Here is a 56,929-nt window from a genome sequence, read left to right as displayed (position 1 = left end):
CCAAGCATCAAAGATCGCTCAGAATGTCAATGATTCGTTGGAGTGAAGATACCCCTATTCCAATGCGCGAGCAGGTAGGTTTTAGGATAGAAGTTTCAAGACTGCAACGTCCATCGCAAATTACCCTTGCAATCCCCGAGAGACCGTACCGACCCGCTCTCTTTGAGCATCCGAAGCGCCTTGCTGACCCGCCTTGTCAGGTCCGTTACGTACTTACGATCCCGCGCGTCCTGACCGCTCAGCGCAACAATTCCTTGAGCTATCTCTCGGCTTCCTAACGGTCGCGGCGCATCCCGTAGCTCGTCCAAAATCGCCCGCGTTAGCTCTCCGCGCCCGAACAGGACTTGCCGCTTCTGGCGTGGCATTTCGGCGTCCAGATCGCCGGTATAACCGAGCGTCCCTAGCACCCGATCCAGCGCGCTAATGTCGTTTTTGATTTCGGCCATTCGATCGCGGATGCGCTCGGCTTCGTTGAACAGATCGGCGCGCTTTTTGAGCAAGCCCGAAATGGTGTGCTCGTAGGTATCGGTGCGGGCAAGGCGGATGGAGTCGGACATAGGCAGGAAGGTCGCAAAACGCGGCTCGCTAGACCATCCATTGCTTGGTGAGTTTGCTACCTAATACCGCGGAAGTGGTTCGACGATCCGCCGAGCGGCAGCGGCACCCCGAATGATGCGAGTCCCGGAAGAAAGACGTCGAACTGTCCGGCATATTCGGCGGCGAACATGCGCGAGAGCCAGCTGTCGGACTGGTTTTCGATGCAGAGACTGGCCTGAGCGCAGGCCACGTCCGTGCCTTGAATGCGAAAGGCGTCGAGCGCGGCGCGGAGCTGGCCCGGATCGGGACGGTCCTCGGCATCGAACACGGCGGTGAAGCTGCCGCGCGCGAACGGCAGCGCGCAATTCAGCGCCTTCGGTTTGGTGCGCGGCCCTTCCGCCGAGGCGAGCAGGACCTGAACCTGCGGCATCGGGCCGAGCCTCGCAAGAGCGGCGCGGGTTTCGAGATCGTCGAGCTCGATCACGATGATGACGTCGAGCTTTTCGCGCGGGTAGTCCAGGGCGCCGATGGCCTGCATCAGCGGTGCGACCGATGCCGCTTCGCGATACAGCGCCGCGATCACGGTGTAGGTCGGCAGACGGCCGTCCGGGACACGCGGCAGCCGCACCGCCGGGCGCGGCGGTCTCAGGCTGGCCGCAAGCCGCAGGCTGATGAATGCGAGAAACCATATCGCCAGCGCGTCGCTCAAGATGTCCAGGGCGAAGGTTGGCGTCAGCACCATCATGACGGCGAGAGCGCCGGTCTGCGCGGGGCGCCGCATTGTCCGCAGCCCGCCGGGGGCACCGTCGGCAACCGGCGCGGCGGACAGCGCCGGGAATCGCCGACCGAGCGCATTGGCGGCGGACTGGCCGAGCACGTCGCCGGTCTGCCGCAGCAGAAACTGATTGAGGTCTCGCGTCGATGTCAGACGCACCCGGTCGCATAGCGATGGATATGCAGCAGTCAGGCGGCAGAGCCGTCGCGCGGCGAAACCGCGCGGTGCGACCGCCCAGATCAACTTCCCATCCCGGCGCAGCGGAAGCAGTCCGTGTTCCGCGGCGCCAGGCAGGTGACGATCGGGCAAGGGGCAATCGGCGCGGGATTCCTCTGCGCATGTCTCGATCGCAAGACCGGTGTGAGAGGAGAGTGTTTGCAGGTAAGCGTCTTCATTGATGACGCCCGACCGGATCAGCGCCTGATCCGCGCCGATCCCCACCTCCCGGCCGCGCGCCTCGGCCGCGCGCAGCAGAGCCGGAGCGAGAACGTGTCGCAGGCAATCAAGTTCGCTCGCCGGGCCCGGCTCCGGGTCGCACAGCCAGTTGTCGTTGCTCGATTGCAGAATGTGAGAAACGCCGGCAGGACAGACCGGGAGCGGCGCTTCCACAGGCCGGTCGCGTCGCGGTGCGGCGATCCATCTGCCATCCTCAACTTGGTCCCGCCCCGCCAAGTCACGCCCCCACGCAACAAACGACACTCGCGTCTCGCTCCGGATGGTTTATAAGACCTTCCGTGCGAAAAGCCCCGGTCAATGCAACCACAGATTACTGTTTCCGCCAACGAAAGATTGATCCGCCGCCTTGCGACCATGCTGGGTTGTATGCTGGTCGCCGGCTGGATGCTGGTTTTGGGAGCAGCGGTCGACGATGCGCGCGCGCAAGCCGCAGCGAAGACCGCCACCGTCGCGCCGCAGGCGGTGCCGGGCTTCTGGGATCCGCGCCGCCGTCCGGATCGCCCCGATCTGTCACGCATCACCGTGATCCGCTTTCTGACCGAGACCGACTATCCGCCCTTCAACTTCACCGGTCCCGACGGCAATCCGGCCGGCTTCAATGTCGATCTGGCGCGCGCCCTGTGCGAGGAAATCAAGATCACCTGCACGATTCAGATGCGGCGCTTCGAGACGCTGGTGGACGCGCTCACCAGCAACCGCGGCGACGCCATCATCGCCTCGCTCGCGGTAACGCCGGAGCTGCGCAAGCGGGTGGACTTCACCGACCCGTACTATCGAACGCCGGCGCGATTCGTGTCGCGGCGCGACGCCGTGATGGCCGAGGTGCGCCCGGAATATCTCGAGGGCAAGAAGGTCGGCGTGATCGCAGGGTCGGCGCACGAGGCCTATCTCAAGGTCTTCTTCACCGATGCCGAACTCCACACCTATCCGAACGACGAGGCGCTGCGGCAGGCGCTGCGGCGGGGCGAAGTCGACTTCATTTTCGGCGACGCCATTTCACTGGCGTTCTGGATCAACGGCACCGATTCGGAAGGCTGCTGCGCCTTCAGCGGCGGCCCCTTTGTCGAGAGCCGCTATTTTGGCGAAGGCGTCGGCATCGCGGTGAAAAAGGGCAATGACGTGCTGCGTCAGGCGCTGAACTGGGCGCTGTTCCGGGTCTGGGAAAAAGGCCGCTATACCGACCTGTGGTTGCGGTATTTTTCCGTCAGTCCGTTTTAGAGCATGATCCCGACCCGAAGGGCCGCTCCAGCGCAAAGTGGAAACCGGTTTTCGGATAAGATCGCGCTCAATCAAAAGGATAAGACTGGCGCCGCGGATCATGCCGCGCGCCATGGAGAGTAGAATGTCAGACGTGATGTCAGCGAGCGACCTGCGCGCGCTCGCCGAGCAATCCAATGCGTGGCCGTTCGAGCAGGCGAGGCAGATCGTCGCTCGCCTGAAGAAGACGCCGAAGGACGAGGTGCTGTTCGAGACCGGCTACGGCCCCTCCGGCCTGCCGCATATCGGCACCTTCGGCGAGGTCGCGCGCACCACCATGGTCCGTCACGCCTTCCGCGTGCTGACCGAAGACAGGATCAAGACGCGGCTGCTGGCGTTTTCCGACGACATGGACGGCCTGCGCAAGGTCCCTGACAATGTGCCCAACAAGGAGCTGCTGGCGCAGGACCTCGGCAAGCCGCTGACGAAAGTCCGCGATCCCTTCGGCACCCATCCGAGCTTCGGCGAGCACAACAACGCCCGGCTGCGCGCCTTCCTTGACACCTTCGGCTTCGACTACGAGTTCGCCAGTTCGACGGCCTATTACACTTCGGGCCGCTTCGACGCCACGCTCCTGAAGATGCTCGAAAACATCGACAAGGTGATGGCGATCATGCTGCCGTCCCTGCGCGAGGAGCGCGCGGCGAGCTATTCGCCGTTCCTCCCCATTTGTCCGCGCACCGGCGTGGTGCTGCAGGTGCCGGTCGTCGCGCACGACGCGAAAGCCGGTACGATCTCCTACGACGACCCCGAAACCGGGGAACAGGTTACGGTCCCCGTCACCGGGGGGCATTGCAAACTGCAATGGAAGCCGGACTGGGCGATGCGCTGGACCGCGCTCTGCGTCGACTACGAGATGGCCGGCAAGGACCTGATCGATTCGGTCAAGCTGTCGGGCAAAATCTGTTCTGCGCTCGGCGGCACGCCACCGGAGGGATTCAACTACGAACTATTCCTCGACGACAAGGGCCAGAAGATTTCCAAGTCGAAGGGCAACGGCATCACCATCGACGAGTGGCTGCGCTATGCCTCGCCGGAATCGCTGTCGCTGTTCATGTATCGCGAGCCGAAGGCGGCGAAGCGGCTGCATTTCGACGTGATCCCGCGCAACGTCGACGACTACCAGCAGTTCCTCGATGGCTATCCGCGTCAGGACGCAAGGCAGCAGCTCGCCAACCCGGTCTGGCACATTCACGCCGGCCGGCCGCCTGCGGCCGACATGCCGGTCACGTTCCAGTTGCTGCTGACACTGGTGTCGTCGTCGAACGCGGAGAACACCGAAACCCTGTGGGGCTTCATCGGCCGCTACCGGCCCGGCGTCACGCCGCAGACCCATCCGAAGCTCGATGCGCTGGTCGGCTATGCCATCAACTATTACCGCGACTTCGTGGCGCCGACGAAACAGTTCCGCGAGCCGACCGAGAGCGAGAGCGCCGCGCTGCAAGACTTGCGGGATGCACTGTCGCAATTGCCCGCGGACGTTTCGGCCGAAGACATTCAGAACGCGGTCTATGAGATCGGCCGCCGCGAACCCTTCCTCAACCATAAGAAGCTCGCCAAGGACGGCCGTCCCGGCGTCTCGCTCGACTGGTTCAACATGCTCTATCAGGTGCTGCTCGGCCAGGAGAAGGGACCGCGCTTCGGTTCGTTCGTCGCGGTCTACGGCGTGCAGAACGCCATCGCGATGATCGACGGCGCGCTGGCGCGGGCGGGATAACGGAACGCGGTGCGCGACGGCCTGCGGGCGTTGTTTTCCGGTCATTTACCTTGTTTGCGGGATTTTCATTAAATGCCGCAGCCGCGCGGGCGCGTTGCGCCAGCCGGAAGAAGTTGGGTAACGATCCCGCTTAACAATGCCTGCGAAAACGGCTCACAAACCCGGGATAGTTCCGGATTTGACGGATGCCGGCTGCGGTACCGCTTTGGAGCGAAGGGATGTTGACGAGGGCTGCGGTGGCATTGGCCGCCACGATCGGAGCGAGCCTGCTCGGTACCGCGTCAGCCGAGGCGCGGCCGGATGAGGTGAGCTATCGCAGTGACTATGCGCCGGGTACGATTTTGGTGAAAACGAAGGAGCGCCGGCTCTACCTGATCGTCGATTCTGATCGTGCGATCCGCTATCCCGTCGGCGTCGGCAAGGCCGGCAAGCAATGGGCGGGCACCGCGCACATCGAGGGCAAGTATCGCGACCCCGCATGGGCGCCGCCGGCGGAGGTGAAGCGCGACAATCCGCGGATTCCGGACGTGATCGCCGGAGGCTCGCCGTCGAATCCGATGGGCGTCGCGGCGATGACGCTGTCCGGCGGCGGGCAATACGCCATTCACGGCACCAACCGGCCGCAGACGGTCGGCCATTTCGTGTCCTACGGCTGCATCCGCATGTACAACAACGACATCGACGACCTCTATCGGCGCGTTTCGATCGGAACGCCGGTGGTGGTGATGCAACGCTGATTGCCGTGAACAGACAATGCCGAAAGCCGCGCGGTTCGCGCGCCTTTTTTGTGCGAGGTGATTCACCGGCTCGCGCAAGAGCGCTTTCCGTTCTGATGGAATCAAATCCGGGCTCTAGCTTTTTGTTTTGACGCGTTTTCTTGACGCTAATCGGATCCACCTAGCCGGAAAATGCTCTATTGCACCAGCTTCCGCGATGCCCGCCGTGGTAGGCGCGGGCGTGACCGCTCGCCAGCATCGCCGCCGAGACGTCGGGCGTCCGTGCCGTGGCGGCATCGGCGACGATGCGCCCGTGATATTTGTCGGGGCCGATATTGTAGATCGTGACGACGCCCTCGCCGAGCAGATCGCGCAGCCGCTCGCTCGCGGCTTTCGCCAGCCGCAGTTCCTCAGGGCACGCGGCCTTCATTCCGCCGCGTCGATGCCGCGCAGCCGCACCCGCGTCGTCATGTCGAGACCGGGCCACAGATGAACCAGCGCCTCGAAGGTATCGCCGTCGATCGTCCTGACAACGTCGACCGGGTGCCGCACTCCCGAATCGGCGGCGCGGGCCCAGATCGCGCGCGTGTCGGTGTCGGACGGCAGCGGCGTTTGGTTAACGATCTCCGGCGGCCAATGCACCCAGCTCCGGACCGGCAGCATGGTGCCCGCCACCACGCCCAAAATGAAGATCCAGGGTAGAACCGGCGACGCCCGGCTGTGCCAGCGTGGCCCTGACGATGCATTTATTCTGGTATATGGGTACATATTCCTAGAATAGGGCGAGTCGGGCCGACCCGCAAGCCCGCTCAAGCGGCAGCGAGGCGGAAAAACGATGCGCTCAAAAATCCGATGCGATCCCGTTGCGCTCCCAGTCGCCGAACCGCGTCGGTTCGGGACCCTTCGGCCCCTGAATCTCTTTTGGTCCGGCAGAGGCGGCAGTTTGCGCGGCGGCGCGGCGAGCCTCGGCCTCGGCAAGCGCTCGCCGGGCTGCCGGCGTCAACGCCTTGCGCGCAGGGGCCGGACCGGTCCGCGGCAACGCGGAGGACTCGTCCGCCATGTCATATCCTCCGATCGGCGAGACCAATCATCATCGCTTGAAAAATAAAAAGCCGCCTCCACCACAAATCGCGCCCGAAATGCGAGAACATGATGGCGATTCTTATATTTGGCATATTCGCGTGTCACGAACCCGGTCCCGCCGCGACGATGCGCAGCGCGCGTTGTCCGTCATCCCTCAATTCTTAAGCGATGTGCCTGCCTCATGCCGTCAACCAGATTCGCACCGCCTGTCGAGGTCCCCGGCCTCGCGGCCCGGCGCATCGCAGCGGATATCCTCGACGGCGTCCTGCATAAGCATCGCACGCTCGACGAACAACTCGAGGGCGCCGCCGCGCATCCCGGCCTGAAAGCGCTCGCCGATCGTGACCGCGCCTTGATGCGGCGGCTGGTCGCGACGATCCTGCGCCGGCTCGGAACTCTCGGCCATGTGCTGTCGCGGCTGCTCGATCGCGGCATTCCGACCGATGCGCCGCGCGCGCAGAGCGCGCTTTTGATCGGGGCTGCGCAGATTCTCTGGATGGACGTGCCGGATCATGCCGCGGTCGATCTGTCGGTGCGGCTTGTGCAATCCGACCGCCGCGCGGCGAAATATGCGGGACTTGTCAACGCTGTGCTTCGCCGCTGCGCGCGCGAAGGCCAGCCCCTGATCGACGAGGTTCGATCGGAGGCGCTCGATATCCCGCCGTGGCTGATGACGCGTTGGATCGCGAACTACGGCGAGAACACCGCGAAAGCCATCGCCACGGCGATCAGCCACGAACCGTCCCTCGATCTCACCGTCAAGGCGGGCGCGGCGCAGTGGGCGACGCGGCTGCACGGCGAGGTTCTGCCGACCGGAACCGTTCGCACCGCGTTGCAGGGCCCGGTGACAATGCTGCCCGGATTTTCCGAAGGACGGTGGTGGGTGCAGGACGCCGCCGCCGCGCTGCCGGCGCGGCTGTTCGGCGATCTCCAAGGACGGCGCGTCGCCGATCTCTGCGCGGCGCCGGGCGGCAAGACCGCGCAGCTCGCGCAGGCCGGCGCGGAGGTGACCGCGATCGACCGGTCGCCAAATCGGGTGGCACGGTTGCGCGACAATCTCGGCCGGCTGTCGCTGGGCGCGCGGGCACTCGTCGCCGATGCCGTCGAATGGCAGGATGATGCCGCAGGCAGCGGCTTCGATGGTGTGCTGGTCGACGCGCCCTGCTCCTCGACCGGCACCATCCGCAGGCATCCGGACGTGGCCTGGCTCAAGCAGGATTCGGATATCGCGGCGCTGACGGCCCTGCAAAAGCGGCTGCTGCAAAAAGCATTCGCGCTGCTCAAGCCCGGCGGAACGCTGGTCTACTGCACCTGCTCGCTGGAACCCGAAGAGGGCGAACACCTCGTCGGCGCGCTGCTCGCATCCGAGGCAGGCGTGCGGCGCGTGCCGATCGGCGCCGCGGAAGTGGCCGGACTGGAGGATATCGTGACGCCCGCGGGCGATCTGCGCACCCTGCCCTGCCATCTGCCGCATGACGATCCCAGGCTGAGCGGGCTCGACGGTTTCTACGCGGCGCGATTGATCAAATCCTGATTGACCAAGGCGAATCCAGGAGATTCGCGACATTTCAAGATAGTGCGTTGCCGGCCTTTCCGGATTAAAAAGGATTCGCGAAAGAGTCCCCATCAACTCAAAGGGATTCGCGGGAATCCTCACACCAAAGGCGCGGCGTGTCGGTCGCTTATCGCAGACGCATTTCAACGCTGTTGCTCCGCCGCTTCGCGCGACGAACGATCGCGCGCGCCGGCGACGGCCCGGCGGCGCTGTCGCGGCTGTGGCCCGGCCGCGCCGACCGGCTGACGATCGCACCGCACGACCTGCGCACCGCCGACGGTACCCGCGCCGCCGAGATCTACGCCGGCCGCTTCGTGTTCGCGGGCAAGATCGTCACCTGCCATTCCCGCTCGATCTTCGACCTCGAACCGCCATCCGAGGATTGGGAAGCTGCGCTACTGGGTTTCGGCTGGCTGCGGCATCTGCGCGCCGCCGACACCGCGATCACGCGCGCCAATGCGCGATCGCTGGTCGACGACTGGATGTCGAATCCGGCGCGCAGGCGGCCGCTGGGGCGGCGCGCCGACGTCATGGCCCGCCGCGTTATCTCGCTGTTGTCGCAGGCGCCGCTCGTGCTCAGCGATACCGACGGGAAATTCTATCGCCGCTATCTGCGCGCGCTGGCCCGCGACATCCGCCTGTTGCGGTTCGGCCTGCACGACGCGCCCGACGGCGTGGCGCGGCTCCAGGTTCTGATCGCGCTGTGCTACGCCTCGCTGTGTCTTGCCAACCAGGCCCGCACCATCCGCACCGCGACGCGCAAGCTGTCCGACGAATTGCGGCGGCAGATCCTGCCCGACGGCGGCCATGTCTCGCGCAATCCCGGCGCCTTGATCGAACTCTTGATCGACCTGTTGCCGCTCCGGCAAACCTTCGCCGCGCGCAACATCGCGCCGCCGCCGGCCCTGCTGAACGCCATCGACCGCATGATGCCGATGCTGCGCTTCTTCCGTCACGGCGACGGCAGTTTTGCGCTGTTCAACGGCATGAGCGGCGCGCCGTCGGACCTTTTGGCGACGCTTCTGGCCTATGACGACACCCGCGGCATACCAATGGCCAGCATGCCGCACACCGGCTTCCAGCGGCTCGACGCCGGCACGACGACGCTGATCGTCGATACCGGACCACCGCCGCCGTCGAACCTCAGCGAGGAGGCGCATGCCGGCTGCCTGTCGTTCGAACTGTCCTCCGGCCCAAACCGGATCGTGACCAATTGCGGCACGCCCTCGACCGGCCGCGACAACTGGCGCACCTTCGCCCGCTCAACGCCGGCGCATTCCACACTGAGCTGCCATGAAACATCGTCGTGTCAGTTCGTCGAACGGTCGGCGATGAAGCGGCTGCTACAAGGCGCGCCGATCGTCAGCGGCCCGGCCAATGTCGAAAGCTCCCGCGAGACCGTGGACGAGGCCGAACGGCTGACGGCGTCGCATGACGGCTATCTCGCCCGGTTCGGCGTGATCCATCGCCGCGTTCTGACGATAACGCGTGACGGCTCCCGACTGGAGGGCGAGGACACGCTGGCGCCCGCGCCCAGCGGCCGCATGAAGGGCAGCCGGATCGATTACGCCTTGCGTTTCCATCTGCATCCGTCGGTCAAGGCGAGCCGCCTCAGCGATGCGCGCGGGGTGATGCTGGTGCTGCCGAACCGCGAAGTCTGGACGTTCGAGGCGCCCGACGACCGGGTCGACCTCGAAGACAGCGTGTTTCTCGCCGGCAACGACGGCCCCCGCCGCACCACGCAGATCGTGATTCATCAGAGTGCCCGGGAGGCCCCCACCGTGCGCTGGAGTTTGGTCCGCTCGACCGCCTCGGTCACGGCCACCAACGCCCGCCGCAATGCGCGGCGCGAGCCGGAATTGCCGCTGTAGCCGCGCGTTCTGTGACCGGCGCCGACACGCCAGACAAGGGCCGGTTTCATCGGCGGCAAAATCATGCTAACCGACCGCCTTAATCCCCCAGGATCGACATCATGACCGACCGACCGCGCCGCGTGACCCGCGCCCTGCTTTCCGTTTCCGACAAGACCGGCCTGATCGAGTTCGCCCGCGCGCTCGCTGGCCTCGGCATCGACCTGGTCTCGACCGGCGGCACCGCCAAGGCGATCGCTGCAGCGGGGCTGAAGGTCAGCGACGTCTCGGAGCTGACGGGCTTTCCGGAAATGATGGACGGCCGGGTCAAGACGCTGCATCCCAAGGTGCACGGCGGCCTGCTCGCGATCCGCGACAACGGTGATCATGCGAAAGCGATGAAGGACCACGGCATCGCGCCGATCGACCTGCTGGTCGTCAATCTCTACCCGTTCGAGGCGACCGTCGACAAAGGCGCTCCTTACGAGGACTGCATCGAGAATATCGACATCGGCGGCCCCGCGATGATCCGCGCCGCCGCGAAAAACCATGACGACGTCGCGGTCGTGGTCGAAGCGCAGGACTACCAGGCGGTGCTCGACGAACTCAAAGCCAACGACGGCGCAACCACGCTGGGCTTGCGCAAGCGCCTCGCCGCGAAAGCCTACGCCCGCACCGCCGCCTATGATGCCGCGATTTCCAACTGGTTCGCGGTGCAGCTTGCGACCGACGCGCCGGACTATCGCGCCTTCGGCGGGCGTCTTGCGCAGACCTTGCGTTATGGCGAGAACCCGCACCAGACCGCCGCATTCTACCGCACGCCCGATCGTCGCGCCGGCGTCTCCACCGCGCGTCAGCTTCAGGGCAAGGAGCTGTCCTACAACAACATCAACGACACCGACGCGGCCTATGAATGCGTCGCCGAATTCGATGCGACGCGCACCGCGGCCTGCGTCATCATCAAGCACGCCAACCCCTGCGGCGTCGCGGAAGGCGCCGATCTTGCCAGCGCCTATCGCAAGGCGCTGGCCTGCGACCAGACCTCGGCCTATGGCGGCATCATCGCCTTCAACCGCACGCTCGACGCCGACGCGGCAAATGCCGTGGCCGGCATCTTCACCGAAGTCATCATCGCGCCCGATGCGACCGAGGAAGCGATTGCGATCATCGGCAAGCGCAAGAATCTCCGGTTGTTGCTCGCGGGCGGCCTGCCCGATCCGCGCGCGCGCGGCCTGACCGCAAAAACAGTGGCCGGCGGACTTCTGGTGCAGGGCCGCGACAACGCCGTCGTCGACGATATGGCGCTGACGGTCGCGACCAAGCGTGCGCCGACCGACGCCGAAATGCGCGATCTGCGGTTCGCCTTCCGCATCGCCAAGCACGTCAAGTCGAACACCATCGTCTATGCCAAGGACCTCGCCACCGTCGGCATCGGGGCGGGGCAGATGAGCCGCGTCGACTCCGCGCGTATCGCCGCGCGCAAGGCGGACGATGCCGCGCGTGAACTGAAATTGGCGCAGCCTCTGACCATAGGCTCGGTGGTGGCATCGGATGCGTTCTTCCCATTCGCCGACGGGATGCTGGCCTGCGTCGAGGCCGGCGCCACCGCGGTCATTCAGCCCGGCGGCTCAATGCGCGACGATGAGGTGATCAAGGCCGCCGACGAGCACGGCATCGCCATGGTGTTCACCGGAGTCAGGCATTTCCGGCATTAGAGCGCGATCAGCAAAAGTGGATTCCGGTTTTGTGTCCGATCGCGCTCTAAAATATTGAGAATGCGCATGATCTAAAGCCCGCCGCTTCGCCGTCACGGAACCAAAGCCACGTTCAGCTTTTGATGTAGCGGCGGCAATCGCGCCGCGGGCTTGTCTTCTCCGACGTTACGGTTTTTTCTTCCTCCGGATACAAAGCCTTGAGAGCGCAAAACCTTGAAAGCGAATGTGGGGGCGAAACGAATGAGATCGCTGGTAGGCGCAGCACTGCTGCTTCTTGGCATGTCGGCGCTGCCGGTGCTTGCGGCGGATGGGAAGGACATCACCGCGAGAGGGACGCCGGACAGAGCGGCATCCTGCTCACCGTGTCATGGCCAGAATGGACAGGGCCAGCCGGCAACGGGCGTGCCGCGTCTTGCGGGTCTCAACGCGCAGTACTTCGAACGTCAGCTTGAGAGTTTCAAGGACGGCACGCGCAAGAACCGTATCATGCTGATGATCGCGTCGGACCTGACGGACGGCGAAAGAAAAGCGCTAGCGAATTATTATGCCGACATGGCGACGCCGAAGCCCGAGACCGCGCCGGCTGACCCGGCCGTGATCGCGGCCGGAGCGAAGCTCGCCGCGACCGGCGACTGGTCGAAAGACCTGCCCGGATGCGGACAGTGCCACGGGGCCGCCGGCCTTGGCGTCGGAACGGACTTTCCACGCCTCGCGGGGCAATGGGCCGTCTATATCGAGAAAGCACTTCGGTCGTGGAAGGCCGGCGATCGCAAGAACGATCCCATGGGCGTGATGGCCAATGTCGCCAACAAGCTGACCGACGACCAGATCAAGAGCGTCGCCGCCTATTACGAGAGCCTGCCGGTGGCGGCACCAGTCCATAACCCGGACAACAAGCCATGAGCCGCAATCCGGTTGCGCCCTCGGTCCCGGCCGTAGCTGTTCTCGCCCTCGCGGCCGCCGGCTTCATCGGATCCATGCTGTCCGCCAGTGCGGCGGCTCCGTTGACAGGCGCAACGCCGGAGCAGCCTCCGGCAGCAAAGACGGAAGCCGCGCGCCCCTCCTACACGCCCCCTGCGGACAGCGACATTCCGGACGGGCCGTTCGGCGACATGATCCGGCTCGGCGAGGCGATCTTTCACGATACCCGGCACAATGCGAAGGGCTTCGTCGGCAACGATCTGCAGTGCTCGAACTGTCACATCGATCGCGGCCGTCAGCCGAACTCCGCGCCGCTCGGCGCCGCCTATCTTCTTTACCCGGCCTATCGCGCCAAGAACGGCCACGTGAATACCTTTCAGGAGCGGCTGCAAGGCTGTTTCCGTTTCAGCATGAACGGCAAGGCGCCCCCGTTCAACGACAAGGTGCTGGTGGCGCTTGAGACCTATGCCTATTTCCTGGCCAAGGGCGGTCCGACCGGCGTCGCCGTCAAGGGCCAGGGCTATCCCAAGCTGAAAGCGCCGGATCAGCCGGCGGACTATGATCGCGGCGCCAAAGCCTACGCGCAGCATTGCTCCCTCTGTCATGGCGGCGATGGTGAGGGACAAAAATCGGCCGACGGGCAAACCGTGTTTCCGCCGCTCTGGGGACCGCGCTCGTTCAACTGGGGCGCGGGCATGGCCTCGATCAACAACGCCGCGGGCTTCATCAAGGCCAACATGCCGCTCGGTCTCGGCGGCTCGCTGAGCGATCAGGAGGCGTGGGACATCGCCACTTACATGGACAGTCAGGAGCGGCCGCAAGATCCGAGGTTCGTCGAGTCGGTGGCGGAAACCCGTAAGCGATTCCACGACGAGCCGACATCGAAATACGGCCTGGTCGTTAACGGCGTGCATCTTGGTGAAAAGTCGCCGCCGTCAGGAACGATCGACGCGGCGGATTGAGCGCGGAGACGATCGCGCGCCGCTTAACCCGAGCTTTGGCCCGGCTGCACCCGAACCTGGGACAACAGCACAAGCCCTGCGAGGAAGAACAGCACCAGCACCGCCATGCCCGCCTTCTGGCTTGCGGTGATCGCGGTGATAAGGCCAACCAGCAGCGGGCCGACGAACGACGTCACCTTTCCGGTCAGCGCGAACAATCCGAAAAACTGCGCGATGCGATCCTTCGGCGCCAGCCGGATCAACAGCGTCCGCGAGGCCGCCTGCAACGGACCGCCGGCGCCGCCGATCAGGCAGCCGAGGATGAGATAGGCTTTCTCCGCGGGTGCTGCGAACAGCCCGCCGCCGGGCACGGGCGGCGCGACCTCCACGAACAGGATCGAATCCCTGTCGACCATCAGGATCGCCACGATCGCCGACAGCAAGACGATCATGCTCGCGGCGATGACGACTTTCGGACCCACTCGGTCGTCGAGCTTGCCGCCGATCCACGCGCCGAGCGCGCCGGCAATAGCGAGCAGGATGCCGAATGTTCCGATCTGGATTGTATGCCAGCCGAAGGTGCCGGCGGCATAGATGCCGCCGAACGCGAACAGCGACACCAGTCCGTCGGTGTAGATCATGTTGGCGAGCAGGAAGGTCGCCATCGACTTCCGTTTCGGCAATTCGCGAAGGGTGCCGCGCAGTTCGATCAATCCTTCGCGCAGCGCCGTTCGCAGCGGACGCCTAGCCGGGAAATCCGGCGTCAGCAAAAACATCGGCAGCACGAAGATGACGAACCAGAGGCCCGTCAGCGGCCCGGTAATGCGATCGCCCTCATGGGTGGCGGGATCGAGACCGAACAGCGGCGACAAGCCGAACAGCGTCTTGCCGGTGGCGGGATTGGCCGCGAGAAAGCCGAGCACCAGGACGAGACTGAGGATGCCGCCGATATAGCCGGTAGCCCATCCGGTCCCCGACAAACGCCCGATCTTGTCGGGCGGCACCAGCGACGGCATCATCGCATTGTTGAATACGGTGGCGAACTCGACGCCGACGGTGGCGATGCCATAGGCGATCAGCAGGGGCAGGATCACGCCGGCGTCGCCGGGCTTGCCGATCCACATCAGGCTGGAGCCGATCACCAGCAGCGCGCCGAAGGCCGCGATCCACGGTTTGCGCCGGCCGCTGGCATCGGCGATGGCGCCGAGCACCGGCGAGGCGAGCGCGATCACGATGCCGGCCGCGCCCGTCGCAAATCCCCACAGCGATTGCCCCTCGGCCGGCGTCGCCGCCACGAAAGTTGCGAAATAGGGCGCGAATACGAAAGTCGTGATCAGTGTGAAATAGGGCTGCGCCGCCCAGTCGAACATGATCCAGCTCGCGACCGCGGTGCGCGAAGCATAGCGCGCCCCGGGATCGGCGTTGCCCGCGGGTACGGCTGTCGTCACCGTCATGATCGATACGTCCCGTCGAATTACGCGGGGCATCTGGCCTCGCGCGCCGAATTCCCTATAGCATCGATTGGTTGACGGAAAGACACCAGCACCACCCTCCCGGAGCAATGCATGATCCGCCGCAGGCCACGCCGGCACATCTTTTTCCTTGCGATCGCGGCATGGATGGTTCTCTGGGCGCCCGCGTCCGCGCAGGATGTGCGCGGGGCCTCCCCGCCGCTCGCCCCCGGCGCGATCCGCCCGGTCGTTGCGAAACACGGCATGGTGGTGGCGCAGGAGAAGCTCGCGGCCGCAATCGGCGCGGAGGTGCTGGCGCGTGGCGGCAATGCGATCGATGCGGCAGTGGCGACCGGCTTCGCCATGGCGGTCACCTATCCGCGCGCCGGCAATATCGGCGGCGGCGGCTTCATGGTGATTCACCTTGCCGATGGCAATCGAGACATCGCCATCGACTATCGCGAGACCGCGCCGGCCGCGACCAGGCGCGACATCTTCCTGGGCACTGATGGCAAGCCTGATCCTGCGAAGTCGCGCGATTCGGCGCTCGGCATCGGCGTGCCCGGCACCGTCGCCGGATTGGCGCTGGCGCTCGACAAATACGGCTCGGGCAAATTCACGCTGGCCGATCTGCTCAAGCCCGCGATCGCGCTGGCGCGCGACGGGCTCAAGATCGGCGACGATACCGCCGATACGCTGCCGCAATGGCACCGGCGCATCGCGCGCTGGCCGTCGTCGATGACAATATTTTCGCACCCCGACGGCAGTGCGCTGCGCGAGGGCGATCTTCTGATTCAGACCGATCTGGCGGCGACGCTGACCGCGATCGCCGACCACGGGCCGCGAGGCTTTTATGAAGGGCCGGTGGCTTCGAAGCTGGTGAAGGGAATCCGCGCCGCCGGCGGAATCATGACGCTGGACGATCTCAGGTCCTATCGGCCGCTGGACCGCGAGCCGGTGCGCGGCAGCTACCGGGGCTATGACATCGTCTCGATGCCGCCGTCGTCGTCCGGCGGCACCGTGCTGATCGAATCGCTGAACATCCTCGAGGGATTTCCGATGCGCGATCTGCATCAGGGCTCAGTGGATTCGCTGCATCTTCTGATCGAGGCGATGAAGCGCGCCTATGCCGACCGCGCGCGCTATCTCGGCGATCCCGCCTTCGTACAGGCGCCGATCGCAACGCTGCTGGCCAAGAACTATGCCGCGAAACAGCGCGCCTCGATCGACATGATGCGCGCGACGCCCGCCGCCGCCGTGCCCCTGCCACCACCGCACGAGGGCGACAACACCACGCATTTTTCCGTGGCCGATGCCTTCGGCAACGCCGTCAGCAACACCTATACGCTCAACTTCAGCTACGGCGTCGGGCTGGTGGCGGACGGCACCGGCGTGCTGCTCAACAACGAGCTTGACGATTTCACCGCGGCACCGGGCGCGGCGAACGCCTACGGCCTTGTCGGCTTCGCGGCCAATTTGCCCGGCCCCGGCAAGCGCCCGCTGTCCTCGATGACGCCGACGATCGTGCTGAAGGACGGCAAGCCGGTGCTGGTGACGGGATCGCCCGGCGGCAGCCGTATCATCTCCACGGTCCTGCAAGTGATCGTCAACGTGATCGACTACGATATGACCATCGCCGACGCGGTCGATGCACCGCGCTTGCATCATCAATGGCTGCCGGATCGGGTCCGCGCCGAGCGCGGCTTCTCCGAGCAAATCATTGCGGGATTGCGGGCGCGAGGCCACACCGTGGTCATGCCGATGGGACAAACCTCGGCCAACTCCATCGCTATCACACCGGACGGCTTCTTCGGGGCGGCGGATCCGCGAACGCGGGGGTCGAGTGCTGCGGGATATTGAAGCGGACAGGCCGTTCGAGTGTCACCCCGCCGGGCATTGAATGGCTGAGCCCGGGTCGTCATGCGCGGCTTCGGTGCCGTTGAGTCCTTTGGCGCGATTTTAGGAAAATGATCACCTTAAGGTCGAACCTGCCCTTAACCCCGCGAGGAGCAGGATGCCGGAACACTAAATAATTCCGGGACAATCACGATGCTTCAACAAGCCAATGTTCCTCCCCTTGGCGTGGCCGCGCCGATCGATTGTCCAACGCCGGCGGACCGTTATAGCGTCGAGATCGACAGCGTGGCGAGCGATGCATGGGATGTGATCGCCAGCGGTTTCGCTGACATCCATCCCGAGCAGACGGCTTGCTACGCGTCCAATCACTGGAAGGGGCACGACAGCCATCTTCTTCTTCGACACAACGGCGAGCCTGTCGCCGGCGCGCGGGTCGCTATCGTAGGCCTGCCCCTGATTGGCCGGGGATTGGCCTTCCTGCGCTTTGGTCCATTCTGGCGGAAGCAAAAAGCGGAGGCGGACCCGGAAATCTACCGCACCATGATCGCGGCGCTGGTCGAGGAATATTGCGTGACTCGCGGTCATTGCCTGACCACCCTGTCCCGGCCGCACCCGCATTACCATGCACTGGAATGCGGCTTGCTGCGCGATCTCGGCTTTGTGCAGCGGCGCGCGTTCAGCGACTGTGAGCGCTACGTGGTCAATACGGCGCTCGATGCCGAAACGCAACGCCGGAGCCTCGCGCAGAAGTGGCGCTACAACCTGCGGCAAGCGCTCGGCAATTCGGTCGATGTCCGTTTGACCGAAGACCCCGAGGAAATCCAGGCTTTCCAGGCGCTTTACGTCTCCATGATGGAACGGAAGCATTTTTCCAGCACCACGCCCGTTCATCTCACGGGCGAATTGATCTCTCGCCTGCCCGAAAAGCTTAAACCGAAGCTCGTCATCGCCCGTCACGCGGGCAAGCTGGTTGCGGGCGCAACGATCGGACTGTTCGGAGATACCGCCTACTACATGTTCGGCGCGACATCGGCCGATGCCCTGCCGATCAAGGCCGGCTACGCGCTCCACTGGTGGATATTCAACTGGCTGCATGACCATGGATACGAGTGGTACGACTTGGGCGGCGCCGCGCATGAACCGGGCCTGCGTCAGTTCAAGAAGGGATTCGTTGGTAAAGCGGGCAGCGTCGTCGTCATGGAGGGCGAGTTCGACCGCTGGGCATCATCTCTCGGCCGCCTCTCGGCCGATACCGTCTTCGGCCTTCGTCACCTCAAGCGGCGTATCCAGTACGGCGCAAAATTCGGCAAGCTGGCCGACCCATCATCGTGATCGGTGCTTTGCTTGCGGTTGCCAACCGCAGCCCGTTCTCTGATCGAACGGCTTGAGAGCATGTCGGGTCTTCCGCCTGACTGAACCAATCAATATCATCGTCAGTCAGCCGATCTTGAGGACCCGCCTCGTCAGCACGCGCCAGGCCGTGAGGGGTAAGTCGATAACACCGGGCAAGGGGTCGTTCAAAGCGAATGCCGCCCAAGCCCGGACGCGCCCAAAAGAGCGCAGATAATCGCCCACACCGATGCGCCCCCTGACGAGCAGCGTCATCGCGACAACGAAGTCGCGAACCAGGTACATCCACGATACACCGATCTGCGCCACGGCAGGTTTGGCCGGGCGGCCGTTCGCGACCTGCCACATCATTGCACCCAGATCGACGCCGGCGGCTGCGCACAGGCCAAACCAGGACCAGGGGCGCGGGTTGACATCAAGAAGTTTGAGCGAGCCATCCCTGTGGTCGCGCTTGAACTCGACCTCGACGAGGCCGCCAAAGCCGACCGACGCCAACATGGTACGAGCGGCCTCAATGGCGCGCGGCTCGTCGACCACCTCCACGAAGGTGCTCGTATAGCCGAAATCGACCGGATATTGCCGGGTGCGGCGGGCCGTGAATTCTGTAACGGGCTGCCCGTCATGCCAGAGGGCCGCGTAGGAAAACTGGCTTTCGCCACCTCCAGGAATCAGTTCCTGAACGACGACATTCGCTGCCCCGATCTGCCCGGCGGCGTCGCGATAGGCACGGGCAAGCTCCGCCTGGTCGTCGGCCCGCACGACCTTGGCCTTGAAGAACGGCCCGTTGCCGCCGCCCATGTTTGGCTTGAGTACGACCGGGAAGGTCACGGCCAGCGTTTCGGCCTGTTCGACCGACACGAGCCTATGGGTTCTCGGTATTTTCACGTTCAGTTCGTCCGCACGGCGATAAAGAAAGGGCTTGTCGCAGAGCCAGCGCAACGAATCCCAACCGGGCAGCATAATCTTGAACGTCGCGGACAGGGCAGCCCGGTTCTCCGATACAAATCGTACCTCCCCGTCGCCCGCCGGCACCAGCAAATACCCGTCCCATTTCCTTTCCTTCGCCATCCGGGCGAGAAAAGAGACCGCTTCGCCATCGCAATGGCCGGGCCAGGATATCGGGCCTTCGACGTATCTCGACCAGCTGGGCAGCATCCTGTCGTTGGAAATGCAGACGACCGGAATTTTTAAGGTGCCGAGACTGCGAGCCAAGGCCAGCGTTCCATGAGCACCACCAAGAATCACTACGCCAGAACCGCCCACGTGCCGAACCCTCTCGAATCCGCAGGACCATACTGGCTTTTCGTGAATAATTTGGATGCTCGAACACCTGTTGGATGCTCGAACACCTGGCGCGGTTCCAGCGTTTGCAAAATCGTCTGCTGAAACAGTGACGGATAATCGAGAAGGTTCCGTCCAAGCGCGAGCGCTTAGAGCGTTTTCGAGCGAAGTGGATGCCGGTTCGCGTGAAGAAAACGCGTCAAATCAAAATCATAGAGCCTCGCTTCTGATGAGGCGACGCGCGCCGCTCAGCGTCGTGCGCTGTGATATTTATCCGGGTAATATTGACAGACAAATTTTATCCGGATAATAAATACCGACCAACCCGCAATCGGACCCGCCGATGATCCACGACCAAACTTCCTGTTTCACCGCGTTCGAGGGCCAGCGGCGGATCGCGTCCGGTCCGCTCGCCGACGTCGCGCTTGCGGTCAAGCGCGCGGGCACGCGCACGACCGCTCCGATCGCAATCTACAGCGACGCGACCGGGCGCCCGATCGACCTCGATTTGCGCGGGTCCGACGACGAGATCGCGGCCCGCCTGACCTTGCCGGTCGGAACGGCGGAAGCCTGCGACGCCTCCAAACCGCGCGGCCGCGGACGGCCGAAGCTCGGCGTGGTCGCGCGCGAAGTGACGCTGCTGCCGCGGCACTGGGACTGGCTGAGCGCGCAGCCCGGCGGCGCCTCGGTCGCCTTGCGCAAGCTGGTCGAGGAGGCGCGCCGTTCGTCCGGCGACAGGGATCGCAGCCGTGCGGCGCGCGACGCCGCCTATCATTTCATGTCCGCGATGGCGGGCAATCTTGCAAACTTCGAGGAAGCCGCGCGCGCGCTGTTCGCAGGCGACCGGCGGCGGCTGGCAGGCCTGATCGCCGGCTGGCCGGACGATATCCGCGATCACATCGTCAAGCTAGTTGAGCGAATTTGACATTCGCCACCACCCGCTGCGGGCCCGCAATGCGAATGGTAGAACCGGACCACCATAGCGTTTTCGAGCGAAGCATGTCCTCGGGCTTGACCCGAGGGCGGGTACCGGTTCGCGTCAAGACAACGCGTCAAAACGAAAAGCTGGAGCCGAGCTTTGATTCCATCAAAGCCGGAATAGCTCCGGCTTTCGGCGGTGTCTCCTGAACTCCCCAAGGATCGGATCATGACCACCGCGCGACCGCTGTGGCAGGCGTACCTCGCCTTCCTGATGCCGATGATGCTGAGCAACGTGCTCCAGGCGCTGTTCGGCACCATCAACGGCATCTACCTCGGCCAGATGATCGGCGTCGATGCGCTCGCCGCCGCCTCGATTTTCTTTCCGATGATGTTCTTCTTCATCTCCTTCATCATCGGGCTCGGCGCGGGCTCGTCGGTGCTGATCGGTCAGGCATGGGGCGCGCGCGCCGTCGGCAAGGCGAAGGCGATCGCCGGAACCACGCTGGCGCTGACATTGCTCGGTGGCTGCGTGATCGCGATCGGCGGCGGCGTATTCGCGCGCGATCTGATGATGGCGCTGGCGACACCGCCCAACATTCTCGACGCCGCGACCGACTACGCCCGCATCATGATGATCACCATGCCGGCGACGTTCACCTTCCTGCTCGCCACCGCGATGATGCGCGGCGTCGGTGACACCGTCACGCCGCTGTGGGCGCTTGCGATCTCGACGCTGATCGGGCTCGTGGTCACGCCGGCGCTGATCCGGGGATGGTTCGGACTGCCCCAGTTCGGCGTCGCCAGCGCCGCGATCGCGTCCGCGATCTCGGCGGTCGTGACGCTGTTGTGGCTCGGTGTGCACATGCGACGGATGAATCATCCGCTGGCGCCGGATGCAGCGCTTCTGCGCGCCATGCGGCTCGATCGCGAACTGCTCGGCAAGGTGCTGCGCATCGGAGTGCCCACCGCGGTGCAGATGGTGGTGATGTCGCTCGCGGAAATCGTCCTGCTCGGCATCGTCAACAGGTTCGGCTCCGATGCCACCGCCGCCTATGGCGCAGTCAACCAGGTGCTGAGCTATGTGCAATTCCCGGCGATCTCGATCGCCATCACCGCGTCGATCTTCGCGGCGCAGGCGATCGGCGCAGGCCAAACCGGGCGGATCGGCGCGATCGTCCGCACCGGGATCTGGCTCAACCTGCTTTTGACCGGCGGCCTTGTCGCGCTCGGCTATCTGCTGTCGCGGATCATCATCGGACTTTTCATCACCAATCCCGAGGTGCTCGATCTGGCGCAGACGCTGCTGTTCATCGTGCTCTGGAGCACGGTTCCGTTCGGCATGGCTGGCGTGTTCTCGGCCACCATGCGCGCGAGCGGCACGGTGCTGGTGCCGACGCTGCTGTCGATTCTCGCCATCGTCGCGGTCGAGGTGCCCGTTGCGATGGTGCTCAGCCATCGCATCGGCGTCGAGGGCGTCTGGATCGCCTATCCCGCCGCGTTCTGCACCATGATGGTGCTGCAGATGGCCTTCTACCTGATGGTCTGGCGCAAGCGTGAGATCAAGCGATTGATCTGAGCGGCCAAATGCGGCGGCATCTTTTTTGAGTCGACGACGCCGGCGCAGCCCGGCATATCGGAGGCAAGAGCAACAATACCTGAACGGAGTTGAGCGATGCGCATTCTCGTTGTGGGAGCCGGCGCGACCGGCGGCTATTTCGGCGGCAGGCTGCTCAACGCCGGCCAGGATGTCACCTTCCTTGTGCGCTCCAGACGCGCCACTGAGCTTGCGAGCGCCGGCCTCGTCGTCAAGAGCCCGCTCGGCGACTTCACGCTGAAGAACCCGCCGACGGTGCAGGCCGGCGGCTTGAGCGAGAGGTTCGACGTCATCCTGCTGAGCTGCAAGGCTTTCGATCTCGATGACGCGATCACATCGTTCGCGCCCGCGGTCGGTCCGCGGACGGCGATCATCCCGTTGCTCAACGGGATGCGGCACCTGGAAGCGCTCGACGCGAAATTCGGTCGCGAGCGCGTGCTCGGCGGCCTGTGTTCGCTCGCGGTCACGCTCAACGACAAGCGCGAAATCGTCCATCTGGCGCCGATGCAGTCGCTCGGCTTCGGCGAGCGCGACGGCGGCACGAGCGATCGGGTCAGGGCCATCACTGAGGTCTTCGCCAGCGGCAATTGCGGATCGCAGGCATCCGACGACATCATCCAGGACATGTGGGAGAAGTGGGTGTTTCTGGCGACGCTGGCCGGCGCGACCTGCCTGATGCGCGCGTCCATCGGCCAGATCGTCGCCGCGCCCGGCGGCCGGGATTTCATCCTCAGCGCGCTCGACGAAATCGCAGGGATCGCGAAGGCGGCCGGTCACGCGCCGCGCGAGCAATTCCTGACCCGCACCACGGCGATGCTGACGGCGGAGGGCTCGCCGCTGACCGCATCCATGTTCCGCGACATCGAGGCCGGCGCGCGGGTCGAGGCCGATCAGATCATCGGCGATCTCATCACCCGCGCCGAGGCTGCGAAGCTGCCGGTGCCGAAGCTGCGCACGATCTATACGCATCTGAAGGCATACGAGAACCGGCGGGGATGACTCCCATGTCCGCCTCGGAGCACCGTTCAACGGCGAGCCCCCCGCTAGAACTATTCCGGCTTTGATGGAATCGGGGCCCTGTTCTCGTCATTGCGAGGAGCGGAGCGACGAAGCTATCCAGATGCTTTTAAAGCAAGAACTGGATTGCTTCGCTCCGCTCGCAATGACGGCAGGCTCCGTTTCCATCTAAATATGAACTGCTCTACGAGGCGTTTTCAAAAATCCAGATCCACATAAGTGCGCGACGCCGGCACGCCCGCCAGCCACTCGCTCAGCAACGGACGGAACGACGGCCGCGACTTGATTCGCGCGTACCACGCCTTCGCCGCGTCGTCCTCGGCCCATGGCACATCGCCGAGATAGTCGATCGCCGACAGGTGCGCCGCGGCGGCGAGATCGGCATAGGTCAGCCGGTCGCCGGCGAGATAGTTCCGGGTCCGCGCCAGCCAGCCGATATAGGCCAGATGGTAGCGCACATTCGTCCGGGCGGCGCGCATGACGTCGGTCTCGGGCGAGCCGCCGCCGATGGCCTCGCCCATGAAGCGCTTGTAGATGCGTTCCGTCACCAGCGGGCCGGAGGCCTCCTCGAAGAATTTCTCGTTGAACCATGCCATCAGGCGGCGCACCTCGATGCGCTCGGGCATCGTGGTGGGCAGCAGCCGCCGATCGCCGATCCGTTCGCCATAGGTCTCGTCGAGATAGTCCGCGATGATGGCGGCGCCGGGGACCGCGGGGACGCCTTCGGCGATCAGCACCGGCGTGGTGCCGGCCGGATTGAGCGCGAGGAATGCTTCACGCCGCTCCCACACCCGTTCCTCCACCGGCCGCACATCGAGGCCGTGCTCGCCGAGAGCAAGGCGAATGAAGCGCGATTGCGGACAGAATGGGTGGTGAAACAGCGTGAACATGGCGCCCTTGATAGGTTTGCGATGCTTAAGAAAGTATCTCTAATCCGTTAACGCCGCAGGCCGTCAACGGATTGGAGCCATGATTGCCGATCCGACGAATTTCGGCATTGCCGCAATGCGGCAAATAAGCGAGAAAGGCCCGCCGTCTGGCGTCGAATGCGATTCGGAGCGGGCCATTCCATGTTTTCCGATGCGATCAGAGCCGTCATTCTCGGGATCGTCGAAGGCGTCACCGAATTCCTGCCGGTGTCCTCGACCGGCCATCTGCTGCTGGCGGAGCGCTTCTTCGATCTCGGTTCGGGGAATTTCTGGAACACGTTCACGGTGCTGATCCAGCTCGGCGCGATTCTCGCGATCGTCGTCATCTATTTTGAGAAACTGTGGCGCATCGCGCTCGGGATGTTCTCCAATGACGCGGACCGGCGCTTCGTCATCGGCGTGCTCGCGGCCTTCCTTCCGGCCGTGGTCGTCGGCCTGATCGCCGGCAAGTACATCAAGGAACTGCTGTTCAATCCGTGGGTGGTGTGCTTCTCGCTGATCGTCGGCGGCGCGGTGCTGATGTGGGTCGATCAGCTCGACCACAAGCCGCACGAACACGACGCCACCGCCTTTCCGCTGCCGATGTATATCTGGATCGGCATCGCGCAGTGCCTTGCGATGATTCCCGGCGTGTCGCGCTCCGGCGCCACCATCGTCTCGGCGATGCTGCTCGGCGCCGACAAGCGCGCGGCTGCGGAATTCTCCTTCTTCCTTGCGATCCCGACCATGATCGGGGCCTTCGCCTATGATTTCTACAAGAACCGCGCCGACATGACGACCGACCATCTCGGCATCGTCGCGATCGGCTTCGTGGTGTCGTTCGTCACGGCGATCGTCGTGGTGAAGGCGTTCCTGAGTTACGTCACACGCAACGGCTTTACGTTCTTCGCCTGGTGGCGGGTGATCGTCGGCACGCTCGGCCTGATCGCGCTGGCACTGGGGCGGTGATCTTTCGTCGTCCCTGCGAATGCAGAAGCGACCCGCGGGATCGTCACGCCCCATTCTGCGCGAACTGGCCGGCCTTGCGGAAGCGCCAGAGATACTGCGGCACCACGGCCTCCATCGAGTCCGGCGAGATTCCAAGACCCTGAAGCGTCAGACCCGCGGCAGTCGCCGAATCGGAAACGACGTTGTCGGTCCTGAGCAGCGCGACCTGATCCGGCGTCAGCTTCAGCGCCCCCGGAGCGAACTGCAGAAACATCGCCTTGAAGCGGGCAATCAGGAACGGCAGCGGCACCAGAACCCGCTCGCGCTCGATGACGCGCAGGATGATCTGGATGATCTCGCGCATCGACAACACCTCGGGACCGCCGAGTTCATAGACCGCGCCCGCTTTGGTCCTGCCGTCGACCGCGTCGGCGACGGCGGTGGCGACATCGCCGACATAGACCGGCTGCAGCTTCGTCGCGCCACCGCCGATCAGCGGCAGCACCGGCGACATCAGCGCCAGCGCGGCAAACCGGTTGGCGAACTGGTCTTCGGAGCCGAAGACCACCGACGGCCGCAGGATGGTCGCGGACGGCACGGCCGCCAGCACCGCTTTTTCGCCTGCCGCCTTGGCGCGGGCGTAAGCCGAGGCCGACTTGTCGTCGGCGCCGATCGCCGAGACATGCACCATGCGCGCGCCGGTGGCCGCGGCCGCCTTCGCGACGGTCGCGGCTCCCTCGGCCACCACGGCGTCGAAGGTCTGCGCGCCGCTCTTGCTCAGGATGCCGACAAGGTTGATCGCCACATGGGAGTCGCGCATCGCCGCGCGGACCGACGCCGGATAGCGCAGATTGGCCTGCACGGCATGGATCTGGCCGACCTTGCCGAGCGGCTGCAAATGTCCGGCCAGTTCAGGGCGCCGGACGCCGACCCGGATACGGTAGTCCCGCTTGGCGAGCGCGCGAACCACATGCCGGCCGAGGAAGCCCGAGCCTCCGAAAACCGTGACGAGGGTATCCGTATTCGATGCCATGGTCTGATCCTCAAGGGCGTTGATCTCAGGTCAAACAAGGGATATTCCGCCGCTCCGCGACACGTCAACCGGCGGGGCGCGGAGCCATTCCCGCTTGATGGAATCAAAGCCGGGCTCCGGCTTGTGTTTTGACGCGTTTTCTTGACGCGAACCGGTGCCATCCCGGGGTCAAGCCCGAGGACATGCTTCGCTCGAAAACGCTATAGCGGCTATTCGAGCGCCTCTTCAAGGATTTGACAAGCGCGCGGCCGATGCCTACTAACCCGGTCCGTGCCCAGGTGGCGGAATTGGTAGACGCGCTGGCTTCAGGTGCCAGTGGCTGCAAGGTCGTGAAGGTTCGAGTCCTTTCCTGGGCACCATCTGTTTGGAAATCCTGGTTCACAACCTTGCATCGACCCGTTTTTTGAGTGGCCGGTTTCGACTTGCATCGGTTTTGCGCACTGCTGAGCGCGCCAAAGCCATAGGTCCAAGCCGGTAGGTACGGACATCGAAGTCCAAGAACAGCATCGCACGCAGCCTCACTGACGAGACCACAGGCCATGCCATCGGCCCATGTCATCGAGGGATGATCAAGGCGCGCCGATACGAGTCCCGTTGGTGACGACCGGGCCGGTCAGGCGGTTGCGCCTCGGTCGGCCTGGCAATGACCCCGATCCCGTCCGATGAATGTGACATACCGAGAACGAATTTTGGCAAATGGCCAATGATTGTGTCCGTCGAACCGTCGCCAATTTTCCTTGCCGCCTCGACCGGGAACATTGTCGCCTTGCATCGACTTCTATCGGTTAGCTGAGCGCGTTGCCGAAGCAGCGCCGCTGAAAATGACAAACCGATAGGAGTTTCCGAAATGTCCGAAAACACAAACGGGACGGTGAATTATACCGCGCGCGAAGCCGTGGGAGTTTTTTCCGACTTCGAGGCGCTGGAAGCCGCAGTTGACGAACTCGAGGTTTCAGGTTTCGACAGAGCGGCGGTTTCCGTGCTCGCAAGCGATCAGAAGATCAAGGAGCGAATGGACGGCCTTTACCCCACTCTCATTGAGATCGAGGACGACGGCCGGGCGCCGGGGACAGCCTTTGCCGAAAAGGGTTCTCGCGTCGAGGGCGAAGCGGCGCTTGTAGGTATCCCCTTCTATATCGGCTGCGTCGCAGCCGCTGCGGTCGCCGCTGGCTCCGGTGGTCTGGCGGTGCCGGCAATCGGCACGATAATTGTCGGCGCCGCGGCAGGAGGCGGACTTGGCGCTCTTTTGGCTGGCGCGGTAGCGCACCACCACCGCGCCAGCGTTTCGAAACAACTTTCGCGAGGCGGGACAGTCGTGTGGGTGAGCGTCCGGGACGATGACGCGGAGAAGCGCGCGGTCGAGATCTTGACGAAGGCCGGCGCTCGCGACGTCCATGTGCACGAGATACAGCGAGAATGGACGCTAAAGGACCGACCCCTGTCCGAGGGACAGCCCGATCCCCTGCTCCGCATCTAGATCAGTATGAGTTGATGATGAAGCGTTTCAATGCATCACGATCGGGCGAAAGCGCGAAGCCTGTCTTCGCGCAGACGTCCCGGCCATCCACGTCTTGATCCGATTCAACCAAACCTGATCCGCTTGAGACGACCCCGCGCGTCTGGATACAAAAAAGCTTGATAAATCACTGGTAGCCCCGTCGGACTGCGCAATCCTTTTCCGGGCACCGTCGGTTTTTCGGCAAGCCCGCAGGTTCGTGATCGCAGCCATCAGGACGCCGGTTTCCGGCCCGCGCGGGGCCGAGTGCGGATGCGCATCGGTCCGTTGTTCTCGTCGATCTCGAATGCGCCCGTCTTCCTGACAAGGCTGCTGAGTTTTCCGAAGCCATAGCTGCGGACATCGAAATCCGAGAACAGCTTCGATATTTGCTGTCCCACAGGGCCGAGAAGTGCCCAGCCATCCTCGCTCTCGATCTGCGAAATGGCCTTGTTGAGGATCGGAATGGCGGCGCTCGGCGGCTTTGGGTTTTTGGAGTTGGGCAATATCGGTGGCGGAACAGCTATGGGTTTGGGTTCGGACGTTTTCGGAAGGAGACCTTCAAGCGAGATGAACCTATCGCAGGCCCGCTGAAAGCAATCCGGTGTTTTCTTTTCACCGAACCCATAAACACTCGCGCCCTCACGCCGAAGCCGGGCAGCAAGATTCGTGAAATCGCTATCGGACGAGACCAGACAAAATCCATTGATCCGACCATCATGCAAGAGATCCATAGCGTCGATGACTAGCGCCATGTCCGCAGAATTCTTGCCTTTCGCCGCGCGAATTTGATCACGCCTCTCGAGCGAATGATCAGGTAATACGCTGGCCCAACCCTTTAGGTTTGGACCCGAGAGATTTCCATAGATGAGCCGGACCGGCGCGTCGCCCATTTGGGCGATTTTCTTGAAGAGTCCGTCGGCAAATTTCGACGAAACATTCTCCGCATCGATCAGGATGGCAAAACGTGGCGACCGCTGTTGTCGTTCAGCTTTCATCCGGCACCCTTGTAAAACATCGCAATCTGCCGAGACTGCCGCAGCTTTCTTGATATTATTGAAAGACGAGTTGTCGTAGGGCGTACAAGGCCGGCTAGGGTCAGCAAGAGCTTCCAAAATAATCCAAATTTATCAGCGCATTGGAAAGTATTCGTTAGCCGTTTGGCGTCGCGTTCCCAGGTGAGCCGGTGTCCGGGCTTTTCGAAAGTTCCGCCCCTCGTTTGTTGACGATTTCAACGATAGTTTAGCGCTCACACCGATTCGACGAGGCTTCATCCATGACCATCCGCCTGCACCGCGGCGATCTGCCGGACCAGGACCTCAAGCGCTACACGCACTCGGCGGCGATCGACACCGAGACCATGGGTCTCAATCCGCATCGCGACCGGCTGTGCGTGGTGCAGATGTCGCCGGGCGACGGCTCGGCCGACGTGATCCAGATCGCGCAGGGCCAGCGTGAGGCGCCCAACCTGAAACAGCTTCTGGCCGATCCGACCATCGTCAAGATCTTCCACTTCGCGCGCTTCGATCTCGCCGCGCTCTCCAACGCATTCGGCGTGATGCCACAGCCGGTCTACTGCACCAAGATCGCCTCGCGGCTGATCCGCACCTACACCGATCGGCATGGCCTGAAGGATCTGGTGCGCGAGCTGCTCAACATCGAACTGTCGAAGCAACAGCAGTCGAGCGACTGGGGGGCGCAGACACTGAGCGATGCGCAGCTCGCCTACGCCGCTTCCGACGTGCTGCATCTGCATGCCCTGCGCGACAAGCTCGATGCCATGCTGGCGCGCGAGAATCGCACCGGGATGGCGCAGGCCTGTTTCGAGTTCCTGCCGACACGGGCAAAGCTCGATCTTTCCGGCTGGGGAGCCGAGGACATTTTTGCGCACGCGTGATCCGCGCCACGCGACGATCGCCGCCCGGCTGGCCGGCTGCAACGTGCTTCCGCCCCGTTTCGGTCACACTCCTCGTCCTCGGTGGCGCCGGGCTGGCGGCGGTCGCCACCGCAAGTTCGGAAACCGCTTCAGTGTTCCCATGTTGCGGCGCGGACCCTGATGCCGAACGCGTGGTGTCGTCATATGATGTCAGGGCTGCGAAACCCCGCGGTTCGGGGTAGAATAACCAGAACAGGCGCCTGGAGCAGCGGTGTATTCGGTTCAGAACCCTACCTATCAGGCCGGAATGCAGACCGGTCTGGAGGCACGTTTTGCACGCGCGGCGCGTCACAGCCGTATGGTGCGAGCGTTGCGGATCGCGGTGCCGGCGGTGGTTGGCCTGGTGATGGCCGCGCTGATCGCGGTCGCGGTCTTCAATCCCTTCCGTGCGCTGGCGAAGCTGCCGCTCGAGATGGACAATCTCGTCGTCTCCGGCACCAAGATCACGATGGAATCGCCGCATCTTTCCGGCTTCACACCGGACAAGCGGCCCTATGAGATGCAGGCCACGACGGCGACGCAGGACATCACCGATCCGGATCATGTCGAATTGCATACCTTGCGCGCCAAGGTGCTGATGGAGGACCGTTCGACGGTGACGCTGAATTCCCGCACCGGGGTGTTCGATACGAAAACGCAGATGCTCGACCTGCACAAGGATATCCTCATGCAGTCTTCGACGGGATACGAGGCGCGGCTGAGCCATGCGCTGGTCGATATGGGTCAGGGCACCGTTACCTCGGACCAGCCCGTCGATGTCAAATTGCTGAACGGCACGCTGACCGCCGACACCATGAAGGTCACCGAAAAGGGCGACGTGGTGCGATTCGAAAACAATGTCGTGATGCATCTGGTGATGGACCGTCCTGTCGCGACCGCGGGTCCGGCCGACGAGGAGACGGCGCCGCCGGCTGCCAGCGCGGAGCGCACGCACACCTCGCGCGGCCGCTCGCACACCCAACACAATTCGGGCGGCGACACGAAATGAATCCGGCCACGCAGAGTCCCCGCCATCTCCCGCTGGCGACCCGCATCGCCGGCCTGCTGTGCGGTGGATTGATCACCATCGCCGTGATGGCGGCCGGCGAAGCCGCCGGGCAAAGCGCGGTGCAGGGCGTCCCCAACGCGATGCAGGGCTTTTCCCAAAATCGCGATCAGCCGATCCAGATCGAGGCCGCCGCGCTGGAGATGCGCGACAAGAAAAAGGAGGCGACGTTCTCCGGAAACGTCAAGGTGGTGCAGGGCGACACCACCATGACGTCGAAGACTCTCGTGGTCTATTACGAAAGCGGCAATTCGGCCAATGCCAAGGGCAAGTCACCGTCGAAACCAGCGATGGCCTCGGCGACGCCGGGACCATCGGGCGCATCCTCGATCAAGCGGCTGGAGGCCAGGGGCAACGTGGTGGTGACCCAGAAGGATCAGGTCGTGACCGGCGATACCGCCCAGTTCGACACCAGGACCAATCTGGTCACCATGCTCGGCAAGGTCGTGCTGACCCAGGGCAAGAACGTGTTGCGCGGCGACAGGCTGATCGTGGACATGACCACGGGCGTGTCCCGCGTCGAATCGAACAGCGGGCGGGTGCAGGGCCTGTTTCAGTCGTCCGGACAGGGAGGGCCGCTGTCTGGACCGATGCCCCTCTCCGGTTCATCGCAAAAGCCTAAATGATATCAATAAATTGCCAAAGGATCGGACGACGAGAGGTTGAACCCGCGACAGCCCGTCCGTATCTTCCGCGAGCGGACGTGAGGCCGCGGCGACGGAGTCGAGTGTTGAGTTCCCGTGTTTCGCTGGGCAACGTTCGTTTCCTCATTCATGCTGATGCGGCGAATCGGTCGAGCGTCGTGGCGTGCGGGCGGATGACCGTGAGAGGCTGAGCGAAGCGCCCATGGTGGATATCTTCAACGTGTTCCGCAAGCGGCCGCAAAAACGCGGGCCGCAAGCCTTTGCGCGGACCCAGGCGGACATCACCGCGCTCGGCGATACCATCGGCGACATGCTGACCAGTCCGGTGCGCGACGCTCCGCCGATCGCGCGCGGAGCCGACCGCGATGTTCCGCCTGTCGCGCCCGTTCCGCAATCCCGGCGGCCGGCGCGCCCCACGCCGGAACCTCCCCGCCCACGCGCCGCCTCCAACGGCGCCGCCGCGCCGCGGATGGCGAAGCGCCCCGGTTACCTCGCCGTGCACGGCGTCGAAAAAAGTTTCGGCTCGCGTCAGGTCGTGCGCGGCGTCAGCATCTATGTCCGCCGCGGCGAGGCGGTCGGGTTGCTGGGTCCGAACGGCGCCGGCAAGACCACCGTGTTCTACATGATCACCGGCCTGATCCCGGCGGATCGCGGCGCGATCGAACTCGACGGTCACGACGTGACGAAGCTGCCGATGTATCAGCGGGCGCGGCTCGGCATCGGTTATCTGCCGCAGGAAGCCTCGATCTTCCGCGGCCTCAGCGTCGAGCAGAACATCCGCGCCGTGCTCGAGGTCGTCGAGCCCAGCAAGAAGAAGCGCGAGGCCGAGCTCGATGCGCTGCTCGAGGAATTCAACATCAGCCGCTTACGCAAGACGCCGTCAATCGCGCTGTCCGGCGGCGAGCGGCGGCGCGTGGAAATCGCGCGCGCGCTGGCGACACGCCCGAGCTACATGCTGCTGGATGAGCCGTTCGCCGGCATCGACCCGATCGCGGTCGGCGACATCCAGGACCTCGTACGCCATCTGACCAATCGCGGCATCGGCGTGCTCATCACCGACCACAACGTCCGCGAAACGCTGGGGCTGACCGACCGCGCCTACATCGTCTACGCCGGCGAAATCCTGACCGAGGGCAGCCCCGACGAGATCGTCAACGATCCCGACGTGCGACGCTTGTATCTCGGCGAGGAATTCCGGCTGTAGCGCGTAGGCCGCGAGCATGGCCATGCTCCAGCATAACCATGCTCTGACCGGTCGGGTTCGTGACGAATCTGCTTCGCGGGATTCGCACCCCTCACCAGGGGCCGACATCGACACCAAATGCCGAACCGTCGTCATCATCGTTGCGTGAGACGCCGGCGCGCGGGGCGTAATAGCGCGGACGATAGTCGCGACGTTCGTCGCCGGCGCCGTCATCACCGTCGTCGTCATGCCAACGTTGGACGTAACGCGGCGCGTGTGTGCGGTAGCAATACCCGTCGTCGTCGCAAATCATATGAGCCTGAGCGATCGGCGCGACTTGCGGGGCCTCGCCCGTGAAGGAGAGATCCGCGGCGGACGCCGGGAGCGCGAGCAGCAAACTCGCGGCGGCAACAAGAAGGCTCGTCTTGACCATGTGAAGTTTCCTCGTGGTGCTTTGCGCGGCGCAGCCAGCCAAGCCTGCCGAAGCTGAACCGTATCGATGGCCGAATTTGGAGTTTCAGCCGGCAGATCGAAGACCTGATATTCCTCGTGTCGCCGCATTTCTCAGTCTTGCTCGCCGGCAAACGGGGAGCACAAAATGAAGATAATCGTTACTGTGGTTGCGTTGGCGTTGCCGCTGCTATCGTCGGCGGCGCTGGCGCAGGAGCGCGCCGGCAGCGCTGCGCTGGGCGCGCTGTCAGGTGCGGTGGTCCTGGGTCCGGTCGGGGCGGTCGCCGGCGCGGTGGTCGGCTATACCGCCGGGCCGTCGATCGCGCATTCGTGGGGCCTGCGTCGCTCATCGACCAAGCGGAAGCGGCAATCCACCAATCGATCGCAGCGGCGGCTGACGACGGTCAACGATAGCCGACGCGCGCCGGGTGCGCAGACGGCAAGCCCGAAACCAAGACCGACAGCCGCTGCGGCGGCTGCGCCGCGCGCGGTCGATCCCACGCCGATGCCTCCGGTGCAAGCCTTGTATTAACAAGCCCATTAACCAGCCTTGGATTGACAAGCCTTAGATTGACAAGCCTTGGACTGAGTCGCTCATCCATGCGCAAACCACACCGGTTGCGCGCTGCGGTAGCAATGCGACCAAACGTGTTTGCAGACCTCAGGTTGAGGCCGGAGTTGAATTGCGTCGCCGACAAGGCGTGTACATCCGGCCGCAAAACAGTTAAGCAAGAATCGGACCAATCTTTGGACCGGTCTTGGCATGGCGCTGACGCAGAGACTCGAATTCCGCCAGTCCCAGTCGCTGGTGATGACGCCGCAGCTCATGCAGGCGATCAAGCTGCTGCAACTGTCGAACCTCGATCTCACCGCGTTTGTCGAGGACGAACTGGAGCGGAATCCGCTGCTGGAGCGCGCCAGCGACGGCCCCGAGCCGCCGGCGGCTGGGGAGCCCGCCGCTCGCGACGCCGAATTTTCAGAAGGCGGCGACGCGGCGGCTTTCGGGGACGACGACACGGGCGAGCGCTCCGGCGGCCAGTCCTCAGAACCCGCGCCCGACGAGTGGATCAACAGCGAACTCGGCAGCCGCACCGAGATCGAGCAGACCTTCGACAGCGGCCTCGAAAACGTCTTTCCGGAGGAACCGGCCGAGGCCGCGGCGCGAGCCGCGCAGGATTCCGCGCCGACCGCGTTCACCGAATGGGGTGGCGGCGCCTCGAATGACGACAGCTACAATCTCGAGGCCTTCGTCGCGGCCGAGGTGACGCTCTGCGAGCATCTGGCCGAACAGCTCGCGGTCACTGTGACGGCGCCGGCGCAGCGCATGATCGGACGCTATCTGATCGATCTCGTCGACGACGCCGGTTACCTGCCGCCCGACCTCGGCGAGGTCGGCGACAGGCTCGGTGCCGGTGCCGACGACGTCGCAGCCGTTCTCGCGGTGCTGCAGACGTTCGATCCGCCGGGGATCTGCGCCCGCAATTTGAGCGAGTGCCTTGCAATCCAGTTGCGCGAGAAAGATCGCTACGATCCGGCGATGCAGGTTCTGGTCGAACATCTCGATTTGCTGGCCAGGCGCGACTTCGCAGGTTTGCGCAGGATCTGCGGCATCGACGACGAAGACCTCGCCGGGATGATCGGCGAAATCCGTCATCTCGATCCCAAGCCGGGCTTGAGGTTCGGCACCCCGCGTACGCAGACCGTGGTGCCCGACGTTTATGTGCGGCCGGGCCCGGACGGCGGCTGGCTCGTCGAACTCAACAGCGATACGCTGCCGCGCGTGCTGGTCAACCAGACCTATTATGCCGAACTATCGAAGACGATCCGCAAGGACGGCGACAAGGCCTATTTCACCGATTGCCTGCAAAACGCGACCTGGCTGGTCCGTGCGCTCGATCAGCGCGCCCGCACCATTCTCAAGGTGGCGACCGAAATCGTGCGCCAGCAGGACGGCTTTTTCACCTCGGGCGTGGCTCACCTGCGGCCGCTCAATCTCAAGACCGTGGCGGACGCGATCCAGATGCACGAGTCGACGGTGTCCCGCGTCACCGCCAACAAGTATATGGCGACGAATCGCGGCATCTTCGAGCTGAAATATTTTTTCACCGCATCGATCGCCTCGGCCGACGGCGGCGACGCCCACTCGGCGGAGGCCGTCCGTCACCACATCCGGCAACTGATCGATGCGGAAGACCCGTCGGCCGTTCTATCCGACGACACCATCGTGGAACGATTGCGCCAAGCCGGCATTGATATCGCCCGCCGCACCGTGGCGAAATATCGCGAAGCCCTGCGAATTCCCTCCTCGGTGCAGCGCCGCCGCGACAAGCAGAGCGTGCTTGGCAACGCGCGGACGGCGGCTGCCCCTTCGGCCGACCGCTCCCGTGACATCGCACCGGCTTGATTGCGCGCGCGCGACGCCCGATAATCCGTTCCTACTCATGATGGATGAGGCCTGCCATGACACTTCGAATCTCGGGCAAGAGCATCAATGTCGGCGAGGCGCTGCGCGGGCGCCTCAACAGTCGCACCGACGAAGTTCTCCGAAAATATTTTGACGGAAAATATTCTGGCCACATCACGCTGTGCAAGGACGGCTTCGGATTCCGCACCGACTGCGCGCTGCATCTGGATTCCGGAGTGACGCTCGAAGCCGAATCCAACGCCGCGGATGCCTATGCGAGCGCAGACCAGGCACTGTTGCAGATCGAGAAGCGACTGCGCCGTTACAAGAGCCGCCTCAAGGATCGCTCGGCCCGCAAGATCCACGCCACGACGGAAGCGGTCGCCGTGCTCGACGCGCCGAGTTACGTCATCGAGGCGCCGAACGTGGACGGTGAAGACGAGGTCACCGCCTTCAATCCGGTCATCATCGCGGAAGCCATCACATCGCTGAGGCGGCTTTCGGTCAGCGAAGCGGTGATGGAACTCGATTTCACCGGCGTGCCGGTGCTGGTTTTCCAGCATGGCTCCAGCGGCCGCGTGAACGTGATCTATCGCAGGCCAGACGGCAATGTGGGCTGGATCGACCCGCCGGCGGTGAACGGCTCTGCATGACGCGCCGCCATTGACGCCCGGAACACCGGTCCCTATGGTCCGCGACCTTTCCGAACCGGTTTTCCACCGGCCGGGACAAAAGTTCAGGAATTGGCATTGGGCTTGCGTTAGACTATAAGCCCGGGCATTCCCGGCCGGAGGGCCGCGGACCGCCAACCATGTGCGTTCGCCGGTATGTGGGCTTACGCTTGTTGCTGTATCTGACGCGTCTTCCGCAACCCTGACGGCAAACCTCACCTCGGAACGTCATATGATGATTACTGATCTGGTCGCACCCGAGGCGATCCTTCCTGCATTGAAGGTCAACAGCAAGAAGCAGGCGCTGCAGGAACTGGCTGCGCGCGCCGCTGAATTGACCGGGCAGAACGACCGCGCGATTTTCGAGGTGCTGTTGCGGCGCGAGAAGCTCGGAACCACGGCTGTCGGCTACGGCGTCGCGATTCCACACGGCAAGCTGCAAAAACTCGACAAGATATTCGGCCTGTTCGCACGGCTCGACCGCCCGATCGATTTCGAGGCGATGGATGGCCAGCCGGTCGATCTGATTTTCCTGCTGCTGGCACCCGAGGGCGCCGGCGCGGATCACCTGAAGGCGCTGGCGCGAATCGCGCGGCTGCTGCGCGATCAGGATATTGCCAACAAACTGCGCGCCTCGCGCGATGCGCAGGCGATCTACTCGGTGCTGGCGCTGCCGCCGGCGACAGTCCCCTGAGCTGTTGCGAATCGCTCTGGCATGATCCCGAAAAGTGGAAACCGGTTTTCGGATAAGATCATGCTCAATCAAAAGGATCGGGCTAGAGTCTGATTAAACTCAGTTGAATCTGACTCTAGAGCGATTCTTATTTTGACGGAACGGATCATCGGAACATTGCGGGCACTCACCCAACGGGAGAGATGACGGGTCACCCTTTGTGATTTCGCGCGAGCATGTACCGGCCCGGACCGCAATCGTTCTAGAGCCTTTCCGCTTCTGATCGAATCAGAAGCGGGCTCTATGATTTTGATCTGACGCGTTTTCTTCATGCGAACCGGTATCCACTTCGCTTGAAAACGCTCTCAATCTGTCCGGAGCCATGATGCCGTCCGCGAAATCCATCCTGCTGATCTGCGCCTTCGCTCTCACCGTCATGGCGCCGGCCGGCGCGACGGACCCGAGATTCATTGCAAGCCTCGGCAAGCTCGACCCGCAAACGCGACTGGAACAGATCTGCGACCTCGCGGCCGTCAAACACATCGGCAAGAGCGGGAAACTTCCGAAACCGGATCGCGCCAAATCCAACGTCATTACCCCGCCGCGGCATCACGGCGACACCATCGTTGCCAACGGCGGCGCATTCCGCAGCGGCGGGAAATGGTATGCGTTCTCGTTCAAATGCAAGGGGTCGCCCGACCATCTCGATGTGCTGTCGTTCACCTATCGCGTCGGCGCGATGATCCCGAAATCGAAGTGGCCCGAATACGGGCTGTGGGACTGAGCTGTTTTCAATCTTCGCGAACAGAGACGAGCCTCTTCACTCTCCCTGCCGGAGAGAGGGGGGAGACGCTCTTCGTTGCTGGATAAGCATTTCGCTATAGCAGGATACTAGAGCCTTTTCGCTTCTGATTGAATCAGAAGCGAGGCTCTATGATTTTGATTTGACGCGTTTTCTTCACGCGAACCGGCATCCACTTCGCTCGAAAACGCTCTAAAAAAACGTTCCGTCATTCCCGAAGCCGCGTTAGCGGCTGTCGGGAATCCAGTAGCACGAGGAGAATTTGTGAATACTGGATTCCCCGATGTGCCATCGCACATCTGAGGTCCGCAGCTTCGGTGCGTCCGGAAATGACGAGAACGACGGAAAGTATTTACAGCAGGCCTGCTAATCCTTCACCACCCGCACGGCGCCGAGCGCGGCGCTGGTGGCATGGGCGGCGTAGGCCTTCAGCGCCATCGTCACGCGGCGCTTGCGCGGCGCCGGCTTCCACGCCTTGTCGCCCTTCGCTTCCATCGCAGCGCGACGACGCTCGAGCTCGGCGTCGCTAACGTCGAGATGCACCTTGCGGTTGGGAATGTCGAACACGATGCGATCACCTTCCTCGACGAGACCGATCGCACCGCCCTCCGCCGCTTCCGGCGAGACATGGCCGATCGACAGACCCGACGAGCCGCCGGAGAACCGGCCGTCTGTGATCAGCGCGCACTGCTTGCCGAGGCCCTTCGATTTCAGATAGCTGGTCGGATACAGCATTTCCTGCATACCCGGACCGCCGCGCGGTCCCTCGTAGCGGATCAGCACCACATCGCCCGGCTGGATCCTGTTGGTGAGGATGGCGTCCACCGCGGCGTCCTGGCTCTCAAAGATGCGCGCGGGGCCAGAGAATGTCAGGATGCTGTCGTCGACGCCCGCGGTCTTCACGATGCAGCCGTCGCGCGCGATGTTGCCGTAGAGCACGGCGAGACCGCCGTCCTTCGAGAAAGCGTGTTCGGCGTCACGGATGCAGCCCGAGCTGCGGTCGGCGTCGAGCTCCTCGAAGCGCTTGTCCTGACTGAACGCGACTTGGGTGCGCACGCCGCCCGGCGCGGCCAGATAGAAACTGCGCACGCTGTCGCTTTTTGTCCGTTTGATGTCCCAGCGTTCCAGCCCGTCCTTCAGCGAGGTACTGTGAACCGTCGGCAGGCTGGAGTCGATCAGGCCCGCGCGATCGAGTTCGCCGAGAATGCCCATGATGCCGCCGGCGCGATGCACGTCTTCCAGATGCACGTCCACCACCGAGGGCGCGACCTTGCACAACACCGGCACGCGGCGCGACAGCCGGTCGATGTCCTTCATTGTGAAAGGCACTTCGCCTTCGTAAGCCGCGGCGAGCAGATGCAGCACGGTGTTGGTGGAGCCGCCCATCGAGATGTCGAGCGTCATCGCGTTTTCGAACGCCTTGAAGCTCGCGATCGCGCGCGGCAGCACGCGCGCGTCGTCCTGCTCGTAGTAGCGCCGCGCCAGATCGACGATGAGATGACCGGCTTCGACGAACAGGCCCTTGCGGTCGGCGTGGGTGGCGAGCACCGAGCCGTTGCCGGGCAATGCGAGGCCGAGCGCCTCGGTCAGGCAGTTCATCGAATTGGCGGTGAACATGCCCGAGCACGAGCCGCAGGTAGGGCAGGCCGAGCGTTCGATCGCCTCGACGTCGGCGTCGCTCACGCTGTCGTCGGCGGCGGCGACCATGGCGTCGATCAGATCGACCGACCTGATCTTGCCGTTGACGTTGACCTTGCCCGACTCCATCGGACCGCCGGAGACGAACACCGCGGGAACGTTGAGGCGCAACGCCGCCATCAGCATTCCGGGCGTGATCTTGTCGCAGTTGGAGATGCAGACCATGGCGTCGGCGCAATGCGCGTTGACCATGTATTCGACGCTGTCGGCGATGATCTCGCGCGAGGGCAGGCTGTAGAGCATGCCGTCGTGGCCCATGGCGATGCCGTCATCCACCGCGATGGTGTTGAACTCCTTGGCGACACCGCCGGCCTTCTCGATCTCGCGCGCCACGAGCTGGCCGAGATCCTTGAGGTGGACATGGCCGGGCACGAACTGGGTGAAGGAATTGACCACGGCGATGATCGGCTTGCCGAAGTCTTCATTCTTCATACCGGTGGCGCGCCACAGGCCGCGGGCGCCGGCCATGTTGCGGCCGTGGGTGGAGGTGCGGGAGCGATAGGCGGGCATGGGGATTTCCCGAATGTTCAATGGATTGGCGCGACCATACAGGGCCGCCGATCGAGGTCAAATGCAACCAGCCGACCATGGGATCGGCCTTTGGAGTCTGATTGAGCATGATCTTATCCGAAAACCGGTTTCCACTTTTCGGGATCATGCTCTAACGGCTTGGCCGGAGCGGCCGGGCCGTCAAACAGAAAAGCGGCAGCGCTCAACGCGCCGCCGCTTTCCGCTAACTCGGTCGCGCGCGACGGCGGCGCGCCTCGCGCGTCTCTCAATGCACGCTGACGGCCTGCAACTCGTTGCTCCAGGCGCTCGCGACCGCGGCCTCGCGCGAATCGGTGAGCATGATCGGCGTGCCGTCGGCGGCATGCAGCGCAAACAGCATGAGGCCGGGCGCGATTTTCGGGGCCTGCGGAAACAGGTCCGGCACGTCCTCGGAACGGACCTGCTTCACATAGGCGATATGGCCTTCGCCGAGCTGCGCCAGCGCCTCGATCGAAAGGCTTTCGGGCTGTAACGTAGCACTCACTTCACGCATGATCTCGACTCCTTCTGCTGGATTAAGCGGTCGAGTCCGCTACTCGTTGTACCCGGATGCATGGCCTTCGCCGGAAAACCGGTTTCCACTTTTCCCGGCCATGCATTATTCGTGTTCATTGATCGCGATTGTCTTAACAATCCTTTCAGCTTCCGGCCTGGCCAGATCGACGGACAGTAGCCCGTTTTTCAAGTCCGCGCCCAGCACCAACATCCCCTCCGCCAGCACAAAGGTGCGCTGGAAGTGGCGCGCGGCAATGCCGCGATGGATGTATTGCCTGATCTTGTCGTCCTGCTGCCGGCCGCGGATGACGAGCTGATTTTCCTCAATGGTCACATCGAGTTGGTCGCGGGTAAACCCCGCCACCGCCAGCGTGATCCGAAGGCGTTCGGGCTGACCGTTGTTCCGGTCGCACCCGCACCGCTCGATGTTGTAGGGAGGATAGCCGTCGGCGCCTTTGACGACGCGGTCGAGCGCACGCTCGATCTCGTCGAATCCCAAAAGGAACGGACTGGACAACGATGGAACACGAGACATCACAAAGTCCTCTCGAAGCGACTTTGATGCGCTCGACCAGCAAAAGTGAAACCGGTTTTGCGTCCGGTCGCGCGCCAACTTGAATGGCGCATGATCCGGTCGCCGAACCGCCCACACTTCGGCGGATCTTGCGCGGGGCCCTTGCGGCACCCCGTTTTGGCCGTCTGGTGGTTCCCAGCCGGTCAGATCAAATATGGCGATGTTTTGAGCGTCGTTCAAGACGTCCGGCGCATCGACCAACACTTTGAAATCGGGTCGGGAATCAAGTCGCCTGCGGCCAAACCCAACGTCTTGAAAGACCGGATGAGGCGTGGTGGAGCCAGGCGGGATCGAACCGCCGACCTCTTGCATGCCATGCAAGCGCTCTCCCAGCTGAGCTATGGCCCCCGGATCACGATGATTTTGGATCGGACCGATCCAAAATCATGAACGTGATCGAGTTCAATATTCTAGAGCGGGATGCGGGAGGAAAACCGCTAACACTTTTCCTCATCCCGCTCTATAGCGATCCGCACCAAATCAGGGCGGCGCGGTCTCAAAGACCCTGAACCACAGTTCAGGGCCGATCTCAAGTCTCCTCGTCGTCTCCGACGTCGCCGATGATGTTGGTCACGTCCTCATCGCCCTCTTCCTCGTCGGCGATGAAGGTGGAGTCATCGTCCTCGTCAAGGGTGTCGTCGACCTCGATATCATCCTCGGACTCCGGGACGACGGCCTTCTTGACCTTGCCGGTGTTCTCCTCGGCGTCGGCCTCCTCCAGCGAAACCAGCCCTTCGGCCTCGGCGGGTTCCGGCGACGCATCGGACGCTGAAGCCGCGGCAGCGGCGGCGCGGGCGGCCTCGCCGCGGGCCCGCACCGGCGCCACGACGATCGGCACGACCTCGCCGGTGTAGGGCGAGATCACCGGGGTCTTGTTCAGATCGTAGAACTTCTTGCCGGTCGTCGGGCAAATGCGCTTGGTTCCGAGCTCGGATTTGGCCACGTGTGGAATCCTGGGATTTCTTGAAAAGCGGTGCTTCACTTGGCTAGTTGGGGCGGCCCTGTCAATAGCGCTTTGCAGACGAAGCCGAAGGCGTGACGCGCCGGCGCCCCTGTGATACCAGCCGCCGACAAAGGAACCCGCAATCTTGACTCATTCCGGCCAACCGGCGCCGCTCGAGGCGCGAAAATGCCAGTCCCTGATCGGGCGCGTCCGGGTGCCGGGCGACAAGTCGATTTCCCACCGGGCCCTGATTCTGGGTGCGCTGGCGGTCGGTGAAACCCGAATCGCTGGACTTCTCGAGGGCGAGGACGTGCTCAACACCGCCAAGGCGATGCAGGCACTGGGGGCAAAGGTCGAACGGCGGATCGACGACAAAAGCGGGATCGTCTGGTCGGTGCGCGGCGTCGGCACAAGCGGGTTCGCGACGCCCGAGGCGCCGCTCGATTTCGGCAATTCCGGCACCGGGTGCCGCCTGGTGATGGGCGCGGTGGCCGGTTGTCCGATAGTAGCGACCTTCGATGGCGACGGCTCGCTGCGCTCGCGGCCGATGCGGCGCATTCTCGATCCGCTCGAACTGATGGGCGCGCGGGTGACGGGCGAGAGCGACGGCGGCCGGCTGCCGCTGACGCTCGCAGGCGCGCGCGATCCGCTGCCGATCGTGTACCGCACGCCGGTCGCATCGGCGCAGATCAAGTCGGCGGTGCTGCTGGCGGGATTGTCGGCGCCGGGCATCACCACCGTCATCGAGAGCGAGGCCAGCCGCGACCACACCGAGCTGATGCTGAAGCATTTTGGCGCGCAGATTGTTTCCGTGTCCGACGGCACACACGGGCGCAAAATCTCGTTAACCGGACAGCCCGAACTGCACGGCGCCGCCGTCACGGTACCGGCCGACCCGTCATCGGCGGCGTTTCCGATCGTCGCCGCGCTGATCACCGAAGGCTCCGACATCGTGCTGACCGACGTCATGACCAACCCGTTGCGAACCGGCCTGTTCGCCACGTTGCGCGAGATGGGCGCCTCGATCGAGGAGAGCGAGACGCGCCTTGATGCCGGCGAGCCGATGGCGCAACTACGGGTGCGCGCCTCAAAGCTGCGCGGCGTCGAGGTGCCGGCCGCTCGCGCGCCGTCGATGATCGACGAATATCTGGTGCTCGCGGTCGCGGCGGCGTTTGCCGAAGGCACCACCGTGATGCGCGGGCTGCACGAATTGCGCGTCAAGGAATCCGATCGCCTCGAAGCCGCCGCCGCCATGCTGCGCGTCAACGGCGTCGCGGTCGAGATCGCCGGCGACGACCTGATCGTCGAGGGCCGCGGCCGCGTGCCCGGCGGCGGTCTGGTCACCACCCACATGGATCATCGCATCGCGATGTCGGCGCTGGCGATGGGCTGCGCGTCGGATGCGCCGGTCAAGGTCGACGACACCGCCTTCATCGCCACGAGCTTTCCGGATTTCGTGCCGATGATGCGGCGGCTGGGAGCGGATTTCGCATGATCATCGCCATAGACGGACCCGCGGCATCGGGGAAAGGCACGCTCGGCAAGCGCCTGGCGCATCACTATCACTTTCGCCATCTCGATACCGGGGTGATCTATCGGGCGGTCGCCAAGGCCCTGCTCGACGCCGGCGCGGACCCGGCCGACGAGGCGCTCGCGGTCGCGGCCGCGCTTGAGCTCGACCCGGAAAAATTCGGCCATCCCGCCCTGAAAACCCAGACGGTCGGCGAGGTCGCCTCGGTCGTGTCGGCGTTTCCCCGGGTGCGCGAGGCGCTGCTGACGTTCCAGCGCCAGTTCGCCGCCGAGCCGCCCGGCGCGGTGCTCGACGGCCGCGACATCGGTACCGTGATCTGCCCCGAGGCCGACGTGAAAATTTTCGTGGTGGCCGATCCGGTCGTGCGGGCCCGGCGGCGTACGCTGGAGGCGCGCTCGCGCGGCGAGGAGGCCGATGAGGCGGTGGTTCTGGCGGATATCCTCAAGCGCGACGAACGCGACCGCAACCGGCCCATCGCGCCGCTGAAGGCGGCCGCCGACGCCCATGTGCTGGATAATTCCAACCTCGACATCGAGGCCGGCCTGAAAGCCGCCATCGCCATCGTCGAGGCGGTCAGGGCTGGTCGCTAGCTGTGTGGAGCCTCCATAGGTTGTCCTCAGGGCCTTTTAAGGCCGTTCGCACCATCACGACGCTGCGGGACGCGGATTCCGGACTTGCCGCAGTGCCGCTTGGCCGTTATATCCTTCGCGTCCGGGCTCACCGATAGTGTCGAGACCGCCCGAGCGGGCCGGCCGGAGTTTCAAACTCCCGCCGTCATTGGAGGAACGCCCGCTCAGTCTCGATGTCGATCGTTCTGCGGTCGATCGCTCCTGAAAGACTCCGGACCACATCATCGTTTCGAACGCGAAGGCTTGCTGCCGGCCCGTTGCTGCATGTTCCCCGCACGACGGTCGTCAGGGCCGCGGACCCCTGACCCTTCCCGCGCGTTACGCCTATCAACCCGAACCGCCGGCAAGTATCCCGCATTGGAGAACAAATGGCTTCGACTGATACCTACAACCCGTCCCGCGACGATTTCGCCGCGATGCTCGATGAGTCCTTCGCCGGCGGCAGCCTGCAGGAAAGCTCCGTCATCAAGGGCAAGGTGGTTGCGATCGAGAAGGACATGGCCGTCATCGACGTCGGCCTCAAGACCGAAGGCCGCGTGGCGCTGCGCGAATTCGCCGGACCCGGCCGCGAAAACTCCCTGAAGGTCGGCGACGAGGTCGAGGTGTTTCTCGATCGCATCGAGAACGCGCTCGGCGAGGCCGTGCTGTCGCGCGACAAGGCGCGCCGCGAGGAGAGCTGGGGCAAGCTCGAAAAGGCGTTCCAGAACAACGAGAAGGTCCACGGCGTCATCTTCAATCAGGTCAAGGGCGGCTTCACCGTCGATCTCGACGGCGCCGTAGCCTTCCTGCCGCGCTCGCAGGTGGACATCCGCCCGATCCGCGACGTCGGCCCGCTGATGAACAACACCCAGCCGTTCCAGATCCTCAAGATGGATCGCCGCCGCGGCAACATCGTCGTCTCCCGCCGCACGGTTCTGGAAGAGACCCGCGCCGAGCAGCGCCAGGAACTGGTGCAGAACCTCGAAGAGGGTCAGGTCATCGACGGCGTCGTCAAGAACATCACCGACTACGGCGCGTTCGTCGACCTCGGCGGCATCGACGGCCTGTTGCACGTCACCGACATCGCCTGGCGCCGCGTCAATCATCCGACCGAAGTGCTGGCCATCGGCCAGACGGTGAAGGTCAAGATCATCAAGATCAACCACGAGACCCACCGCATCTCGCTCGGCATGAAGCAGCTCCTCGACGATCCGTGGCAGGGCATCGAGGCGAAGTATCCGCTCAACGCCCGCTACACCGGTCGCGTCACCAACATCACCGACTACGGCGCGTTCGTCGAACTGGAGCCAGGCATCGAGGGCCTGATCCACGTTTCCGAGATGTCGTGGACCAAGAAGAACATGCACCCCGGCAAGATCGTCTCGACCTCGCAGGAAGTCGAGGTGCAGGTGCTCGAGGTCGACGCCGTCAAGCGCCGGATTTCGCTCGGCCTCAAGCAGACCATGCGCAATCCCTGGGAAGCGTTCGTCGAAAAGCACCCGGTCGGTTCGACCGTGGAGGGCGAGGTCAAGAACAAGACCGAGTTCGGCCTGTTCCTCGGCCTCGAGGGCGACGTCGACGGCATGGTCCATCTCTCCGACCTCGACTGGAAACAGCCGGGCGAGCAGGTCATCGACAACTTCAAGCGCGGCGATATGGTCAAGGCCATCGTGCTCGACGTCGACGTCGAGAAGGAGCGCATCTCGCTCGGCGTCAAGCAGCTCGAAGGCGACCCGTTCGCCGAGCCGGGCGACGTCAAGAAGGGCGCGGTCGTGACCTGCGAAGTGCTTGAGATCAAGGACGGCGGCATCGAGGTGCAGATCGCCGGCACCGAGTTCCAGACCTTCATCAAGCGTTCGGAACTGGCGCGCGACCGCAACGACCAGCGCAGCGAGCGTTTCGCCGTCGGCGAGAAGGTCGATGCCCGCGTCATCCAGTTCGACAGGAAGGCCCGCAAGGTGCAGGTCTCGATCAAGGCGCTTGAGGTCGCCGAAGAGAAGGAAGCCATTGCGCAATATGGCTCCTCCGATTCTGGCGCGACGCTGGGCGACATCCTCGGCACCGCGCTGAAACAGCGCACCGACAAGTAAGCGTCAGCTTCTTTATTGCAGCCGACCAAAGGCTCCGGTTTCGACCGGAGCCTTTTTGTTTTGCAGGAAGTGGTGCGGCGCTGGAACCCAAACGCCAGTGTTCGCGTTTCTTATGGTACGCAGGTCTTCCGCAGCGAGCGGGCCGGGTTATCGCTCTCGGCTCGCGGAAAGATGGATGAACGACCGAGCTTTAGATCGTTTTTTCCGGCCAGCGGCACAGGTCGTTGATCAAGCACACCGCGCAGCGCGGCGATCGCGCCAGGCAGGTGTAGCGTCCGTGCAGGATCAGCCAGTGATGCGCATGCAGCATGAACTCGTCCGGGATCACGCGCTCAAGTCCGAGTTCGACCTCGAGCGGCGTCTTGCCCGGCGCCATGCCGGTACGGTTGCCGACGCGGAAGACATGGGTGTCAACCGCCATTGTGTGCTCTCCGAACGCCATGTTGAGCACGACGTTGGCGGTCTTGCGTCCCGCGCCGGGCAGCGATTCGATCCCGGCGCGGCTGCGCGGGACTTCGCCATTGAAGTCCGCGAGCAGTTTTTCCGACAGCGCGATGATGTTCCTCGCCTTGTTGCGATAGAGCCCGATGGTTTTGATGTGATCGCGGACCTTCTCCTCGCCGAGCGCCAGCATCCTGGCGGGCGTATCGGCGACCGCGAACAGGGCACGAGTCGCCTTGTTGACACCGGCGTCGGTCGCCTGAGCCGACAGCACCACCGCGACCAGCAGCGTGTAGGGGTTGAGGTGCTCGAGTTCGCCCTTCGGCTCGGGATTGGCGTTGCGGAACCGCACGAAGGCTTCCCGGATTTCGGCCACCGTCCAGGGCCTGAGGGGCGGCGTGGGCGCCGCCGACCCACGTGCCGACCGACGTGCCGGCTTGGCGGGCCGCTTGGCGGCGGGCAGGATGGCCTTGGAGGCGGCCCCGGCCTCGGGTGTCGCCGCCCGTTTCCGCGGTTTTGCCGCCGGAGCCTGCCCCAATTTCGCCGCAACGGATTTTCGCTGCCCAAGGTTCGCCTCAGGAGCTTTCGGGGGTGGTTCGGCGGTCCCGCCGCGAGCAGAACTCAGCTTTGCAAAGCTCCGGCGGGTGTTTTTCGTCATGATCATGGTATAGTGATTTCCAATGACATTGGACAATAACCTGACCAATCCGGAGCTTGCGGAGCAGACGCTGTTTTCAGCCCTGCTGACGCCGCACCGCTCGTTGACTCAAGCCGGTTTCATTGTGCTGATGACGATCGTGACCGTGGTGAGCTTTGTCGCGGGAATGGTGTTCCTGATGATGGGCGCCTGGCCGGTGTTCCTGTTTTTCGGCCTCGACGCCCTCATGATTTACTGGGCGTTCCGGATCAATTTCCTGCGGGCCAGAGCCACGGAGGAAATTTTCATCACCCACTTCGAGTTGCGGGTGCGCCGCACCAGTCATCGCGGTCATATCGTCGAGTGGGTTTCGAACCCGCTCTGGGTGCAGCTCGACCAGAAAATCCACGAGGAGTATGGCATCGAGCGGCTCTATCTGGTTTCGCGCGGCCGCCGGATCTCGATCGCGAGTTTTCTTGGTCCGGACGAGAAGGTAAGTTTTGTCGAAGCCTTATCAGCAGCGCTACAACTTGCGAAACGCGGGCCGACCTACAATCCGCTCTCTTAGAGCGTTTTCGAGGAAGTATGTCCTCAGGCTGACCCGAGGATGGGTACGGATTCGCGTGAGGAAAACGCGTCAAATCAAAATTATAGAGCCCCGCTTCTAATTCCAAAAACCCTCGCGGGAATCGGGTGGCTGCGACACAGCCGCCGCCTTACATTCGTGTCATGATGACGTTTGCAAAAAGCTTCGCCCCGAATGATCCACGCCTCACGCTGCCGGGCGCAGAAAGTGCCGCGCTGCGCGACTACGATGCGGTGCGGCGCGCGATCGCTTTTATCTCGGCAAACTGGCGCACGCAGCCGACCATTGCAGCGATAGCCGACGCCGCCGGCGTGGCGCCGGATGAACTGCATCATCTTTTCCGCCGCTGGGCGGGCCTGACGCCGAAAGCCTTCATGCAGGCGCTGACGCTCGACCACGCCAGGGGGCTATTGCGCAAGTCCGCCAGCGTGCTCGACGCCGCCCTCGACTCCGGCCTCTCAGGTCCGGGTCGCTTGCACGACCTGTTCGTCACGCACGAGGCGATGTCCCCCGGCGAATGGAAAAACGGCGGCGCCGGCATGAGGCTGGCTTTCGGTTTTCACCCCTCGCCGTTCGGCACCGCGATCGTGATCGCCAGCAGCCGCGGCCTCGCGGGACTCGCTTTCGCCGACGCCGGCGAGGAGCAGACCGCGCTGGCCGATATGAAACGGCGCTGGCCCAACGCAACCTACGTCGAGGATCACGCCGGAACGGCGGCGCTTGCGCAGCGCGTGTTCGATACAAAACTCTGGCGGCCGGATCAGCCGTTGCGTGTGGTTCTGATCGGGACGGATTTCGAGGTGCGGGTCTGGGAGACCCTGCTCAGGATTCCCATGGGCAAGGCCACGACCTATTCAAGCATCGCCGCCAACGTAAACAGCCCGAAAGCCTCGCGCGCCGTCGGCGCCGCGGTCAGCAAGAACCCGGTGTCGTTTGTCGTTCCCTGCCATCGCGTGATCGGCAAGAGCGGCGCACTGACCGGCTATCACTGGGGCATCACCCGCAAGCAGGCGATGCTGGGTTGGGAAGCCGGGCAGGTCGGCGTCGAGTAGAGCCTTTCCGCATCTGGTGGAATCAGAAGCGGGGCTCCATGATTTTGATCTGACGCGTTTTCCTCACGCAAACCGGTATCCATCCTCGGGTCAGGCCCGAGGACATGCTTCGCTCGAAAACGCTCTGAAAGCTTTTCAGGCCGCCAGATCAAGCTTCGAGGCCACGGTCGCATCGGCGTTCAGCCGATAGATCACCGGCGCGCCGGTCGCAAGTTCGCGCTTGAGAATCTGTTCGGGCGACAGTTTTTCCAGCACCATCACGAGCGCGCGCAGCGAATTGCCGTGCGCCGCGACGAGCGTGCACTCGCCGCGCAGCACGCATGGCAGGATTTCCTGCACGAAATACGGCAGCGTGCGCGCCAGCGTATCCTTCAAACTCTCGCCGCCTGGTGGCGGCACGTCATACGAGCGGCGCCAGATCAGCACCTGTTCTTCGCCCCATTTCTTGCGAGCCTCATCCTTGTTGAGCCCCGCAAGATCGCCGTAATCCCGTTCGTTCAACGCCAGATCTTTCCTGACCGGAATTCCGGTCTGACCCAATTCCTCCAGCACGAGGTCGAGCGTGTGTTCGGCACGGATCAACACCGAGGTAAAGGCAATGTCGAACGCAAAACCCTGCTCTTTCAGCTTGCGTCCTGCATCCTTTGCCTCGGTCACGCCGAGCTCGGTCAGATCCGGATCCTTCCAGCCCGTGAACAGGTTCTTCAGATTCCATTCGCTCTGGCCGTGACGCACGAGCACCAGAAGACGTTCGCTCATTCTGCCTGTTCCCGCTTTTTCAATCCTGAAAGTCGCAAATGCTATAGGTCGCCCAGCCCGAGCACGTCGGCCATCGAATAAAGGCCGGGTGTCTTGCCGTGCGCCCACTTCGCGGCCTTCAACGCACCATGCGCGAAGATCATCCGGTCTTCGGCATGATGAGACAACGTTATGCGCTCATACGGACCCGCGAAGATGACGCTGTGATCTCCGGACACGGTGCCGCCGCGCAGCGAGGCAAAACCAATATCGCCCGATTTGCGGGCACCGGTGATCCCATCGCGCCCACGCGCCGCGTGCTGATCCAATACGATCTTGCGGCCGTCGGCCGCCGCCTGCCCCAACATCAGCGCCGTGCCGGAGGGCGCGTCGATCTTGGCCCTATGATGCATTTCAAGAATTTCGATATCGAAACTCTCATCCAGTGATTGCGCCATCCGCTTCACCAGCGCGGCGAGCAGATTGATGCCCAGACTCATATTGCCCGACTGCACGACAACCGTGCGCGAAGTCACGCTCTTGATAACCGCCATATCCGAAGCCGACAGGCCGGTGGTGCCGATGACATGAACCAGTCCGCGCTCGGCGGCGATGGCAACATTCGCGATGGTCGCGGCCGGAACCGTAAAATCCAGGATACCGTCGGCGTGCGCCGACAGCGACCAGAGATCTGCCGATACTTCAATCCCGTTCGCGGGAAGACCGGCCAGAACGCCGGTGTCCTTTCCAATCAACTCGGAGCCCGGCGGCTCGAGCGCGCCCGCCAGCACCGCACCACCGCTTTCCGCTATCGCGCGCACTAAAGCGCGACCCATCCGGCCGCCTGCTCCAGCAACAATCAAACGCATGTCGGCCACGACCGAGTCCTCAAAATACTCTCCGGGTATAGCGGGCGCTACGTTTCCCGGCAACCGATCAGGCTCTGCATCAGCCCGCTCGCGCCGGGTTGAGAGACGTCGTAACGCTCGACGACCCCGTTCGTCTTTCGAACGCGGCGTGCCAACCATGATCGCTGTCTGGTATTCCGGCGAACGAAAGCAGGCGTCGGTAATGCCGGCCGCATCAAGCGCGGCGATCGGGCGGCCGCGTCGTCCTTTCAGGCCGCATTTCATCTCGCCGCGTGTTTCCCGGCGACATCGATCAATTGGCGCACCATCGCCTTCCGCGCATCGAGCCGGTGCGGAGCAAGCCCGGAATGACGAGGATTTCCGGCGCGGACATCGGTCGCATCGCGGGGCGATCGGCCGTCGCGCCGGCTCATCAACCCCTGCGATACACCCAGACGCGTGCGGGGGGGAGGTTCATCCAGATCCGCTCGGACGCTTCCGTTGAAATACCGGGCAGCGATTTGGGGATTGGCGGTACGACCGAATAGGTGAACTGCACGAACGGCGCGCCGGGGGCGAGCGCCGCGAAGGCGTCCCGGATCAGCTTGAGCCGGGTCAACATCGGCTTGGTGACGAGCGGCAGGCCGGAGACGATAGCCGAGGCGCGGGCGCTCAGTACGTTCCACAGCGAATCCCGCAACGTATAGGCATCGCCCTGAACCACCGTCGCCTGCGGGTAGCGGTCGCGAAGCAGCGCACAAAACCCCGGATCGTATTCGATCAGCACAAGACGCTTCTGATCGACGCCGTGCTCGATCAACGCATTGGTGATCGCGCCGGTCCCCGGTCCCAGTTCGACGACCGGATCGGTCGATCCGACATCGACATACTGCGCCATTGTGCGGGCCAGGATGCGTCCGGACGGCATGACTGCGCCCATATGAAGGGGTTTTTCGAACCACGAGCGGAGAAAGCGGACCTCGTCGTCAAGACGGAGCGGTTTCTTCGGCGCACGCGCAGACAATTGCAAAGGCATTTCGCACCCAGGTGGGGTCAACTACTGGCAGGGGATCAGACTTGAGTTATACACAGGTACAGCCGACAATCGAAACGGTCAAGCAAAAGGCCATTACGGACTCGCGCGGGTGCCAAAGAAGTCCTTGACCTTAGTGAAGAAACCCGCCGCCTCGGGTTGCGTTGCACCCGACGATAACTTCTCGAACTCGGCCAGAAGTTCCTGCTGTTTCTTCGTCAGGTTTTGTGGCGTTTCAACCACCACTTGCACATACATATCGCCGGTCTGGCGCGAGCGCAGCACTGGCATGCCTTTTGATGCGATGCGGAATCGGCGGCCCGACTGAGTCCCGGAGGGCACCCTCACCTTGGTCTTGCTCTTGTCGATGGTCGGCACCTCGAATTCTCCGCCAAGCGCGGCGGTGACCATCGAGATCGGAACGCGGCAATGCAGATCGGCGCCGTCTCGCTGGAAGAACTCATGCGGGGCGAGAGAGAGGAAAATGTAGAGGTCGCCCGGCGGCCCGCCACGGATTCCAGCCTCGCCCTCGCCGGCAAGACGGATGCGGGTGCCATCCTCGACACCGGCGGGAACATTGACTGAAAGCGAACGCTCCCGGTTGACACGGCCCGTGCCACCGCAGGATGGACAGGGATCCTCGATCATCTGGCCGCGCCCCTGACAGCCGGGACAGGTGCGCTCCAGCGTGAAGAAGCCCTGGGCCTGGCGAATCCGGCCAGCGCCGCCACACATCGCGCAGTTCTTCGGCTTGGTCCCGGCCTTGGCGCCCGTGCCCGAGCAGGATTCGCATGTGACCGAGACCGGAATTTCGACCTGGGCGGTCTTGCCCTGGAAAGCCTCGTCCAGCGAGATTTCCATGTTGTAGCGAAGGTCCGCGCCTCGCTCCCGGCCGCCACCGCGGCCGCGCTGCCCGGCCATTCCGAACAGGTCCTCGAAAATGTCGGAGAACGACGAAGCGAAGCCCGCCCCGAATCCGGGGCCACCGCCCATACCACCATGCTCGAATGCGGCATGACCGAAGCGATCGTAGGCGGCGCGTTTGTCGCCGTCCTTCAGGACTTCATAGGCTTCGTTGATTTCCTTGAAGCGCATTTCGCTGGTCGCATCGCCCGGATTTCTATCCGGATGCCATTTCATAGCCAGCTTGCGAAAGGCCGCCTTGAGTTTGGAATCATCCGCGTTTCGGTCGACCTCAAGGGTTTCGTAGTAACAGCGCTTGGTCGACATCAGTCCATTCCGCCCGAACGTCGCTTCATCCCGGAAGACGCATGAACGATTCGTTCATCGAAGGATGCAGCGTCCCGCTTAAGGAGCCACGACCCCCGCCCTTCGAGACGCGCTGCGTACTCCGAGGAAACGGAGATCATGGTCATTCTCGCCGCTTAAGCAGACTTCTTGTTCTTGTCGTCGTCGACCTCGGTAAACTCCGCATCGACGACATCGTCCTTCGCAGCGTCCTTGGCCGCATCGGCTTCAGCCTGCTGCTTGTACATGGCCTCGCCGAGCTTCATGGACGCCTGCGCCAGCGTGTTGGTCTTGGCCTTGATCGCCTCGGCGTCGTCGCCCTTCAGCGCTTCCTTCAGATCGCTGACGGCATCCTCGATGGCGCGGCGCTCGCTGTCCTCGATCTTCGAGCCGTGCTCGGCGAGCGCCTTCTCGGTCGAGTGGACCAGCGAGTCGGCATGGTTCTTGGCGTCGACGGCCTCGCGGCGTTTCTTGTCTTCGATCGCATTCGCCTCGGCGTCCTTGACCATCTTGTCGATGTCGGCCTCCGACAGGCCTCCCGAGGCCTGGATGCGGATCTGCTGTTCCTTGCCTGTCGCCTTGTCCTTCGCCGACACGTTGACGATGCCGTTGGCGTCGATATCGAACGTCACCTCGATCTGCGGCATGCCGCGCGGGGCCGGCGGAATGCCCATCAGATCGAACTGGCCGAGGATCTTGTTGTCGGCCGCCATTTCGCGCTCGCCCTGGAAGACGCGGATGGTGACGGCGTTCTGGCTGTCCTCGGCCGTCGAGAATACCTGGCTCTTCTTGGTCGGGATCGTGGTGTTGCGATCGATGATGCGGGTAAACACGCCGCCCAGCGTCTCGATGCCGAGCGAGAGCGGGGTAACGTCGAGCAGCAGCACGTCCTTGACGTCGCCCTGCAGGACGCCGGCCTGGATCGCCGCGCCAATCGCGACAACCTCGTCCGGGTTGACGCCCTTGTGCGGCTCCTTGCCGAACAACTGCTTGACGACTTCCTGGACCTTCGGCATGCGCGTCATGCCGCCGACCAGCACCACTTCGCCGATCTCGCCCGCCGTCAGGCCGGCATCCTTCAGCGCCTTGCGGCACGGCTCAATGGTCTTCTGGACGAGATCATCGACCAGCGCCTCGAACTTGGCGCGGGTGAGCTTCATCGTCAGATGCTTCGGGCCGGACTGGTCGGCCGTGATAAACGGCAGGTTGATTTCGGTCTGGGTGGTCGACGACAGCTCGATCTTGGCCTTCTCGGCAGCTTCCTTCAACCGCTGCAAGGCCAGCTTGTCGTTGCGCAGGTTGATGCCCTGCTCCTTCTGGAACTCGTCGGCCAGATAGCTGACCAGGCGCATGTCGAAGTCTTCGCCGCCAAGGAACGTATCGCCGTTGGTCGACTTTACCTCGAACACGCCGTCGCCGATCTCGAGGATCGACACGTCGAACGTGCCGCCGCCGAGATCATACACGGCGATGGTGCCTTGCTTAGCCTTGTCGAGGCCATAGGCCAGCGCGGCCGCGGTCGGCTCGTTGATGATGCGCAGCACTTCGAGGCCGGCGATCTTGCCGGCGTCTTTGGTGGCCTGACGTTGTGCGTCGTTGAAATAGGCGGGAACCGTGATAACGGCCTGATCGACCTTCTGACCGAGATGGGCCTCGGCGGTCTCCTTCATCTTCTGAAGCGTGAAGGCCGAAATCTGCGAAGGCGAATAGGTCTTGCCGTCGACCTCGACCCAGGCGTCGCCGTTGCCGGCTTTCGCGATCTTGTAAGGGACGAGGTGCTTGTCCTTTTCGACCGTGGGATCATCGTAACGGCGGCCAATCAGGCGCTTGACAGCAAAAATGGTCCGCTCGGGATTGGTCACGGCCTGGCGCTTGGCCGGCTGCCCGACGAGGCGCTCACCGTCATCGCTAAAGGCGACGATGGACGGCGTAGTCCGCATCCCTTCCGCGTTTTCGATGACTTTCGGCGTCTTGCCGTCCATTACGGCCACGCACGAATTCGTGGTGCCGAGGTCAATCCCGATGACCTTTCCCATGGTCCTTATATCCTTCTTGTTGCGGCAGTCCGGTCAGGCCCTGGCGGCACCCTCATCCAGACCCCCAGATATCAATTACTCGCGATCTAGCGATGGTGAGCCTCATATAGGAGGGGGGGTGGGGGCTGCAAGGACCGGACCTCTCTCCGCCACATGAAAACGCGATTCTTTTGCGTCGGGCAGGCTCAAGGGGATACGGCCGGATAAGCAGATATTAACCGGGAGCACGCTACAATGTCTGGCTCTGGACGCAGTCTCCGCACCGATGACAAGACGGTCGTGAGCGCGGCGTCGATCGTGGTTGCCCTGTTCCCTCGCGACCGTCGGCGGCACCCTTCGCAACCCGGTAACCGAAGATTACGATGAGATGGCGCACCTGTCCGATATGGCAGCGCTTCAGTCGATACCCGAACCGTTCCGGCCAGGTCGAGCGGCTGCATCTGATCGATCCGGCGAACTGGCGCGGTCAACAAAGACGATCTGTGCTCGCCACGCCCTGTCTCGTCTTCGTCGCACAATAATGTGTGCCGACCATCGATGGACCTTGATAGGGCAGCAGTCAGGTTTTCGTGAAACACATCGTTCGCATCACCACCGCCGCGACCGCGTACCCGGCCGATCATTGAACGGCCTTAATGCAAATCCAATAGGCTCCCATGAGACATCTCACGCAACTGATAGCCGTTCTGTGTGTGCTGAGCGGCGTAGCTCCCGCCTTCGCCGACGACCCGGTCTATGCGCCGGGGACCCGGATCGGGCTGGTTCCACTGATAGGCCTTTCCCCGTCCAAGACATTTCCCGGCTTCGAAACCGCCGATCATCGGGTCAAGGTCGTTGTTGCCGAACTCCCCGCCGCCGCCTTCAAAGACGTAGAAAACCTTGCCAAATCCGACACCGCCGGCGCTCAGGTAATAAAGCCTCAAAGCCTCGAGACCGCGAGCGGACAAGGCTATTTCATCATCGAGACCGCCAAGAACGGCAATGATAACGTCCGCCGCTATTCGATGGTGGTTTCGGGCGGCACGTTTTCCGGATACATCGCCGCGCAGGTGTCCGAGAACGTCGAGAAGATCTATTCCGACCAGGCCATGCAAAAGATGTTCGCAACGGTAGCCTTGCGCAAGGAAGTACCGGTTGAGGAACAGCTTGGCCTGCTACCCTTCAAGTTGACCGAATTGAGCTCCTTCAAAATGATCCGTACGCTGGCGCCAGGAGCAGCCATCCTGCTTTCCGACGCCGAAACGGATGACGACATCGACGGCAAGGCCTTCCTGATCGTCAACCTGGTTGGGTCGGCCCCCGAACGGCCGGACGATCGTGGCCGGTTTGCGCGCGACATCGCAGCCACGATCCCAAACCTGCGCGACGGGCGTATCACCATGTCGGAACCGATGCGGATCAACGGATCGCCCGGTTTTGAAACACGGATCGACGCCACCAACACGCAAACGAATACGCCGGTGACCGTCGTCCAATGGCTGGTGTTTGGCAGCGGCAACACGGCAATGCGGCTGATCGGCAGTACGCCGCGGGACGGGTGGTCTGCCGTTTTTCCGCGCTTTCGTGCGGTCCGTGACGGTATCCGGCCGCACTAAGGGCTAGCCCGGCCTTAAGGATCAGCCGGGCTCCAGCTTGTCGTCTTGACGCGAACCGGTACCCATCCTCGGGTCAAGCCCGAAGACATGCTTCGCTCGAAAACGCTATAAACGCATTCATTCGGCCGACATCGCAAGCACAAGCCCGCGAAACAGGGCTGATTCTATTCAGACGCGGCTGCCTTGGCTCCGCCCTTCGCAACACCCACCAGCGCCGGACGCAGCACCCGCTCGCCGATCGTGTAGCCTGCCTGAATGACCTGCGCGATCGTGCCGACGGGGACTGACGGATCTGGAATTTCGTACATTGCCTGATGGACGTTCGGATCGAACTTTTCGCCGGCCGGATCGAACTTCTTCACGCCGTGTTTTTCCAGCGCGTTGTGCAGCGAGCGTTCGGTCAACTCCACGCCCTCGATCAGGGCTTTAAGTCCGGGATCAGCCGCCGCGCGCGCCTCGGTGGGCACCGCATCAAGCGCGCGTTGTAGATTGTCGGCAATATCCAGCACGTCGCGTGCGAACCCCGAGATGCCGTAGGTTCGCGCGTCCGACACCTCCCGCGCGGTGCGCTTGCGCAGGTTTTCCATCTCCGCCAACGTGCGCAGCATCCGGTCCTTCGCTTCCGCGACCTCTTTGGCCAGCGCTTCCAGCGACCCCTCCTCGGGATCGTCGGGCATGATGTAAGGCTTGGATACCACCGGCTCGGCCTCCGGAGCCGGATCGCCGGAATTGTCTGATTTGCCGTCGGAATCGGTCATTACGCAGCCTTCTCGCATGGTCTCGAACTGAAAGGGATGGTTGTGCGGGATATCGTGGTTCAGGCGGAAAAATCAAGCGCGGCGGGCGGCGGGTCCGGCTCAGCCACCGAGCATCTGGCTGACAATGCGGGCCGCGTAATCCACCATCGGGATCACGCGCGCGTAGTTCAGCCGGGTCGGTCCTATCACGCCGAGGACGCCGACGATATGGCCGGCACCGTCGTTGTAGGGCGCGATGATCGTCGAGGACCCGGACAGCGAGAACAGCTTGTTTTCCGAACCG

General features: G+C 63.6%; 52 protein-coding genes, 2 tRNA genes and 1 pseudogene (1 of these 55 running past the window's edge). 32 read left to right on the top strand and 23 right to left on the bottom strand.

Going from position 1 to position 56,929, the window contains the following annotated elements; all coding sequences use genetic code 11:
- Positions 1-95: 95 nt before the first annotated feature.
- Together NHAM_RS01025 and NHAM_RS01020 are read right to left on the bottom strand one after the other, a co-directional pair.
- A complete protein-coding gene (locus NHAM_RS01025) occupies positions 96-557 on the bottom strand; it encodes a hypothetical protein (protein WP_011508810.1) in 462 nt (153 codons plus the stop codon).
- A gap of 56 nt (positions 558-613) precedes the next feature.
- The gene (locus NHAM_RS01020; protein WP_245269969.1) at positions 614-1,921 is read right to left on the bottom strand and encodes a glycosyltransferase; all 1,308 of its coding nucleotides are present in this window, start codon (positions 1,919-1,921) and stop codon (positions 614-616) included.
- A gap of 201 nt (positions 1,922-2,122) precedes the next feature.
- On the opposite strand from NHAM_RS01020, the gene NHAM_RS01015 reads away from it, so the two are divergent.
- The 3 genes from NHAM_RS01015 (at position 2,123) to NHAM_RS01005 (ending at position 5,479) form a co-directional block, all read left to right on the top strand.
- Positions 2,123-2,986: a transporter substrate-binding domain-containing protein gene (locus NHAM_RS01015; RefSeq protein WP_430707713.1), complete on the top strand. Its 864-nt coding sequence runs from the start codon at positions 2,123-2,125 to the stop codon at positions 2,984-2,986.
- Positions 2,987-3,110: 124 nt separating this feature from the next.
- Positions 3,111-4,742: a lysine--tRNA ligase gene (locus tag NHAM_RS01010; RefSeq protein ID WP_011508807.1), complete on the top strand. Its 1,632-nt coding sequence runs from the start codon at positions 3,111-3,113 to the stop codon at positions 4,740-4,742.
- 218 nt (positions 4,743-4,960) lie between these two features.
- Positions 4,961-5,479: a L,D-transpeptidase gene (locus tag NHAM_RS01005; protein ID WP_011508806.1), complete on the top strand. Its 519-nt coding sequence runs from the start codon at positions 4,961-4,963 to the stop codon at positions 5,477-5,479.
- 160 nt (positions 5,480-5,639) lie between these two features.
- Here NHAM_RS01005 and NHAM_RS01000 read toward each other — a convergent pair.
- Both NHAM_RS01000 and NHAM_RS00995 read right to left on the bottom strand, forming a co-directional pair.
- Positions 5,640-6,226, bottom strand: a pseudogene (locus NHAM_RS01000) (thermonuclease family protein).
- A 73-nt stretch (positions 6,227-6,299) separates the two neighbouring features.
- Positions 6,300-6,518: a DUF1674 domain-containing protein gene (locus NHAM_RS00995; RefSeq protein WP_011508805.1), complete on the bottom strand. Its 219-nt coding sequence runs from the start codon at positions 6,516-6,518 to the stop codon at positions 6,300-6,302.
- 204 nt (positions 6,519-6,722) lie between these two features.
- Between NHAM_RS00995 and NHAM_RS00990 the strand changes: the two genes are divergently transcribed.
- From NHAM_RS00990 to NHAM_RS00970, 5 genes are all read left to right on the top strand, one after another.
- Positions 6,723-8,075, top strand: a complete 1,353-nt coding sequence (locus NHAM_RS00990) for an RsmB/NOP family class I SAM-dependent RNA methyltransferase (RefSeq protein WP_011508804.1) — start codon at positions 6,723-6,725, stop codon at positions 8,073-8,075.
- A 137-nt stretch (positions 8,076-8,212) separates the two neighbouring features.
- Positions 8,213-9,967: a heparinase II/III family protein gene (locus NHAM_RS00985; RefSeq protein ID WP_011508803.1), complete on the top strand. Its 1,755-nt coding sequence runs from the start codon at positions 8,213-8,215 to the stop codon at positions 9,965-9,967.
- A 101-nt stretch (positions 9,968-10,068) separates the two neighbouring features.
- On the top strand, positions 10,069-11,661 hold the full coding sequence (purH, locus tag NHAM_RS00980) for a bifunctional phosphoribosylaminoimidazolecarboxamide formyltransferase/IMP cyclohydrolase (protein WP_011508802.1): 1,593 nt from the start codon (positions 10,069-10,071) through the stop codon (positions 11,659-11,661).
- Between the two features lie 240 nt (positions 11,662-11,901).
- A complete protein-coding gene (locus tag NHAM_RS00975) occupies positions 11,902-12,564 on the top strand; it encodes a c-type cytochrome (RefSeq protein ID WP_011508801.1) in 663 nt (220 codons plus the stop codon).
- Positions 12,561-13,544, top strand: a complete 984-nt coding sequence (locus NHAM_RS00970) for a c-type cytochrome (protein WP_011508800.1) — start codon at positions 12,561-12,563, stop codon at positions 13,542-13,544. Before NHAM_RS00975 ends, NHAM_RS00970 begins: the two co-directional genes overlap by 4 nt.
- Before the next feature lie 23 nt (positions 13,545-13,567).
- On the opposite strand, the gene NHAM_RS00965 is transcribed toward NHAM_RS00970, so the two are convergent.
- Positions 13,568-14,977 carry an MFS transporter gene (locus NHAM_RS00965; protein WP_011508799.1) on the bottom strand — a complete coding sequence of 470 codons (1,410 nt, stop codon included), beginning with the start codon at positions 14,975-14,977 and terminating at the stop codon, positions 13,568-13,570.
- 111 nt (positions 14,978-15,088) lie between these two features.
- Between NHAM_RS00965 and ggt the strand changes: the two genes are divergently transcribed.
- Both ggt and NHAM_RS00955 read left to right on the top strand, forming a co-directional pair.
- Positions 15,089-16,834 carry a gamma-glutamyltransferase gene (ggt, locus tag NHAM_RS00960; RefSeq protein WP_011508798.1) on the top strand — a complete coding sequence of 582 codons (1,746 nt, stop codon included), beginning with the start codon at positions 15,089-15,091 and terminating at the stop codon, positions 16,832-16,834.
- Positions 16,835-17,023: 189 nt separating this feature from the next.
- Entirely contained in the window at positions 17,024-18,163 is a 1,140-nt protein-coding gene (locus tag NHAM_RS00955; protein ID WP_011508797.1) for a lipid II:glycine glycyltransferase FemX, read from the top strand.
- A gap of 105 nt (positions 18,164-18,268) precedes the next feature.
- Here the strand turns inward: NHAM_RS00955 and NHAM_RS00950 are convergent, their stop codons facing one another.
- Complete coding sequence (locus NHAM_RS00950; protein WP_011508796.1) at positions 18,269-19,444, bottom strand: ATP-grasp domain-containing protein; 1,176 nt, start codon at positions 19,442-19,444, stop codon at positions 18,269-18,271.
- Between the two features lie 55 nt (positions 19,445-19,499).
- Between NHAM_RS00950 and NHAM_RS27415 the strand changes: the two genes are divergently transcribed.
- The 4 genes from NHAM_RS27415 (at position 19,500) to panE (ending at position 22,976) form a co-directional block, all read left to right on the top strand.
- Complete coding sequence (locus NHAM_RS27415; RefSeq protein ID WP_198136977.1) at positions 19,500-19,772, top strand: hypothetical protein; 273 nt, start codon at positions 19,500-19,502, stop codon at positions 19,770-19,772.
- A 33-nt stretch (positions 19,773-19,805) separates the two neighbouring features.
- The gene (locus NHAM_RS00945; protein WP_011508795.1) at positions 19,806-20,387 is read left to right on the top strand and encodes a DUF2239 family protein; all 582 of its coding nucleotides are present in this window, start codon (positions 19,806-19,808) and stop codon (positions 20,385-20,387) included.
- Between the two features lie 222 nt (positions 20,388-20,609).
- The gene (locus NHAM_RS00940; RefSeq protein ID WP_011508794.1) at positions 20,610-21,959 is read left to right on the top strand and encodes an MATE family efflux transporter; all 1,350 of its coding nucleotides are present in this window, start codon (positions 20,610-20,612) and stop codon (positions 21,957-21,959) included.
- A gap of 96 nt (positions 21,960-22,055) precedes the next feature.
- Positions 22,056-22,976 carry a 2-dehydropantoate 2-reductase gene (gene panE, locus NHAM_RS00935; protein ID WP_011508793.1) on the top strand — a complete coding sequence of 307 codons (921 nt, stop codon included), beginning with the start codon at positions 22,056-22,058 and terminating at the stop codon, positions 22,974-22,976.
- 215 nt (positions 22,977-23,191) lie between these two features.
- Here panE and NHAM_RS00930 read toward each other — a convergent pair whose 3' ends face one another.
- On the bottom strand, positions 23,192-23,884 hold the full coding sequence (locus tag NHAM_RS00930; protein ID WP_011508792.1) for a glutathione S-transferase family protein: 693 nt from the start codon (positions 23,882-23,884) through the stop codon (positions 23,192-23,194).
- A 180-nt stretch (positions 23,885-24,064) separates the two neighbouring features.
- Here NHAM_RS00930 and NHAM_RS00925 point away from each other — a divergent pair, with 180 nt between their 5' ends.
- Positions 24,065-24,871, top strand: coding sequence for an undecaprenyl-diphosphate phosphatase (locus NHAM_RS00925; protein WP_011508791.1), 807 nt, complete (start codon positions 24,065-24,067; stop codon positions 24,869-24,871).
- Positions 24,872-24,914: 43 nt separating this feature from the next.
- On the opposite strand, the gene NHAM_RS00920 is transcribed toward NHAM_RS00925, so the two are convergent.
- On the bottom strand, positions 24,915-25,883 hold the full coding sequence (locus NHAM_RS00920; RefSeq protein ID WP_011508790.1) for a complex I NDUFA9 subunit family protein: 969 nt from the start codon (positions 25,881-25,883) through the stop codon (positions 24,915-24,917).
- A 272-nt stretch (positions 25,884-26,155) separates the two neighbouring features.
- On the opposite strand from NHAM_RS00920, the gene NHAM_RS00915 reads away from it, so the two are divergent.
- Both NHAM_RS00915 and NHAM_RS00910 read left to right on the top strand, forming a co-directional pair.
- Positions 26,156-26,242, top strand: a tRNA-Leu gene (locus tag NHAM_RS00915).
- A 488-nt stretch (positions 26,243-26,730) separates the two neighbouring features.
- Positions 26,731-27,360, top strand: a complete 630-nt coding sequence (locus tag NHAM_RS00910) for a hypothetical protein (protein WP_011508788.1) — start codon at positions 26,731-26,733, stop codon at positions 27,358-27,360.
- Positions 27,361-27,611: 251 nt separating this feature from the next.
- Here NHAM_RS00910 and NHAM_RS00905 read toward each other — a convergent pair whose 3' ends face one another.
- The gene (locus tag NHAM_RS00905; protein ID WP_347336426.1) at positions 27,612-28,493 is read right to left on the bottom strand and encodes an NYN domain-containing protein; all 882 of its coding nucleotides are present in this window, start codon (positions 28,491-28,493) and stop codon (positions 27,612-27,614) included.
- Between the two features lie 161 nt (positions 28,494-28,654).
- On the opposite strand from NHAM_RS00905, the gene NHAM_RS00900 reads away from it, so the two are divergent.
- From NHAM_RS00900 to lptB, 4 genes are all read left to right on the top strand, one after another.
- Positions 28,655-29,275 (top strand): ribonuclease D, encoded by a 621-nt coding sequence (locus NHAM_RS00900; RefSeq protein WP_011508786.1) that lies wholly within the window; start codon positions 28,655-28,657, stop codon positions 29,273-29,275.
- 250 nt (positions 29,276-29,525) lie between these two features.
- Positions 29,526-30,302 (top strand): LPS export ABC transporter periplasmic protein LptC, encoded by a 777-nt coding sequence (gene lptC, locus NHAM_RS00895; protein WP_011508785.1) that lies wholly within the window; start codon positions 29,526-29,528, stop codon positions 30,300-30,302.
- Positions 30,299-30,985, top strand: a complete 687-nt coding sequence (locus NHAM_RS00890; RefSeq protein WP_011508784.1) for an LptA/OstA family protein — start codon at positions 30,299-30,301, stop codon at positions 30,983-30,985. The genes lptC and NHAM_RS00890 overlap by 4 nt, the downstream gene beginning before the upstream one ends.
- A 220-nt stretch (positions 30,986-31,205) precedes the next feature.
- Positions 31,206-32,207: an LPS export ABC transporter ATP-binding protein gene (gene lptB / locus NHAM_RS00885; protein WP_011508783.1), complete on the top strand. Its 1,002-nt coding sequence runs from the start codon at positions 31,206-31,208 to the stop codon at positions 32,205-32,207.
- A gap of 91 nt (positions 32,208-32,298) precedes the next feature.
- Here lptB and NHAM_RS00880 read toward each other — a convergent pair whose 3' ends face one another.
- Positions 32,299-32,619, bottom strand: coding sequence for a hypothetical protein (locus tag NHAM_RS00880; RefSeq protein ID WP_041357523.1), 321 nt, complete (start codon positions 32,617-32,619; stop codon positions 32,299-32,301).
- A gap of 165 nt (positions 32,620-32,784) precedes the next feature.
- On the opposite strand from NHAM_RS00880, the gene NHAM_RS00875 reads away from it, so the two are divergent.
- The 5 genes from NHAM_RS00875 to NHAM_RS00855 all read left to right on the top strand — a co-directional run bounded on the left by NHAM_RS00875 (position 32,785) and on the right by NHAM_RS00855 (position 37,168).
- On the top strand, positions 32,785-33,168 hold the full coding sequence (locus tag NHAM_RS00875) for a hypothetical protein (protein WP_011508781.1): 384 nt from the start codon (positions 32,785-32,787) through the stop codon (positions 33,166-33,168).
- A 231-nt stretch (positions 33,169-33,399) separates the two neighbouring features.
- Complete coding sequence (gene rpoN, locus NHAM_RS00870; RefSeq protein ID WP_011508780.1) at positions 33,400-35,040, top strand: RNA polymerase factor sigma-54; 1,641 nt, start codon at positions 33,400-33,402, stop codon at positions 35,038-35,040.
- Positions 35,041-35,096: 56 nt separating this feature from the next.
- The gene (gene hpf, locus NHAM_RS00865; RefSeq protein ID WP_011508779.1) at positions 35,097-35,693 is read left to right on the top strand and encodes a ribosome hibernation-promoting factor, HPF/YfiA family; all 597 of its coding nucleotides are present in this window, start codon (positions 35,097-35,099) and stop codon (positions 35,691-35,693) included.
- Positions 35,694-35,943: 250 nt separating this feature from the next.
- Positions 35,944-36,405 carry a PTS IIA-like nitrogen regulatory protein PtsN gene (gene ptsN, locus NHAM_RS00860; RefSeq protein ID WP_011508778.1) on the top strand — a complete coding sequence of 154 codons (462 nt, stop codon included), beginning with the start codon at positions 35,944-35,946 and terminating at the stop codon, positions 36,403-36,405.
- A 361-nt stretch (positions 36,406-36,766) separates the two neighbouring features.
- Positions 36,767-37,168 carry a DUF930 domain-containing protein gene (locus NHAM_RS00855; protein ID WP_245269968.1) on the top strand — a complete coding sequence of 134 codons (402 nt, stop codon included), beginning with the start codon at positions 36,767-36,769 and terminating at the stop codon, positions 37,166-37,168.
- 384 nt (positions 37,169-37,552) lie between these two features.
- Here the strand turns inward: NHAM_RS00855 and ilvD are convergent, their stop codons facing one another.
- The 5 genes from ilvD to NHAM_RS00830 form a co-directional block, all read right to left on the bottom strand.
- On the bottom strand, positions 37,553-39,394 hold the full coding sequence (gene ilvD, locus NHAM_RS00850) for a dihydroxy-acid dehydratase (RefSeq protein WP_011508776.1): 1,842 nt from the start codon (positions 39,392-39,394) through the stop codon (positions 37,553-37,555).
- Positions 39,395-39,659: 265 nt separating this feature from the next.
- On the bottom strand, positions 39,660-39,926 hold the full coding sequence (locus NHAM_RS00845) for a DUF1150 family protein (protein ID WP_011508775.1): 267 nt from the start codon (positions 39,924-39,926) through the stop codon (positions 39,660-39,662).
- 105 nt (positions 39,927-40,031) lie between these two features.
- Positions 40,032-40,463, bottom strand: coding sequence for an Hsp20 family protein (locus NHAM_RS27410; RefSeq protein WP_011508774.1), 432 nt, complete (start codon positions 40,461-40,463; stop codon positions 40,032-40,034).
- 311 nt (positions 40,464-40,774) lie between these two features.
- Positions 40,775-40,850: transfer RNA gene (locus NHAM_RS00835), tRNA-Ala, on the bottom strand.
- Between the two features lie 181 nt (positions 40,851-41,031).
- A complete protein-coding gene (locus tag NHAM_RS00830; RefSeq protein ID WP_011508773.1) occupies positions 41,032-41,445 on the bottom strand; it encodes a TIGR02300 family protein in 414 nt (137 codons plus the stop codon).
- Between the two features lie 145 nt (positions 41,446-41,590).
- Between NHAM_RS00830 and aroA the strand changes: the two genes are divergently transcribed.
- The 3 genes from aroA (at position 41,591) to rpsA (ending at position 45,674) form a co-directional block, all read left to right on the top strand.
- A complete protein-coding gene (aroA, locus tag NHAM_RS00825; protein ID WP_011508772.1) occupies positions 41,591-42,940 on the top strand; it encodes a 3-phosphoshikimate 1-carboxyvinyltransferase in 1,350 nt (449 codons plus the stop codon).
- Positions 42,937-43,566, top strand: a complete 630-nt coding sequence (gene cmk / locus NHAM_RS00820; RefSeq protein WP_011508771.1) for a (d)CMP kinase — start codon at positions 42,937-42,939, stop codon at positions 43,564-43,566. The genes aroA and cmk overlap by 4 nt, the downstream gene beginning before the upstream one ends.
- Positions 43,567-43,973: 407 nt before the next feature.
- Positions 43,974-45,674, top strand: coding sequence for a 30S ribosomal protein S1 (rpsA, locus tag NHAM_RS00815; RefSeq protein WP_011508770.1), 1,701 nt, complete (start codon positions 43,974-43,976; stop codon positions 45,672-45,674).
- A gap of 190 nt (positions 45,675-45,864) precedes the next feature.
- On the opposite strand, the gene nth is transcribed toward rpsA, so the two are convergent.
- Positions 45,865-46,779, bottom strand: coding sequence for an endonuclease III (gene nth, locus NHAM_RS00810; RefSeq protein ID WP_245269967.1), 915 nt, complete (start codon positions 46,777-46,779; stop codon positions 45,865-45,867).
- 16 nt (positions 46,780-46,795) lie between these two features.
- On the opposite strand from nth, the gene NHAM_RS00805 reads away from it, so the two are divergent.
- Together NHAM_RS00805 and NHAM_RS00800 are read left to right on the top strand one after the other, a co-directional pair.
- Positions 46,796-47,320 carry a DUF2244 domain-containing protein gene (locus NHAM_RS00805; RefSeq protein ID WP_011508768.1) on the top strand — a complete coding sequence of 175 codons (525 nt, stop codon included), beginning with the start codon at positions 46,796-46,798 and terminating at the stop codon, positions 47,318-47,320.
- A 161-nt stretch (positions 47,321-47,481) separates the two neighbouring features.
- Entirely contained in the window at positions 47,482-48,390 is a 909-nt protein-coding gene (locus NHAM_RS00800; protein WP_041357520.1) for a methylated-DNA--[protein]-cysteine S-methyltransferase, read from the top strand.
- A gap of 135 nt (positions 48,391-48,525) precedes the next feature.
- Here NHAM_RS00800 and NHAM_RS00795 read toward each other — a convergent pair whose 3' ends face one another.
- The 5 genes from NHAM_RS00795 to dnaK form a co-directional block, all read right to left on the bottom strand.
- Complete coding sequence (locus NHAM_RS00795) at positions 48,526-49,149, bottom strand: 2,3-bisphosphoglycerate-dependent phosphoglycerate mutase (RefSeq protein WP_011508766.1); 624 nt, start codon at positions 49,147-49,149, stop codon at positions 48,526-48,528.
- A 41-nt stretch (positions 49,150-49,190) separates the two neighbouring features.
- A complete protein-coding gene (dapB, locus tag NHAM_RS00790; RefSeq protein ID WP_041358562.1) occupies positions 49,191-50,006 on the bottom strand; it encodes a 4-hydroxy-tetrahydrodipicolinate reductase in 816 nt (271 codons plus the stop codon).
- A gap of 403 nt (positions 50,007-50,409) precedes the next feature.
- Positions 50,410-51,012, bottom strand: a complete 603-nt coding sequence (locus NHAM_RS00785) for a class I SAM-dependent methyltransferase (protein WP_011508764.1) — start codon at positions 51,010-51,012, stop codon at positions 50,410-50,412.
- Between the two features lie 93 nt (positions 51,013-51,105).
- A complete protein-coding gene (dnaJ, locus tag NHAM_RS00780) occupies positions 51,106-52,239 on the bottom strand; it encodes a molecular chaperone DnaJ (RefSeq protein WP_011508763.1) in 1,134 nt (377 codons plus the stop codon).
- A 155-nt stretch (positions 52,240-52,394) separates the two neighbouring features.
- Positions 52,395-54,293 (bottom strand): molecular chaperone DnaK, encoded by a 1,899-nt coding sequence (gene dnaK / locus NHAM_RS00775; RefSeq protein ID WP_011508762.1) that lies wholly within the window; start codon positions 54,291-54,293, stop codon positions 52,395-52,397.
- Between the two features lie 656 nt (positions 54,294-54,949).
- Between dnaK and NHAM_RS00770 the strand changes: the two genes are divergently transcribed.
- On the top strand, positions 54,950-55,888 hold the full coding sequence (locus NHAM_RS00770) for a hypothetical protein (RefSeq protein ID WP_011508761.1): 939 nt from the start codon (positions 54,950-54,952) through the stop codon (positions 55,886-55,888).
- A gap of 164 nt (positions 55,889-56,052) precedes the next feature.
- On the opposite strand, the gene grpE is transcribed toward NHAM_RS00770, so the two are convergent.
- The gene (gene grpE / locus NHAM_RS00765) at positions 56,053-56,646 is read right to left on the bottom strand and encodes a nucleotide exchange factor GrpE (protein ID WP_041357518.1); all 594 of its coding nucleotides are present in this window, start codon (positions 56,644-56,646) and stop codon (positions 56,053-56,055) included.
- Between the two features lie 99 nt (positions 56,647-56,745).
- A protein-coding gene (hrcA, locus tag NHAM_RS00760; RefSeq protein ID WP_011508759.1) for a heat-inducible transcriptional repressor HrcA crosses the window boundary here: on the bottom strand, positions 56,746-56,929 show its end. The gene runs 905 nt beyond the window's last position; the window shows 184 of its 1,089 coding nt (coding positions 906-1,089); its start codon lies beyond the right edge, outside the window; the stop codon is at positions 56,746-56,748.

This window comes from Nitrobacter hamburgensis X14 (assembly GCF_000013885.1).
Taxonomy (GTDB): Bacteria; Pseudomonadota; Alphaproteobacteria; order Rhizobiales; family Xanthobacteraceae; genus Nitrobacter; species Nitrobacter hamburgensis.
Note: the sequence above shows the minus strand (reverse complement) of the source record. Positions and strands in the feature narration are given on the sequence as shown.

Coding starts and splice junctions, on each gene's coding strand:
- NHAM_RS00805 (WP_011508768.1), top strand. CDS start 46,796: ATGACATTGGACAATAACCTGACCAATCCGGAGCTTGCGGAGCAGACG.
- NHAM_RS00890 (WP_011508784.1), top strand. CDS start 30,299: ATGAATCCGGCCACGCAGAGTCCCCGCCATCTCCCGCTGGCGACCCGC.
- NHAM_RS00925 (WP_011508791.1), top strand. CDS start 24,065: ATGTTTTCCGATGCGATCAGAGCCGTCATTCTCGGGATCGTCGAAGGC.
- panE (WP_011508793.1), top strand. CDS start 22,056: ATGCGCATTCTCGTTGTGGGAGCCGGCGCGACCGGCGGCTATTTCGGC.
- NHAM_RS00945 (WP_011508795.1), top strand. CDS start 19,806: ATGATCCACGACCAAACTTCCTGTTTCACCGCGTTCGAGGGCCAGCGG.
- NHAM_RS01015 (WP_430707713.1), top strand. CDS start 2,123: ATGCTGGGTTGTATGCTGGTCGCCGGCTGGATGCTGGTTTTGGGAGCA.
- NHAM_RS00920 (WP_011508790.1), bottom strand. CDS start 25,883: ATGGCATCGAATACGGATACCCTCGTCACGGTTTTCGGAGGCTCGGGC.
- NHAM_RS01010 (WP_011508807.1), top strand. CDS start 3,111: ATGTCAGACGTGATGTCAGCGAGCGACCTGCGCGCGCTCGCCGAGCAA.
- NHAM_RS00995 (WP_011508805.1), bottom strand. CDS start 6,518: ATGGCGGACGAGTCCTCCGCGTTGCCGCGGACCGGTCCGGCCCCTGCG.
- ptsN (WP_011508778.1), top strand. CDS start 35,944: ATGATGATTACTGATCTGGTCGCACCCGAGGCGATCCTTCCTGCATTG.
- cmk (WP_011508771.1), top strand. CDS start 42,937: ATGATCATCGCCATAGACGGACCCGCGGCATCGGGGAAAGGCACGCTC.
- NHAM_RS27410 (WP_011508774.1), bottom strand. CDS start 40,463: ATGTCTCGTGTTCCATCGTTGTCCAGTCCGTTCCTTTTGGGATTCGAC.
- NHAM_RS00965 (WP_011508799.1), bottom strand. CDS start 14,977: ATGACGGTGACGACAGCCGTACCCGCGGGCAACGCCGATCCCGGGGCG.
- NHAM_RS00875 (WP_011508781.1), top strand. CDS start 32,785: ATGAAGATAATCGTTACTGTGGTTGCGTTGGCGTTGCCGCTGCTATCG.
- rpoN (WP_011508780.1), top strand. CDS start 33,400: ATGGCGCTGACGCAGAGACTCGAATTCCGCCAGTCCCAGTCGCTGGTG.
- NHAM_RS00785 (WP_011508764.1), bottom strand. CDS start 51,012: ATGCCTTTGCAATTGTCTGCGCGTGCGCCGAAGAAACCGCTCCGTCTT.
- dnaJ (WP_011508763.1), bottom strand. CDS start 52,239: ATGTCGACCAAGCGCTGTTACTACGAAACCCTTGAGGTCGACCGAAAC.
- ilvD (WP_011508776.1), bottom strand. CDS start 39,394: ATGCCCGCCTATCGCTCCCGCACCTCCACCCACGGCCGCAACATGGCC.
- NHAM_RS00975 (WP_011508801.1), top strand. CDS start 11,902: ATGAGATCGCTGGTAGGCGCAGCACTGCTGCTTCTTGGCATGTCGGCG.
- NHAM_RS00880 (WP_041357523.1), bottom strand. CDS start 32,619: ATGGTCAAGACGAGCCTTCTTGTTGCCGCCGCGAGTTTGCTGCTCGCG.
- rpsA (WP_011508770.1), top strand. CDS start 43,974: ATGGCTTCGACTGATACCTACAACCCGTCCCGCGACGATTTCGCCGCG.
- nth (WP_245269967.1), bottom strand. CDS start 46,779: ATGATCATGACGAAAAACACCCGCCGGAGCTTTGCAAAGCTGAGTTCT.
- NHAM_RS00955 (WP_011508797.1), top strand. CDS start 17,024: ATGCTTCAACAAGCCAATGTTCCTCCCCTTGGCGTGGCCGCGCCGATC.
- NHAM_RS00800 (WP_041357520.1), top strand. CDS start 47,482: ATGATGACGTTTGCAAAAAGCTTCGCCCCGAATGATCCACGCCTCACG.
- NHAM_RS27415 (WP_198136977.1), top strand. CDS start 19,500: ATGCTCGAACACCTGTTGGATGCTCGAACACCTGGCGCGGTTCCAGCG.
- NHAM_RS00845 (WP_011508775.1), bottom strand. CDS start 39,926: ATGCGTGAAGTGAGTGCTACGTTACAGCCCGAAAGCCTTTCGATCGAG.
- NHAM_RS00930 (WP_011508792.1), bottom strand. CDS start 23,884: ATGTTCACGCTGTTTCACCACCCATTCTGTCCGCAATCGCGCTTCATT.
- NHAM_RS00770 (WP_011508761.1), top strand. CDS start 54,950: ATGAGACATCTCACGCAACTGATAGCCGTTCTGTGTGTGCTGAGCGGC.
- NHAM_RS00795 (WP_011508766.1), bottom strand. CDS start 49,149: ATGAGCGAACGTCTTCTGGTGCTCGTGCGTCACGGCCAGAGCGAATGG.
- NHAM_RS00990 (WP_011508804.1), top strand. CDS start 6,723: ATGCCGTCAACCAGATTCGCACCGCCTGTCGAGGTCCCCGGCCTCGCG.
- NHAM_RS00940 (WP_011508794.1), top strand. CDS start 20,610: ATGACCACCGCGCGACCGCTGTGGCAGGCGTACCTCGCCTTCCTGATG.
- lptB (WP_011508783.1), top strand. CDS start 31,206: ATGGTGGATATCTTCAACGTGTTCCGCAAGCGGCCGCAAAAACGCGGG.
- NHAM_RS00910 (WP_011508788.1), top strand. CDS start 26,731: ATGTCCGAAAACACAAACGGGACGGTGAATTATACCGCGCGCGAAGCC.
- dnaK (WP_011508762.1), bottom strand. CDS start 54,293: ATGGGAAAGGTCATCGGGATTGACCTCGGCACCACGAATTCGTGCGTG.
- NHAM_RS00855 (WP_245269968.1), top strand. CDS start 36,767: ATGATGCCGTCCGCGAAATCCATCCTGCTGATCTGCGCCTTCGCTCTC.
- NHAM_RS00900 (WP_011508786.1), top strand. CDS start 28,655: ATGACCATCCGCCTGCACCGCGGCGATCTGCCGGACCAGGACCTCAAG.
- NHAM_RS00970 (WP_011508800.1), top strand. CDS start 12,561: ATGAGCCGCAATCCGGTTGCGCCCTCGGTCCCGGCCGTAGCTGTTCTC.
- ggt (WP_011508798.1), top strand. CDS start 15,089: ATGATCCGCCGCAGGCCACGCCGGCACATCTTTTTCCTTGCGATCGCG.
- purH (WP_011508802.1), top strand. CDS start 10,069: ATGACCGACCGACCGCGCCGCGTGACCCGCGCCCTGCTTTCCGTTTCC.
- hpf (WP_011508779.1), top strand. CDS start 35,097: ATGACACTTCGAATCTCGGGCAAGAGCATCAATGTCGGCGAGGCGCTG.
- NHAM_RS01005 (WP_011508806.1), top strand. CDS start 4,961: ATGTTGACGAGGGCTGCGGTGGCATTGGCCGCCACGATCGGAGCGAGC.
- NHAM_RS01025 (WP_011508810.1), bottom strand. CDS start 557: ATGTCCGACTCCATCCGCCTTGCCCGCACCGATACCTACGAGCACACC.
- grpE (WP_041357518.1), bottom strand. CDS start 56,646: ATGACCGATTCCGACGGCAAATCAGACAATTCCGGCGATCCGGCTCCG.